General features: G+C 33.9%; 53 protein-coding genes and 1 tRNA gene (2 of these 54 cut by a window edge). 37 read left to right on the top strand and 17 right to left on the bottom strand.

Annotation, left to right across the window (positions count from 1 at the left end; translation table 11 throughout):
- Positions 1-1,073 carry the 5' portion of an acyltransferase gene (locus ABEG63_RS11865; RefSeq protein WP_346585004.1) on the bottom strand. Its footprint begins 25 nt before the window's first position, so only the first 1,073 of its 1,098 coding nucleotides appear in the window; the start codon lies at positions 1,071-1,073; its stop codon lies off the left edge, out of view.
- A gap of 182 nt (positions 1,074-1,255) precedes the next feature.
- Between ABEG63_RS11865 and ABEG63_RS11860 the strand changes: the two genes are divergently transcribed.
- On the top strand, positions 1,256-2,317 hold the full coding sequence (locus ABEG63_RS11860; RefSeq protein ID WP_346585002.1) for a histidine kinase: 1,062 nt from the start codon (positions 1,256-1,258) through the stop codon (positions 2,315-2,317).
- Complete coding sequence (locus ABEG63_RS11855) at positions 2,307-3,008, top strand: response regulator transcription factor (protein WP_346585001.1); 702 nt, start codon at positions 2,307-2,309, stop codon at positions 3,006-3,008. Before ABEG63_RS11860 ends, ABEG63_RS11855 begins: the two co-directional genes overlap by 11 nt.
- A 3-nt stretch (positions 3,009-3,011) precedes the next feature.
- Here the strand turns inward: ABEG63_RS11855 and ABEG63_RS11850 are convergent, their stop codons facing one another.
- Positions 3,012-3,692: a response regulator transcription factor gene (locus ABEG63_RS11850; RefSeq protein ID WP_346584999.1), complete on the bottom strand. Its 681-nt coding sequence runs from the start codon at positions 3,690-3,692 to the stop codon at positions 3,012-3,014.
- A gap of 17 nt (positions 3,693-3,709) precedes the next feature.
- Positions 3,710-4,954: a HAMP domain-containing sensor histidine kinase gene (locus ABEG63_RS11845; RefSeq protein ID WP_346584998.1), complete on the bottom strand. Its 1,245-nt coding sequence runs from the start codon at positions 4,952-4,954 to the stop codon at positions 3,710-3,712.
- Positions 4,955-5,111: 157 nt separating this feature from the next.
- On the opposite strand from ABEG63_RS11845, the gene ABEG63_RS11840 reads away from it, so the two are divergent.
- From ABEG63_RS11840 to ABEG63_RS11830, 3 genes are all read left to right on the top strand, one after another.
- The gene (locus tag ABEG63_RS11840; protein WP_312393169.1) at positions 5,112-5,516 is read left to right on the top strand and encodes a DUF1573 domain-containing protein; all 405 of its coding nucleotides are present in this window, start codon (positions 5,112-5,114) and stop codon (positions 5,514-5,516) included.
- A 334-nt stretch (positions 5,517-5,850) separates the two neighbouring features.
- Positions 5,851-8,097 (top strand): TonB-dependent siderophore receptor, encoded by a 2,247-nt coding sequence (locus ABEG63_RS11835; protein WP_346584997.1) that lies wholly within the window; start codon positions 5,851-5,853, stop codon positions 8,095-8,097.
- Between the two features lie 357 nt (positions 8,098-8,454).
- On the top strand, positions 8,455-9,774 hold the full coding sequence (locus ABEG63_RS11830; protein WP_312393161.1) for an aspartate kinase: 1,320 nt from the start codon (positions 8,455-8,457) through the stop codon (positions 9,772-9,774).
- 504 nt (positions 9,775-10,278) lie between these two features.
- Here the strand turns inward: ABEG63_RS11830 and ABEG63_RS11825 are convergent.
- Entirely contained in the window at positions 10,279-10,659 is a 381-nt protein-coding gene (locus ABEG63_RS11825; RefSeq protein ID WP_346584995.1) for a transcriptional repressor, read from the bottom strand.
- An 87-nt stretch (positions 10,660-10,746) separates the two neighbouring features.
- On the opposite strand from ABEG63_RS11825, the gene ABEG63_RS11820 reads away from it, so the two are divergent.
- From ABEG63_RS11820 to ABEG63_RS11810, 3 genes are all read left to right on the top strand, one after another.
- Positions 10,747-11,085: a MerC domain-containing protein gene (locus tag ABEG63_RS11820; RefSeq protein ID WP_346584993.1), complete on the top strand. Its 339-nt coding sequence runs from the start codon at positions 10,747-10,749 to the stop codon at positions 11,083-11,085.
- A 9-nt stretch (positions 11,086-11,094) separates the two neighbouring features.
- A complete protein-coding gene (locus ABEG63_RS11815) occupies positions 11,095-12,300 on the top strand; it encodes a GTP-binding protein (RefSeq protein ID WP_346584991.1) in 1,206 nt (401 codons plus the stop codon).
- Positions 12,301-12,381: 81 nt separating this feature from the next.
- Entirely contained in the window at positions 12,382-13,779 is a 1,398-nt protein-coding gene (locus tag ABEG63_RS11810) for an alkaline phosphatase (protein ID WP_346584989.1), read from the top strand.
- Between the two features lie 75 nt (positions 13,780-13,854).
- Here the strand turns inward: ABEG63_RS11810 and ABEG63_RS11805 are convergent, their stop codons facing one another.
- The 3 genes from ABEG63_RS11805 to ABEG63_RS11795 all read right to left on the bottom strand — a co-directional run bounded on the left by ABEG63_RS11805 (position 13,855) and on the right by ABEG63_RS11795 (position 15,774).
- The gene (locus ABEG63_RS11805) at positions 13,855-14,349 is read right to left on the bottom strand and encodes a hypothetical protein (protein WP_346584987.1); all 495 of its coding nucleotides are present in this window, start codon (positions 14,347-14,349) and stop codon (positions 13,855-13,857) included.
- 108 nt (positions 14,350-14,457) lie between these two features.
- Positions 14,458-15,303: a universal stress protein gene (locus tag ABEG63_RS11800; protein WP_346584985.1), complete on the bottom strand. Its 846-nt coding sequence runs from the start codon at positions 15,301-15,303 to the stop codon at positions 14,458-14,460.
- Between the two features lie 12 nt (positions 15,304-15,315).
- Positions 15,316-15,774, bottom strand: coding sequence for a MarR family transcriptional regulator (locus ABEG63_RS11795; RefSeq protein ID WP_267402485.1), 459 nt, complete (start codon positions 15,772-15,774; stop codon positions 15,316-15,318).
- 263 nt (positions 15,775-16,037) lie between these two features.
- On the opposite strand from ABEG63_RS11795, the gene ABEG63_RS11790 reads away from it, so the two are divergent.
- Together ABEG63_RS11790 and ABEG63_RS11785 are read left to right on the top strand one after the other, a co-directional pair.
- Positions 16,038-16,778: a hypothetical protein gene (locus tag ABEG63_RS11790; RefSeq protein WP_346584983.1), complete on the top strand. Its 741-nt coding sequence runs from the start codon at positions 16,038-16,040 to the stop codon at positions 16,776-16,778.
- Between the two features lie 197 nt (positions 16,779-16,975).
- Positions 16,976-17,554, top strand: coding sequence for a Crp/Fnr family transcriptional regulator (locus ABEG63_RS11785; RefSeq protein ID WP_346584982.1), 579 nt, complete (start codon positions 16,976-16,978; stop codon positions 17,552-17,554).
- Positions 17,555-17,692: 138 nt separating this feature from the next.
- Here the strand turns inward: ABEG63_RS11785 and ABEG63_RS11780 are convergent, their stop codons facing one another.
- Positions 17,693-18,598: a helix-turn-helix transcriptional regulator gene (locus ABEG63_RS11780; protein ID WP_346584980.1), complete on the bottom strand. Its 906-nt coding sequence runs from the start codon at positions 18,596-18,598 to the stop codon at positions 17,693-17,695.
- 129 nt (positions 18,599-18,727) lie between these two features.
- Entirely contained in the window at positions 18,728-19,171 is a 444-nt protein-coding gene (locus tag ABEG63_RS11775) for a nuclear transport factor 2 family protein (RefSeq protein WP_346584979.1), read from the bottom strand.
- Positions 19,172-19,465: 294 nt separating this feature from the next.
- Here ABEG63_RS11775 and ABEG63_RS11770 point away from each other — a divergent pair, with 294 nt between their 5' ends.
- The 7 genes from ABEG63_RS11770 to ABEG63_RS11740 all read left to right on the top strand — a co-directional run bounded on the left by ABEG63_RS11770 (position 19,466) and on the right by ABEG63_RS11740 (position 24,248).
- The gene (locus tag ABEG63_RS11770; RefSeq protein ID WP_346584977.1) at positions 19,466-20,473 is read left to right on the top strand and encodes a VOC family protein; all 1,008 of its coding nucleotides are present in this window, start codon (positions 19,466-19,468) and stop codon (positions 20,471-20,473) included.
- Positions 20,474-20,731: 258 nt separating this feature from the next.
- Positions 20,732-21,175, top strand: coding sequence for a nuclear transport factor 2 family protein (locus tag ABEG63_RS11765; protein WP_346584975.1), 444 nt, complete (start codon positions 20,732-20,734; stop codon positions 21,173-21,175).
- A 59-nt stretch (positions 21,176-21,234) separates the two neighbouring features.
- Entirely contained in the window at positions 21,235-21,867 is a 633-nt protein-coding gene (locus ABEG63_RS11760; protein ID WP_346584974.1) for an NAD(P)H-dependent oxidoreductase, read from the top strand.
- Between the two features lie 23 nt (positions 21,868-21,890).
- Positions 21,891-22,268 (top strand): antibiotic biosynthesis monooxygenase family protein, encoded by a 378-nt coding sequence (locus ABEG63_RS11755; protein ID WP_346584972.1) that lies wholly within the window; start codon positions 21,891-21,893, stop codon positions 22,266-22,268.
- 34 nt (positions 22,269-22,302) lie between these two features.
- Positions 22,303-23,268 (top strand): heme-binding domain-containing protein, encoded by a 966-nt coding sequence (locus ABEG63_RS11750; protein ID WP_346584970.1) that lies wholly within the window; start codon positions 22,303-22,305, stop codon positions 23,266-23,268.
- Positions 23,268-23,735, top strand: a complete 468-nt coding sequence (locus ABEG63_RS11745) for a hypothetical protein (RefSeq protein ID WP_346584968.1) — start codon at positions 23,268-23,270, stop codon at positions 23,733-23,735. Before ABEG63_RS11750 ends, ABEG63_RS11745 begins: the two co-directional genes overlap by 1 nt.
- A 105-nt stretch (positions 23,736-23,840) precedes the next feature.
- On the top strand, positions 23,841-24,248 hold the full coding sequence (locus tag ABEG63_RS11740) for a 5-fold beta-flower protein (RefSeq protein WP_346584966.1): 408 nt from the start codon (positions 23,841-23,843) through the stop codon (positions 24,246-24,248).
- 80 nt (positions 24,249-24,328) lie between these two features.
- On the opposite strand, the gene ABEG63_RS11735 is transcribed toward ABEG63_RS11740, so the two are convergent.
- The gene (locus ABEG63_RS11735) at positions 24,329-26,728 is read right to left on the bottom strand and encodes a hypothetical protein (RefSeq protein WP_346584965.1); all 2,400 of its coding nucleotides are present in this window, start codon (positions 26,726-26,728) and stop codon (positions 24,329-24,331) included.
- A 260-nt stretch (positions 26,729-26,988) separates the two neighbouring features.
- Between ABEG63_RS11735 and egtD the strand changes: the two genes are divergently transcribed.
- The 9 genes from egtD to ABEG63_RS11690 all read left to right on the top strand — a co-directional run bounded on the left by egtD (position 26,989) and on the right by ABEG63_RS11690 (position 37,457).
- On the top strand, positions 26,989-27,966 hold the full coding sequence (gene egtD / locus ABEG63_RS11730) for an L-histidine N(alpha)-methyltransferase (protein ID WP_346584963.1): 978 nt from the start codon (positions 26,989-26,991) through the stop codon (positions 27,964-27,966).
- 15 nt (positions 27,967-27,981) lie between these two features.
- Positions 27,982-29,172, top strand: coding sequence for an ergothioneine biosynthesis protein EgtB (gene egtB / locus ABEG63_RS11725; RefSeq protein WP_346584961.1), 1,191 nt, complete (start codon positions 27,982-27,984; stop codon positions 29,170-29,172).
- Positions 29,173-29,181: 9 nt separating this feature from the next.
- Positions 29,182-30,102 carry an ABC transporter ATP-binding protein gene (locus tag ABEG63_RS11720; RefSeq protein WP_346584959.1) on the top strand — a complete coding sequence of 307 codons (921 nt, stop codon included), beginning with the start codon at positions 29,182-29,184 and terminating at the stop codon, positions 30,100-30,102.
- Positions 30,099-31,664: an ABC transporter permease/substrate-binding protein gene (locus ABEG63_RS11715; protein ID WP_346584957.1), complete on the top strand. Its 1,566-nt coding sequence runs from the start codon at positions 30,099-30,101 to the stop codon at positions 31,662-31,664. Before ABEG63_RS11720 ends, ABEG63_RS11715 begins: the two co-directional genes overlap by 4 nt.
- 279 nt (positions 31,665-31,943) lie before the next feature.
- Positions 31,944-34,439 carry a PIG-L family deacetylase gene (locus ABEG63_RS11710; RefSeq protein WP_346584955.1) on the top strand — a complete coding sequence of 832 codons (2,496 nt, stop codon included), beginning with the start codon at positions 31,944-31,946 and terminating at the stop codon, positions 34,437-34,439.
- A gap of 100 nt (positions 34,440-34,539) precedes the next feature.
- A complete protein-coding gene (locus tag ABEG63_RS11705; protein ID WP_346584954.1) occupies positions 34,540-36,231 on the top strand; it encodes a sodium:solute symporter in 1,692 nt (563 codons plus the stop codon).
- Between the two features lie 36 nt (positions 36,232-36,267).
- On the top strand, positions 36,268-36,786 hold the full coding sequence (locus ABEG63_RS11700) for a DUF2911 domain-containing protein (RefSeq protein WP_267402507.1): 519 nt from the start codon (positions 36,268-36,270) through the stop codon (positions 36,784-36,786).
- Positions 36,787-37,136: 350 nt separating this feature from the next.
- Entirely contained in the window at positions 37,137-37,286 is a 150-nt protein-coding gene (locus ABEG63_RS11695) for a hypothetical protein (protein WP_312393049.1), read from the top strand.
- Between the two features lie 3 nt (positions 37,287-37,289).
- Positions 37,290-37,457, top strand: a complete 168-nt coding sequence (locus ABEG63_RS11690; RefSeq protein WP_346585134.1) for a helix-turn-helix domain-containing protein — start codon at positions 37,290-37,292, stop codon at positions 37,455-37,457.
- A 219-nt stretch (positions 37,458-37,676) separates the two neighbouring features.
- On the opposite strand, the gene ABEG63_RS11685 is transcribed toward ABEG63_RS11690, so the two are convergent.
- The 3 genes from ABEG63_RS11685 to ABEG63_RS11675 form a co-directional block, all read right to left on the bottom strand.
- Positions 37,677-38,657 carry an alpha/beta hydrolase gene (locus tag ABEG63_RS11685; RefSeq protein ID WP_346585133.1) on the bottom strand — a complete coding sequence of 327 codons (981 nt, stop codon included), beginning with the start codon at positions 38,655-38,657 and terminating at the stop codon, positions 37,677-37,679.
- Positions 38,658-39,200: 543 nt separating this feature from the next.
- Entirely contained in the window at positions 39,201-40,058 is an 858-nt protein-coding gene (locus ABEG63_RS11680) for an AraC family transcriptional regulator (RefSeq protein ID WP_267402508.1), read from the bottom strand.
- A gap of 48 nt (positions 40,059-40,106) precedes the next feature.
- Positions 40,107-40,520 carry a helix-turn-helix domain-containing protein gene (locus ABEG63_RS11675; protein WP_346584953.1) on the bottom strand — a complete coding sequence of 138 codons (414 nt, stop codon included), beginning with the start codon at positions 40,518-40,520 and terminating at the stop codon, positions 40,107-40,109.
- A 140-nt stretch (positions 40,521-40,660) separates the two neighbouring features.
- Between ABEG63_RS11675 and ABEG63_RS11670 the strand changes: the two genes are divergently transcribed.
- From ABEG63_RS11670 to ABEG63_RS11640, 7 genes are all read left to right on the top strand, one after another.
- Complete coding sequence (locus ABEG63_RS11670; RefSeq protein WP_346584951.1) at positions 40,661-41,464, top strand: enoyl-CoA hydratase/isomerase family protein; 804 nt, start codon at positions 40,661-40,663, stop codon at positions 41,462-41,464.
- 4 nt (positions 41,465-41,468) lie between these two features.
- On the top strand, positions 41,469-42,035 hold the full coding sequence (locus ABEG63_RS11665; protein ID WP_346584949.1) for an NAD(P)H-dependent oxidoreductase: 567 nt from the start codon (positions 41,469-41,471) through the stop codon (positions 42,033-42,035).
- Positions 42,036-42,337: 302 nt separating this feature from the next.
- Positions 42,338-43,753, top strand: coding sequence for an aldehyde dehydrogenase family protein (locus tag ABEG63_RS11660; protein ID WP_346584948.1), 1,416 nt, complete (start codon positions 42,338-42,340; stop codon positions 43,751-43,753).
- A 65-nt stretch (positions 43,754-43,818) separates the two neighbouring features.
- Positions 43,819-44,628, top strand: a complete 810-nt coding sequence (locus ABEG63_RS11655) for an AraC family transcriptional regulator (RefSeq protein WP_346584946.1) — start codon at positions 43,819-43,821, stop codon at positions 44,626-44,628.
- Between the two features lie 215 nt (positions 44,629-44,843).
- Positions 44,844-45,821, top strand: coding sequence for an aldehyde reductase (locus ABEG63_RS11650; protein ID WP_346584944.1), 978 nt, complete (start codon positions 44,844-44,846; stop codon positions 45,819-45,821).
- Between the two features lie 169 nt (positions 45,822-45,990).
- Positions 45,991-46,227, top strand: a complete 237-nt coding sequence (locus ABEG63_RS11645; RefSeq protein ID WP_346584943.1) for a hypothetical protein — start codon at positions 45,991-45,993, stop codon at positions 46,225-46,227.
- An 18-nt stretch (positions 46,228-46,245) separates the two neighbouring features.
- Positions 46,246-46,794, top strand: coding sequence for an AraC family transcriptional regulator (locus ABEG63_RS11640; protein ID WP_346584941.1), 549 nt, complete (start codon positions 46,246-46,248; stop codon positions 46,792-46,794).
- Between the two features lie 156 nt (positions 46,795-46,950).
- Here the strand turns inward: ABEG63_RS11640 and ABEG63_RS11635 are convergent.
- Positions 46,951-47,024 (bottom strand) — tRNA-Arg (locus tag ABEG63_RS11635).
- A gap of 59 nt (positions 47,025-47,083) precedes the next feature.
- On the opposite strand from ABEG63_RS11635, the gene ABEG63_RS11630 reads away from it, so the two are divergent.
- The 3 genes from ABEG63_RS11630 to ABEG63_RS11620 are packed head-to-tail and all read left to right on the top strand — an operon-like array spanning position 47,084 to position 50,864.
- Positions 47,084-48,130, top strand: a complete 1,047-nt coding sequence (locus ABEG63_RS11630; protein ID WP_346584940.1) for an ABC transporter substrate-binding protein — start codon at positions 47,084-47,086, stop codon at positions 48,128-48,130.
- Between the two features lie 45 nt (positions 48,131-48,175).
- On the top strand, positions 48,176-48,820 hold the full coding sequence (gene mtgA, locus ABEG63_RS11625; RefSeq protein WP_346584938.1) for a monofunctional biosynthetic peptidoglycan transglycosylase: 645 nt from the start codon (positions 48,176-48,178) through the stop codon (positions 48,818-48,820).
- A gap of 13 nt (positions 48,821-48,833) precedes the next feature.
- Positions 48,834-50,864: a recombinase gene (locus tag ABEG63_RS11620; protein ID WP_346584937.1), complete on the top strand. Its 2,031-nt coding sequence runs from the start codon at positions 48,834-48,836 to the stop codon at positions 50,862-50,864.
- Here the strand turns inward: ABEG63_RS11620 and ABEG63_RS11615 are convergent.
- The 3 genes from ABEG63_RS11615 to ABEG63_RS11605 are packed head-to-tail and all read right to left on the bottom strand — an operon-like array spanning position 50,842 to position 53,000.
- Positions 50,842-51,135 (bottom strand): hypothetical protein, encoded by a 294-nt coding sequence (locus tag ABEG63_RS11615; RefSeq protein WP_346584936.1) that lies wholly within the window; start codon positions 51,133-51,135, stop codon positions 50,842-50,844. The genes ABEG63_RS11620 and ABEG63_RS11615 overlap by 23 nt on opposite strands.
- Before the next feature lie 2 nt (positions 51,136-51,137).
- Positions 51,138-52,241 (bottom strand): DNA replication/repair protein RecF, encoded by a 1,104-nt coding sequence (locus tag ABEG63_RS11610; protein WP_346584934.1) that lies wholly within the window; start codon positions 52,239-52,241, stop codon positions 51,138-51,140.
- Between the two features lie 3 nt (positions 52,242-52,244).
- Positions 52,245-53,000, bottom strand: a complete 756-nt coding sequence (locus ABEG63_RS11605) for a hypothetical protein (RefSeq protein ID WP_346584933.1) — start codon at positions 52,998-53,000, stop codon at positions 52,245-52,247.
- 18 nt (positions 53,001-53,018) lie between these two features.
- Between ABEG63_RS11605 and ABEG63_RS11600 the strand changes: the two genes are divergently transcribed.
- Positions 53,019-57,671, top strand: the 5' portion of a protein-coding gene (locus ABEG63_RS11600; protein ID WP_346584931.1) for an MG2 domain-containing protein. 1,245 nt of this gene lie beyond the right edge of the window; only the first 4,653 of its 5,898 coding nucleotides appear in the window; it begins with the start codon at positions 53,019-53,021; the stop codon falls past the right edge of the window.

The raw sequence follows: 57,671 nt of genomic DNA, 5'->3' as shown, positions 1-57,671 counted from the left end.
TTTATTTTGGCTGAAGGTTTTTCTATAATAAATCGATAAAAAAGACTTACCAAAATACAGGTAGAAAAGCAGATTATTAATGTTACGTTATCTGAAATGTGTAGTTCTTCTTTCTCTAAAAATAACTGGATTAGATGAATAATTCCTTTATGGGAAAGATAAAGTGAATAGGAAAGTATGACGAGCTGAGAAGTGAAATAAGTGCTTTTTCTGCTTAAAAAAGAGGATTTCGAAATCGCTCCGAGTAATAGAATTCCATAACTGACGGCTACAAAAGTAAATCCTACAACAGACGCTTTTTCTGAATATTGATCTTTGCAAAACCATAAAGAAAAGATCAAAGCGAAAAATCCCGATGCTACAAGAATATTTCCGTTTTTATTGATGATTGATTTAAATTTTGAAGAAAACTGATAAAAATATCCAATTAAAACTCCAATCGCTAATCCGTCAAATCGGGTGTAGGTCGGATAATAGATTTTCATATACCATTCCTTCCAGAAATCAGAAGTTCCAAGACTGGGAATGATATATTCATTCCACGAAAAATATCGTAATGAAATTGATAGAATAATTAAAGCCGGAATGGCGAAGCGCAGATAGTTGATGCGTATAATGAAAAGTAGAAGTAAAACGGGAAGTAAAAGATAAAACTGTTCTTCGATGCAAAGCGACCAGGCATGAGAAAACGTTCCTTTTTCGATAACATTCAACCCATAATTTTGTGTAAAAGTGATGAATTTCCAAAACGAGGGCAGCGCTTCTCTTTCTCTGAAAATAGGAAAACAAAAATACAGTACCAACGTAAAAACATACGGCGGAATGATCCTGAAAAAACGTTTGGTGAAAAATGTTTTCAGATCAATATACTGTTGTGTTTTTATTTCTTCGAATAATTGGTTGGAAATCAGAAAACCACTCAATACAAAGAATAAATCTACGCCGGTCCAGCCTATCCAGCCAATTGTATCGATCCAATCCGGATGCCTGAACATTCTGTAATGATATAAAAGTACCAGAATAATAGCCAATGCGCGCAGATGATCGAGTCCGTAGAATTTGTTTTTATCCATTATTTTTTACACGAAATTCCGAGTATTTTAAATTGGAAGAGATAAAATGATGTGGAAAGTTCTATTTTGAGTGTAGAGAGCAATTATTTTCATACACATTCCAAAAATGGTTATTCACATTAAGTTTTGGGTATTTTAAATACATTTTGTATTAATGAAATTTTTAATTTCTATTTTTGAATATGGTGGATCAAACATCGAAAAAGAAAATAAAAAAAGAATTGGTTTATCAGGCGATATTTTGGATATCGTTGCTGATTTTTGGTCTTGCCCGAAATTACGGTGAACATGAGCAGCCTAATTTTAAAGAATTATTTTATTACGACCTCTGTCACTGGATTTTTCAGATCATTGGGGCTAATTTTATCTATTTTGTGCTGATCAGGAAATATTTTGATCACAAAAAATATCTACATTTTTCATTGTTATTTTTGATAAGTATTTATCTGTTAGCAGTCTTCAACCGAATTTTTATCGTTTATTTGGCAGAACCTTTTTTTGTAAAATATCCGCAAGACGATTTTATTTCAATCTTTACAGATGTGAAATATTTACTTTTCCATTATATTTTGCCCATTCTTTCAGGCTCGTTTATTTTTATTTCAATACAATACATTTTACGGTATCAGAATGAAAAACAAAACACGGCTCAGCTTCAGAAAGAAAAAACAGAATTGGAACTGAATGCACTAAAATCTCAGTTAAACCCTCATTTTCTGTTTAATACGCTTAATAATATTTACACTTTATCGATTCTCGAACCTTCGAAAACATCACAATCTATCGAAAGATTATCGGATATTTTGGATTACACATTGTATAAAGGGCAAAAAAAAATTGTAGCCATCACTGATGAAATGAAGATCATTCGTGATTATATTGAACTTGAGAAACTGCGGTATGATGAACGACTGAAAATCAGTTTATACGAAGAACTGAATTTTCCAGGCTGTATTCCGCCTTTACTGTATCTTTCTTTGGTTGAAAATGCTTTTAAGCATGGCGCTGAAAAGATAAGCGGAGCAATTGAAATCAAGATTTCGATAACAATAGAAGCAGATATTACTATTTTTAAAGTTGAAAATTCAAAATTTCTGAAACAAGAGCAAGAAAAAACAGGAATTGGCTTGAAAAATGTGAAGAAGCAACTCGAATTGTATTATAAAAACAACTATTCTTTAGCCATCAACGAAAAAGAAGATAAATTTAGCATTGAAATTATAACGCCAAACAATGAAGATTAAATGTATTATTATAGATGATGAGCCGCTGGCGGTCAAATTGCTGGAAAGTCATATTTCCAAGATCGACGATCTTCAACTTGTGGCGACCGGAAATAATGCAATGGAAGCCTATAAAATCCTTCAAACTCATGAAGTGGATTTGATGTTTTTAGACATTCAGATGCCGAATTTAAACGGAATAGAGTTTTTAAAATCATTGAAAAATAAGCCTCAAACAATATTCACCACAGCGTTTCGCGATTATGCTTTAGATGGTTTTGAATTAGAAGCTGTTGATTATTTGCTAAAGCCAATTACGTTTCAGCGATTTTTCCAATCGGTTGATCGGGTTCTCAGAAATAAGGCAAAAGATTATGAAGAAGATTTTGTTATTGTTAAAGTGAATGGTTTTAATCAAAAAATAAAACTTAGCGAAATTATTTATTTTGAAAGTCAGGGCAATGATATTAAAATTGTTTTGAATGATGAATATTTTCTGGCTTCAAAAATAGCCATTGCAGAATTGGCTGATCGTTTAAAAGGTAAAGGTTTTGTGAGAATTCATCGTTCATTTATCATCAATTCTAAATGGGTAACTGCTGTTAATAATCATGAAGTTTTATTAGGTCAGTTTACGATTCCTGTTGGGAGAAGTTATAAAGATGAATTTGATGATTTTGTGAAAACTTTTTTTGAAAAACGTTTATTTTAAAGATTAAACCTCAGAAAACCGGAAACCTATCCCGTGCAGATTTTCAATCAGCACATTTTCTTCATTGGCAAATACTTTTCTTAATCTCGAAATAAAAACATCCAGACTTCTGCCCATAAAATAATCATCATCACCCCAAATTGCTTTCAAAATATCCTGTCTTTTGAGCACGGTATTTTTATTTTTTATAAAATACAGAAGCAGATCAGACTCCCTTTGGGTCAACGTTATGGTATTTTCCTGATCTTTTAAAGTATAATTTTTAGGATCAAAATCGTATTTTGAAACTTTATAAGTGGAAGGAAAAGATTCCGTTTTTTTAGATCTTTTTAAAAAAACTTCAATTTTTAAAATCAGCTCTTCAATGCTGAACGGTTTCACGATATAATCATCAGCACCAATTTTCAGGCCTTTTATCCGGTCTTCCTTCAATGTTTTTGCTGAAATAAAAATAATGGGAACTTCAGAATCTTTACTTCGGATCTGTTTAGCGACTTCAAAACCATTGATTTCGGGCATCATAATATCCAATAGACAAATGTCGAAGTCTTGTTTTTCAAAGGCTTCTAGAGCAGATTTTCCGTTCGAGTAATGATTGATTTCGTAATAATTTTCTAAGCTGTCCTGAATCAAAAAAGCAATTGTTTGATCATCTTCGGCATATAAAATTTTAGATTTTTTCATGAATTGTGCATTAAAAATTAAGACGGGAAAAATAGAGTCGTGGTAATTCCCTGATCGCTGTTGTTTTCAACAGAAATTTTCCATTGATGTTGCTGAACAATTTTTTTGACATAAAATAATCCCAATCCGAAACCATTCACCTCATCACTTTTCTTCGTTTTCACGCGGTAAAATTTATCAAAAATATAAGGAAGATTCTTGGCAGGAATTCCCATTCCGTTGTCTTTAAACTTTAAATATAAGCCTTTTGAATCTTTCAGTATAAAAATGTTGATTTCAGGCTTAGTTTCACAATATTTAATGGAGTTTTCCAAAATATTACAGATGATATTGTTAAAGTGAAATTCATCCGCCTGAATCGAAATATTTTCAGGAATATCAATAATAATCGTGGTATTTTCATTTTTTTGCTGAATATTATCGGCAATGTCTTGAATGAAAGGAAATAACGTGATTTTTTGAGGCTTTAAGGATAATCCGGAAGCATCATTTTTCGCAATATTCAATATTTTTTCGATGTGGTCATTCAGCTTAAAACTTTGATTGATAATAATAGAGATGTAAGTCTGAAGCTTCGGATTTTCCTTCACCGATTCCTGTTTATTCAGCGCTTCTGAAGCCAAAAGAATAGACGATAAAGGCGTTTTGAATTCATGCGTCATATTATTAATAAAATCCCTTTGCAATTCCGAAAATTTCTTTTGTTGAATGATCGTATAAATGGAATAAACATAGACAATTAAGATAATAATCAACGCGAAAGTCAGCAAATACCAAAATCGTAATGAACTGATTAAATACGTCGTTTTATCCGGAAAACTGATCGAAAAATAGTAAACCAAATCTTTATGTTTCGGAAATTTAATCTCCTTATTTTTTGGATTTTTTTGATTGGGAGAAACGTATTTTCCATAAATCATACGGTCGCTTCTGCAATTATATAAAGCGTAAACGTAATTGGTATTTATTTGAAAACGAGTGAATTCTGTTTTAAGATAATATTCTAAAACCGTCGGATGAATTTCATTATTCACATTCACCAAATAATAATCGTTGGAAATATTCTGCACCGGATTTTCTGTGAATGTTCCCTCACCAGACAGTTTTTCAACCACTTCCATCAAAGCGATATTCACCTTTTGATTGAACTTCTGATTCTCGATATTATAAGCCTGTTTCGTCCATAAAAGCTGTGCAATCAAGATTCCGACAATCGCCAGAAGTCCGAGAGTGATGATGATATTGAGCCTTTTTATTTCCATTTCTGAAGCAATATTATTTAAAAAAATCTATTAATCCCGAGCATTAACAACTCGTTAACAAATGTTTGAAATCGTTTAACAATTTATGTCGAAGTTCGGCTTTACATTTGCTACAACAAGAAAAAACAATCGGTTTCAATAATTAAAATTTACCCTTATGAAAAATTTAAAAATCACAGCATTGTTGGCTGTTTTAGCATTTTCTCCGTTTTATGCTAACGTAATTTCTGAAACGCCATCTTTTGCAAAGGTAATTGCTGATGCGATTAAATGGAACAAAGAATCTATTGATGTTGGAAATATTCCTCAAGGTAAACCAAAATTGATTCGTTTTGAATTTACAAACACGACATCAAAACCAATTATTATCCAAAATGTTGCGCCATCTTGTGGATGTACAACGGCAGATTACACCAAAACTCCAATTCAACCTGGAAAAAAAGGATTTGTAGAAGCGAGTTACAATGCAGCAGCAGCGGGAGCGTTTATGAAAACAGTAAACGTTACAACAAGTGAGAGTAAAACTCCAAAAACCCTTTCTTTCAAAGGAGTGGTGATCTAATCTAAATTTTTAAATATTTACAGTTACAAGTTCAGGCTATCTCATTGAGGTAGCCTATTTTTTTGTTTCAATAAAAGAAAAGTGTGTTAATTTTTTATTTACCCTTTTAAAATGATTAATTAGGATTCAAATAAATGAAAATATCAGTTTTACCCCTTCAAAAATTCATATAAGACAAAATATTTAAAATTTAAACAAGATTTAATTTTTATTTAATCTAAATAAATTTTATTTTTGCACCATATCTCAAATATTAGTGAAGATATTTAATCATAATCTGTAATAATACAGTTTAATCTTCTTAAACATTAAAAAACATCGACTTTAAATTAATATGAATAAGACAGCTATTCTGGTGGGTGCTCTATGTGGCTTGATTTCGTTAAACGTTTCAGCACAAAATAATTCAGAATCGACCAAAGACACCATTTCAACCCGACAAAAAACAATAGAAACTGTTGAAATTACAGGTCGTAGAGAACGTGGCTATAAAAACAGCAACACGTTCAGCGGCACAAAAACGAATACGGATTTGATGGATATTCCACAATCCATTAATTATGTTACGAAGGAAACGCTGGATGATCAGGCGGCTTTTAAGACAAGTGATGCGGTGAAGAATATCAGCGGGGTCAATCAGGCTTCCTATAATAATAACGATTTTGTTTTGAGAGGTTTCAGAGCTTCCAATACTTTGGTGAACGGACAAAGAATTTCTACAAGAGGTTGGGCGCAGAATCTTACGCCTTATGTGGAACGAATTGAAGTGATTAAAGGACCTGCATCTGCATTATTTGCGAATACAGACCCAGGTGGAACAATTAATACTGTGACTAAAAAACCATTGAAGGAAAATAGAAATTCAATTAATTTTTCAACAGGAAGTTTTAAGACAATTCGAATTACAGGCGATTTCACAGGCGCCATGAACGAAAAAAAGAGCTTGCTGTATCGTTTGAATTTAGCATATCAGGACACCGAATCTTTCCGTATTCTTCAGGATCAGAAAGCGTTGGTGATCGCGCCTTCATTTTCTTTTATTCCGAATGAGAAGACCAGTGTAAATTTTGATTTTGTCTATCAAAATACCAACGGAAGATTAGACCGTGGACAGCCTATTTTCGGGGCAAGTCAGGGAACTGATCTGTACGCTGTACCAATTTCATTTGCCATTGGAAAGCGAAATGATTATCAGAAAGAAGCGAGTATTTTTACCACCATTTCATTGCAGCATAAATTTAACGATCACCTCTCTTTCAATGCTTCTTATCTGCGATCGATGTATGATGAAGATCTTTTGGAACACCGTACCTCCAACAGTTTTGCAGTAGATGTTAACGGAAATGAAATCCCTACGTTAATGGGAATGCAGACAATCAGAAGGCTTCGTAAAAATTACATTGATAATATTTCAGCCTATTTCACTTTTGATTATAAAACGGGAGAGTTTACCCATAAAACGTTGGTGGGTTACGATCATATTCAGGAAACGTTTCCGGAAGGAAATTCTACCTATAACGCTTCGGGATTTTTATCGGCAGACGGAAAATCGGTTATTTCAAAATATGATCCGGCTCATCCTGAAAAATACATGATCGTCAATGGAATACCTGTCCCGAATGTTCCTTATTTTAATTTGGCAAATCCGGATTATTCTATTTCTGAAATTTCAAATTATATCAATGTGAGCCGCGCAGAAACGCCTTCCCGATATTTTTTACATGGTGTGTATATTCAGCAGCAGATTTCATGGCGAAAATGGAAAGCTTTATTAGGGATGAGACAGGAGTTTTATACCGATGTTCAGGGCTTCACAACGAATAATGAAAAGAATATTCAGCAAAAAGCGTTTACTCCAAGAATCGGAATTGTTTTTGAACCGACACAACAAATCAGTTTGTATGGAACGTATAACCAAGGATATCAACCGCAAAGTGCAGGAACAATCGGTAGTCCGGAAACTTTTGGAGGTCCTTTTGATCCTTTAAAAAGCAAAATGGTGGAAGTGGGTGCTAAGTTTGAATTTTTCCGCAAAATGCTTTCTGTGACCACAGCCGCTTATTATATCGAACAGAATAATATCTTAATTAATGCACTCGATCCGTCAAATCCTGATTTGTTGAGACAGGTTGGTCAGCAACAGGCAAAAGGAATAGAACTTGATATTAACGGGAGAATTCTTCCGAATTTAAGCATGACAGCGGCGTTTTCTTATAATCTGGCAAAAATTACAGAAAGTGATAATCCTGCAGAAATCGGAAGCATTATGCCAAATGCGCCTAAAAATCAAGGAAATGTCTGGATAAAATATAACTTTAAAAACGACACGGCTTTAAAAGGGATCGGGATTGCAGCAGGAGCCAACTACGCAAGCAAAAGATTTACCAACGAAACGATTCTTGAATTACCAGCATACACCGTTGCCAATGCAGGAATATATTATAATTTCGATAATTTCAAAATGGCTTTGAATGTCAACAATGTCTTTGATAAAATATATTGGGTGGGCGGTTTCAGCTATTCGAGATTATTTCCGGGAGCACCTCGTAATTATATGGTTTCGGTAGGGTATACTTTTTAATGGTTGATTGTTGATGGTTTTTAGTTGCTTGTTATGATCTTAAATAAACCAATAATGACCGAGCCCTGAAAGGGCGAGTTACGTCAGAATAGGACGCCAGTCCTATTTAACACAGGCAACAAAAAGCAAAATATCAAAAAAATCATCAAAAATTAAAATTATTCCAATCAAATGACTATATTTGCCCAGCAAAAAAAGAAAATGATAGTATCTAACTTAAAAAAGGCAAAGAAACAGTACTTACGTCAAACGTCGTGAGTCATTTTCCTTTGGTTAGAATCGAAATAAATCAGGAGCTTGTCATCACGACAGGCTCCTTTTTTTGTTTGAAATTTAAATTAATATTATAATCTATTTATGAAAGTATTGAAATTTGGGGGAACTTCAGTGGGAAGTCCGGAGAGAATCGAACAGCTATTGCCAATTATTAAATCTCAGGCGGCAGATAAACATTTGGTGGTTTTATCAGCAGTTTCCGGCACTACAAATGATTTGGTAACCTTATCTGAACTCTATGCAAGCAAAGACATCGAAGGTGCTTACAAACATATTGATGTGTTGTATGAAAAGTACAAAGTTTTTGTTAATCAGTTATTTAAAACGGAAGAGGGACTTTCGGAAGCTTTAGTTTTTATTGAAAAAATATTTGATCTTTTTTATCAGTTTAAGAATAAAAATTTCACTTCAGATGCAGAACGAATTATCTTGGCTCAGGGCGAAATCATTTCCACGACCTTATTTCATTTACATTTAAAAGAAATCGAAATTCCTTCAACTTTATTATCGGCACTCGATTTTATGTTGGTGGATGAAGAACACGAACCGAATGTAGATTTCATCAGAGAAAATGCAAGTCTTGAAATGGCAAAATATCCTGAAGAAACACTATTTATCACGCAAGGATATATCTGTAGAAACGCTCAGGGCGAGATCGATAATCTTAGAAGAGGCGGTTCAGATTACACGGCTTCATTGCTTGGCGCGGCTTTGCAGGTTGAAGAAATCCAGATCTGGACAGATATTGACGGTTTCCACAACAACGATCCGCGTTATGTTCCTAATACAAAACCAATTGCGCAACTGAATTTTGACGAAGCTGCCGAGTTATCATACTTCGGAGCAAAAATCCTTCACCCGCAAAGTGTTTTCCCTGCAAGAAAATATAATGTACCTGTGAGATTGCTGGATACAATGAATTTGAGTGCTTCGGGAACACTGATTTCTGGTGAAACAACCAACCAAAATCAAATTGTGGCCATCGCTGCAAAAGACGGAATTACGGCAATTCGTATTCAATCGTCGCGAATGTTGATGGCTTATGGATTTTTGAGAAAAGTTTTTGAAGTTTTCGAACGTTTCAAAACACCAATCGATATGATTACGACTTCCGAAGTTGCGGTTTCATTAACGATCGATCAAACCGAATATCTTTCCGAAATCATCAAAGAATTAGAAGTGTTCTCGGCTGTTGAGATCGATGGCGAACAGTCTATCATCTGTATCGTTGGGGATTTCAGAGAAAATAACCACGGGCATGCCACCATTGTTTCCGAAGCAGTGAAACATGTTCCGATCAGGATGATTTCTTACGGCGGAAGCGAAAATAATATTTCTTTATTGGTTCCATCCACTCATAAAATTGAAACATTAAGATCGCTGCACAACAGGTTATTCTAAAATATAATATTGAAAAGAGATTGTTCCGTTTTGTGAATGATCTCTTTTTTATTTGAAACAATTTGACTACATAGAATTATCTTTTTAAGAAGCTTTTTCCCGCTATCCACTCATACTCCTCACGCCAAGCTCTCCAACGCTCAAACCCTAAAACTCTCCGACGCAAGTTCCGGGGTAACCGTTGCTATCGGGGCTAGGGTAGTAGTCACCTCATCATATCTAGTACAATATTCTCAAATTTTGTCATTCTTAAAGAATCTAAACCATAATTTTTCTAATCCTATATTGAGATCTCTACAGGATGACAAACTTTATGGTAAAGTTTCAATTAGGAAATTTTAAATAAATACATATTTAAAAATCAAGTAATTATCTGCAATTGATCATAATTAAAAAACTTTGCGAGCTTTTACAAGTGAAACGCCTTTGTGTACCTTAAAAACATTTAGCAATTAAAAAACTTTGTGAACTTTGCGTTCAAATCAACCATTATAAGTAAAAATATCACTTACATTTCGGGCAAATCCCGCTCACAATAAAATTATAATCTTCAACAATAAATTCTTTCGGAATATCAATCTTCGGAACTACATTTTCAATACACGTCACCGAATTACATTTTTTACAATTAAAATGCAGATGATTATGATTGTGATGATCTTTTTCGCAGTCGTGACATTTAGCATAATTTACAACGCCGTCAATATTTATAATTTTATGGATTTTTCCTTCCTCTTCAAGACGATCCAACACACGATAAATTGTAACTCTATTGCATAAATTCGATAATTTCTCCTGAATATTATGATGCGATAAAGCCGTTTCAGAATCATTAATTAAGTTTAATATCTCGGTTTTTGCCTGGGTATTTCTGGTTTGCTTCATGATTTTAATGCAACAAAGTTGCGATATAAAAATATTCTGTTTACTTTTGCAACAAAGTTACAATAAGAAAATTAAATCATCTATTTTATGAAGTCAAAAATTTTGGATGCAGTAGGCGTGTCAGCAGCGGTTTTATGTTTGATTCATTGCATGGTCTTTCCTTTATTAATGGTTATTCCCTTTGGGTTGTCGCATAATCCGTATATCGATCTCGCTTTCCTTTTCATTGGAGCAGTCGTTGTTTGGCGAATCACGCGACAGATCAAATCAACTCGTTTGAAAGGTTTATTCTGGTTCTCAATTATCCTAATTTCTATTTCCGTTTTTGCTGATTTGATCTTTGAAGTTCACCTTCCTTTAATCTACATCGGAGCTGCCGGATTGATTTTGGCACACATCATCAACTTTAGAAATCACAAACATTAATTCCGAAAAATGACAATAAATAAACTACCGGTTACCGTTCTGAGCGGGTTTTTAGGAGCCGGAAAAACAACTTTACTCAATCATATTCTTCACAACAAAGAAGGACTGAAAGTCGCTGTGATCGTAAATGATATGAGTGAAATAAATATTGATGCACGATTGGTCGAAAGCCAAAATACATTATCGCGAACTGAAGAAAAACTCGTGGAAATGAGCAACGGATGCATCTGTTGTACGTTGAGAGAAGACCTGATGATTGAGGTCGAAAGACTCGCCAAAGAAAAACGTTTTGATTATCTTTTAATTGAAAGCACGGGAATTAGCGAACCTATTCCTGTGGCGCAGACTTTTTCTTTTATTGATGAAGAAAACGGGATCGATCTTTCAAAATTCAGTTATGTCGATACGATGGTTACGGTGGTTGATTGCTTTAATTTTGAAAAAGATTTCGGAACAAACGAACTTTTGATGGATCGTCATCTTACCGGTATGGAAGGCGATTATCGAACAATTGTGAATCTTCTGACCGATCAGATCGAATTTGCCAATGTCATCATTCTTAATAAAACCGATCTTGTAGATGCAGATACTTTAGGATTTTTGAAAGCTGCTATTCAGAAATTAAATCCTGATGCTAAAATTATTCAGTCGGAATTCAGCAAAGTAAATCCGAAAGAACTTCTTAATACCGGTCTTTTCGATTTTGATAAAGCACAGGCTTCCGCAGGTTGGCAAAAAGAACTTGAATCTGATCATCATACCCCGGAAACAGAAGAATACGGAATTGGTTCATTTGTTTTCAGAAATAACCGACCTTTTCATCCGCTTAGACTTTGGGAATACCTCAGCAAAAATTATCCTCAGGGTGCTTTAAGAGCAAAAGGTCTGTTCTGGCTGGCTTCAAGACCTCATGATGCATTGAATTTTTCTCAAGCCGGAGGGGCTTTCCGATTAGAAAAAGCCGGAGTTTGGTGGTGTAGCATGCCAATGAATCAAAGGGTTCAGTACGAATCGTTTATGAAAAATCAATCTTATATTGAAGAAAGATGGGACAAAAATTGGGGCGATCGAATAAATGAACTGGTTTTTATTGGTCAGGATTTAGATAAAGAACAAATGTTACAAGATTTGGAAACTTGTCTTATCACTGACTTGGAAGCCAAAATGATGAAAGGAGGAAGAAATTTTGAAGATCCTTTTCCTCAAAATATTTAGAATAAATTTCACAATTAATTAATGCAACTTAGTCTCATTAGTTGATGTCTTCGCATTAACTTTGAACATTAGATTTTTATTATGGACAGACGTAAATTTTTAAAAGGATCGGCAATGCTATCCGGTTTATTAACTATAAATCCGCTTGATTTATTTGCCGGAAATGCCAAAGCTATTCCTTCAGACTCAAAAAAAGCTAAGAATATTATCTTCATGGTAAGCGACGGAATGAGTTTGGGAACTTTGAGCATGGCAGATCTTTATTCCAGAAACATTTTGGGAAAAACCAGCCATTGGATGAATCTGTACCATACCGGAAAAGTAAGCCGAGCTTTGATGGATACGGCATCTGCGAGTTCTATTGTGACCGATTCAGCGGCAGCAAGTTCAGCCTTTGGCGGTGGAGTAAGAGTAAAAAATGGAGTTTTGAATGTGGGAGCTAATGGTGAAAGATACGTTCCTATCTGGCAAAAATTTAAAAAAGCGGGAAAAAAAGCGGGTTGTGTGACCACAGTTACGATTACGCATGCAACGCCGGCTGGTTTTTGTGTTAATTCTGACAGCAGAAATGCAGAACCCGAAATCGCTGAAATGTATCTTGAACAAGGGTTTGATGTGATGATGGGAGGCGGTGACGAATTTTTTAATCCTGAAAAAAGAACCGATCATAAAGATGTTTATAATTCATATAAACAAAAAGGATATCAGGTTTTAAAAACTAAAGCTGATCTTACGAATGCTAAAAAAAACGGAAAGGTTTTAGGCGTTTTCAGTTCGGGAGCGTTGCCTTATACGGTTGATCGAAATAATTTGTCGGATCTTCAGGGAAGTCCAACCTTGGCAGAAATGGCGGGCGCGGCAATTGAGCAGATGAGAGATCATTCTGAAGGTTTTGTTCTTCAGGTGGAAGGCGGAAAGGTTGATTGGGCGGCGCATGCGAATGATATTTCAGCATTAATTCATGATCAGCTGGCTTTTGATGAAGCGGTAAAAACAGTTTTAGATTTTGCTGAAAAAGATGGTGAAACGCTTGTCATCATTACAACAGATCACGGAAATGCCAATCCGGGAACGATTTATGGTCCAGATGCGACTTCAAAATTCAATAGTATTTCAAATTATAAATATTCGAATGAATATGTTTTAAATTCTATTAAATCAGATTTTAACCTTCAACAAATTAAAGATTGGATTTATGAAACCAACAAAATACGATTGAGCGATGAAGAAGGAAAGCATTTGCTTGATTTTTATTTAGGCCTTGAAAAGCATGAATCGGGATTATACAATTACAAAAAATTGCCTTACAAAGCTTTCTCGGATATACAGCAGAAACATAATAATGTCGGCTGGATTAGTATGGATCATTCCGGAGATTATGTTGAGGTTGCGGCTTTTGGTCCCGGTAAAGAATTGTTGCCTTCTTTTGTGAAAAACACAGATTTACATCAATTGTTGCTGAAAGCTTCAAAAATTTAATGTAAATCGAATACGAAATATGTAATCCTCTTATTTTGACTTGCCAGTTTTTAGCAAGTCAAAATTTTTTTAAGCTTAAAAGTTCTTTATTCCGATCATTTTTAAAGCAGCAGTGCTTAAATAAACATCCTGATCTACCAAAGATTCAACATTTGTAAAGGTTGAACAAAGTCCGTCTTTTTTATTGAAAGACAACTCGATAGACTGATTATATTTAGCAACAATTCTCACGACAGAATAGCCGTTGTATGCGACTTCAAAACCTTCAAACAAACATTTTTTCGTTGCTTTTTTGTATACATTATATTCTTCGAAAGCATTGTTTTCATCTTCACTTTCGATGGTATTATGTTTGATTGATTTCCAGCTCGAATAATTTTTAGGTTCTTTCAAAGGTTCTCCACTCTGATCCACAGGCACAAACATTCCTAACTGAAGATCTTTTTTCAGAAACTGTGCGTAATTGATCATTAATTTCAGGGTCTGCAAATCGGCATATCCTTCGTTAGAATAATAATCAATCACAAAAGTGGTCATAGGGATAAGCTTATAGAAAGCGTTATTCGGCATATTTCTCGTTCTTTTTTTAAAACGCAAATATACAGGTTTGTGATTTTGGAATATATCTAAATTAGGGGTTTGCCTTTCAACAAAATTTTAAAAGAGTCTAAAAACCGATTACTTTAAAATCATTACAGGTTTATTAATATTTTGATAAATAGCTTCTGTTACACTTCTATTCATTAAATAATACAGGAAACTATGTTTTCCGGGCAGTGCAGTAATTATATCGACAGGATGCTCGGCAACAAACGATGAAATTCCTTTAATCGTATTAGGATCTTGCGAATAATAAATACGTGTAGAAATATCTGCAAAATTGTTGAAAATATATTTTTCGAGTTCCTGTTGCTTTTCCTGATCTAGATTTTCGTCTTTTTGGTAAATATGAAGCAGGCTAAGTTTTAAATGATTGGTCTGAAGTCTTTCTTTAAATTTTGAAATTCTTTCCAGCTTTCCGATTTGCGTAATATCGCACGGAGCCAAAACGTTTTCAACCTTCGTATAACTGTGATTATTAGGAACAATTAATGTTCGAATCGGGCTCGTTCTGGCAATTTCCACGATGTTTTCTGAAACCAAACTATCGTCATTTTCATCATGTAAATCGGCTCCCAAAACAATCAGTTCAACAGACGGATTTTCCTTTATCGATTCGTTGATGGTTCGCAGAATAGATGATCTGCTTAAAACAGTCGAAACGGTAACATTGGGCGCAATTTCTTTCACAACCCAACTTAAATTTCGTAATAAAGTTTCCGTATCTACTCGTACATTGTTAACATGATCTTCTGCAACCACAGAATACGGATCTGCGATATGAAGATAATCAAACATCGATTCATTAGAAACCATCAGCAAAATAATATGTTCATAAGCATATTGTTTTGCCCAGTTTGCGGCAAATTTTACAGCATTTTGGGTGGTTGCGCTTGCGTCTACGGGAATTAATATTGTTCTCATTTCAGTTGATTTTTATAGTTGATCGAGATTATTTGTCATTTTTTTGATGAGATCAAAAGCTTGTTTTACTTCACTTTTTTTCGCATCACCGGCGGCTTTTTTATATAATTCTAAAACCCACGGAAATACATTTTCCATGATCTTATTTCCCTTTTCGGTAAGATAAATCTTTTTATTTCTGCGGTCATTGGTATCTTCAATTCTTAAAACCAAATCGCGTTTTACCAAATTACTGATAAGATAGGTCACACTCGATTTATCTTTACTGATCTGGTTGGCGATCTCCTGCTGATTGATGCCGTCATTTCCTCGCCAGATCAAGCCCAATATCTCCAGCATTTCGTAAGAAAAACTAGGATCATGTTCATTGATTTTTTCCTGTATTTTCTGCCGAAATTTAGTTTTCATTTCGGTCATGGCAAAACCAAGACTCAGAGCCAGCTCGTTGATATTGTCTTTTTCGTTTACCATTTTCTATGATCTAGATTATATCTTTCTTCTATCAAATATAATAAAATTAGTTTGAATTAAAACTAATAAGAAGAAATATGATGAATAATAATGTATTCAATTAAAATAAATTCCTTAAAATATGTTTTATTGTTTATTTTATTTATTAAATTTAATTTAATGATTAATATTTTGATGCCACAATAAGCTAAATATTAATTTTATTTAAACCTAAAGGCATGTTTTTTGGATCATATTTCATGAAAACTATAAAAAATTTACTCATGAAAGCAACGATTTTTACAATTATCCTTGCGGTTATTCCGTACAGTATTTTCGGCCAAGTCGGAATAAACACTGCTAATCCAGCAGCGACTCTCGACGTAAATGGCACGCTGAAAATCAGACAAACTCCTACGGCGACGGCTTTGCCAGGCTATCAAATTTTAGCATCCAACCAAAATCCGGGAGGCGATTTTCTTGTTTCTCAGATTCCTCCGCAAACTATTATTGATGCTGCTGTAACTGCGGTGAATACATCGGGTACGACTAATACTTCAATGTATGCTGCCAAAAAAACAGCCGGAATTAGCTTATTAAGTTTAGGATTGTTCCCGACAGGGTTTAGAGCGGTTAATTTCCTTAATTCAGAAAGAACGGTAGGCAGCGCAGCTTTATTTTCAGACACCGATAATACGTATACCATACCGTCTAACGGCACATATGCTTTAGGGTTTACTTTCAGATATGGTACAGGTTTACAGGCAGAAATTCTCGCCAATACACCGGGAATAGGAATAACGCGAACCCGATCGGGAATAGCTACTTTAATAGATTCCAGAGCATTCAGCGGAGCGAATTTGGTTCTTTTGAATTTAACAATTTCGGAAACGAGTATTAATTCAGTGTACACATTTCAGGCGGGCGACAAAATTTCCTTTGGGCTTACAGGTTCTAATGCGCTGTCTGTGGGTTTATTAGGGTCTAGTATCGCTTCTTTCTATATCTATAAGGTTTCAAATTAAGGCAAAAAATTATATCAACTTATTTTAGCATATTGAAAATTAAGCCTCCAATACGGAGGTTTTTGTTATATAATTAAGATTTACTTAAAATTAATTTCTCTTTCTGATTATATTTTGAATTTATTCAAACGTAAAATCTTCCAAAATAATCTTTGTTAGAGTGATTATCATTAAATTTGTTCTGAAACTGAAAATCAATGTTTGAAATTTTCCTAAAATACCTTACCGACAAAATAGAACTTTCTAATGAGGAGATACAATTAATAGAATCTGTTTGCAAACTGAAAAAACTCCGTAAAAAACAATTCCTTTCCCAGGAAGGCGAAGTTTGGCATTACAACGCTTTTATTTGCAGAGGTTTGGTGAAAACTTTTTCCATCGCTGAAAACGGAACAGAACACATCATCAACTTTGCTCCCGAAAATTATTGGACAGGCGACCGTGAAAGTTTAATCAATGGAACTCCGTCTCGTTTGAATATCGACGCTATCGAACCTACAGAATTGATTTTAATTGAAAAAGCAGATTTTGAGAAGCTTTGCGAAGAAATCCCTCAACTGAACCAAATGGTCAATCAGATTATTCAGAAGAGTTTTATTGTTTCTCAAGGGAGAATTTTGGCCAATATCAGTTTTACGGCAGAAGAAAAATATCAGAATTTCCTTGAAAAGTATCCTCATATTGTCAACCGTATTCCGCAACATATGATTGCATCTTATATCGGAATTACTCCCGAAACCCTTACCAGACTGCGTAGAAATATGGTTAAGAAATAAAACCCCTCAACATTTGTCTGTTTTATTGTGAAACTATTGTCAATGGAAAAGGATTTGCTGTTGTCACATCGTTGCCTTTAAAATAACATGTAAAAAAATATTTGTTTTTGAAGACGGACTTAATTATGATGTTTTCAATCACTCTTTTGTTCCCCTAAACTGACTTGGTGAAATCTGCAATCGCTTTTTAAAAAATGTACTAAAATGAGATGGTCCTTCAAAACCTAGACTATATGCAATGTCAGAAATCGCCCACGAACTGTGTTTAAGCATAATCTTAGCCTCACGAAGTATCCGGTCTGAAATAAGGTCTGAAGTGGTTTTTTGAGTAACTTCCTTCACCGACTTATTAAGATGATTGACATGTAAAGCCATTTGCGCAGCAAATTCGGATGCAGTTCGTAAACGTAATCCGTTGAGGGTGTTGCGAATTGGAAATTGATTTTCCAGAAGCTCTAAAAAAAGTGTTGTAATCCTGTTTGCGGCTGTATTTTTTTCTACCATTAAATGGGGAGATGGTCGCATTTTTAAAGCCGAATGAATCAATTGTAAAACATTGTTCCGGATAACATCATCCTTAAATTCGAAATTTGAATTCTTTTCACTCATAATCTCAGTGAAAATTTTTGTCAGGGTGTTTTTTTCTGACACTTCCAATTCAAAAACGGGATATCCATCTGGCTGAAAAACAGGATACTTTTTTAAATGTCCAAATTCATTGAAAAACGATTCGGTAAAAATGCAGCTGAATCCCTCCTGCTTTGTCTCTAAAGGCTCCCAGCTGTAAGGGATGAGAGGATTTGCAAATAAAAGTCCGTTTTGAAGAATTTCGAAACTCTTATCAGCATAGTGAATTTTACTCTTTCCGGTAACCAAACATATTTTAAAATAATCTTTCCGTCCGTATGTGATTGTATTGGCGTATTCCGGAGAAAGCGCTTCAATTTTAAAAACATTAAAATGTCCCTCTTCTCTGCTTAAGTCAGGGGTTTTAATGAAATTATACTTCGCATAATATTCTTCTAATGTTTCTGGTTTTGTCATTTTTAAAAGCATCAACCTTTTCAGTAAATATTTTACAGTAACAAAACTAATAATTTTTACCACACAGATATTTTAAAGAAAAAAGATAAATAGTCCGAAATAGCATTCGGACTATTTACTGCTATTAATTTAATCTTGTACAAATTCACTCAAAGGAGCATCGATGGCTTCCAGGGCAACCATAGGATTCCAGAAATCTACATACTTTAAAATATTGCCTTCTGTATCGGTGGTTACCACAGAAATATATTTCTGATTATAAGGCTTACCTGTAGATATTGCATTTCCCTCACTTGTAAATTCTGCAATTACCAGCGTAGGATCTTCTGTAGCGTGGAAGTGAAGATTTTGAAACTCTACTTTAAAATGTTTAGGAAAATTTTTCATATACTCAAATAATTCTTGTTTTCCTTTTACTTTTTTAGGAAAATCTTTCGGACCATAGGGAAATTCCAGTTCACCATTATTATCAAACAGCTCTACCCATTTTTCGATTTGGCCGGTAGATAAAAATTCAAGATGATTTTTAAATGCATTTTGTGCTGCAACTTTAATTTGTTCTTTAGTTTTCATTTTAAAATAATTTTAAGATTAAATAATGTTAACCTGACTCTCAGGTAAATTTTCTATGACAAAATTAGTTTGCAGTGGTAAACGGATGTTTTAAAAAATCAAAGCATTCCTTTAAAAAATCAATCATTATTGGCTTTTTCCAATTCGTAATGTATCGAATAGTGAAACCTCAGCTGTTCAAGCTTTTCATTTCATTGACATTTGTTTGCTTTTTTTTCAAGCTTTTGTCAATGGAAGAAGGCTACTGAATGTTGGAAATTTGCTTCATACAATAACAACAAAAAAATGATCACAATGAATAATTTAAAAAAACAAATCAAAGCCAACGCAACAGCAGTAGCAAGTGCACTTTTATTATCAACAGCTGTTTCAAACACTTCAGCGCAGGAAAAAACAGGGATTCTTGGAATCGACCACGTGGGAATCAACGTTCCTAATATGAAACAGGCAGTTAATTTCTTCACAGACGTTTTGGGATTTTCAGCAGTTACAACTTTAGGTCCGATTCCTTTGGATGATGCTTGGAAAAAGAACAATCATATGAATGCGAAAACCGGTCCCGTAACCATCAAAATGGTAAAAGCAGGAACAGGAGCCAACATCGAATTGTTCGAATATCAAGACAACAAAGGCAATTCTCAACAACCCGGAGGAGACGACATCGGAGCAAGTCATATTGCTTTTTATACGAATGACATCAGCAAAAGTGTCGCTTATCTTAAAAGCAAAGGCGTGCAATTTTTGGGAGAACCATTTTTAATGCCTTCAGGAGATACAGAAGGTGAAACTTGGGTTTATTTTGTAACACCTTGGGGTTCTAAAATGGAATTGGTTTCTTACCCGAACGGAAAAGGCTATGAGAAAAAAAGTCCGGCAACAATTTTATGGTCACCGAAAGATGCTGTAAAAAATGAAAAGGAAAAATCAGATGCTAAACCACTTTCTGAAGTAGAAATTAAATCTTTAGTAGAAGGACATTTAGCAATTTGGAACGAGAGAGACCTTAAAAAACGTGAAGCTTTAATGTCAAAAATCTATGCAGATGATATTGAAATGGTGGACAGTCATTTTATTGCAATCGGTCATAAAGAAATCAATGGTTTTGTGGATGGATTGCAACAGAAAAGTCCGAATTCTAAATTTTCTCACATCAAAGCCATAGACGTCAATCACAACATTGCAAGACTGTACTGGCAAAACGGAACTCCTGAAAAACCTGATGCTGTAACAGGAATGGATTTATTCGTTTTTGAAAATGGAAAAGCTGTGAAACTGTACGTTTTTGTAGATAACAAAAATTAAAATCTCTCATTTCCTAATAAACTCAATATTTATTTTTTGACGCAAAGATTTTATTTAAAGTTTTAATTATTTAAGTGAGCAAAGAAAAATCAACAAGTTGATTGATGAAGCTTTGTTTTCAAGTTTCGCGAAGCAAATTTTATTTGCCTTTGCCCTCTAAAAATAATGGATAAAGTTGAATTAAAACTTTGCGTTTAAAAAAATAGAACAATAAAAATTTCAATCAAACTCAATCTTTAACATTTAAAATAAAACAATATGAAAGCATCAGTAATCAATCAAAATTCAGCCAACGAAACATTAATCCGCGAATTGTACAGAATCGCTGAAGTTCAGGATTCAAAAGGATTTGCAGAACTTTTTGCAGAAGACGGATATTTCTGGGATGTATCTTCCGGAACCAAATATTACGGTGAAGATATTGGGAAACCTGTGGATATTTTTGCTACCGCATGTCCGGATATGCACAGAGAATTATACGAATTGTATGTCTTGGAAGATGAAAATATAGTCATCGTAGAATTGTCATTGAACGGAACTCATAACGGTCCTCTTCAATTAGCATCTGGAACTTTGGAACCAACTGGAAAAACCATCGAAGTGCCTTGTTGTGATGTCTTCAAAATTGAAAACGGAAAAGTAAAATCATTCCACTGTTATAATGCGGGAACGATACTTTTAGGACAATTAGGCGTTTTTTAAATAAACCAATCAAGGTAAGTGTGAATCATCATTTGCCTTGATTTAAAACATAAAATCAAATGAAAAATATATTAGAACTACTGAACTGGAGATACGCCACAAAAAAAATGACGGGCGAAAAAATCTCCTCAGAAAAAATCAACATCATCTTGGAAGCTGCTCATTTGGCGCCTTCAGGAATTGGACTACAACCTTACGAAATCATCGTCATCAGTGATCCCGAAATCAAAAAGAAAATCTTACCGATAGCAATGAATCAGCCTCAAGTAGTAGAATCATCGCATCTTTTGGTTTTCGCGGTTTGGGATGAATATTCTAAAGAAAGAATTGATAATGTATTCGATTATCTGGCAGAAAAACGCAATGTAGATTCTGCTCATTATGATAAGCAAAGAGCATTTTCAAAACAGTTTTTCGGAAATATGAGCATCGAGGAAAACTATCATCACGCAGCAAAACAGGCAAATATTGCTTTAGGTTTAGCGATTGTTGAAGCCGCTTCGGAAGGAATAGATTCTACACCGATGGAAGGCTTTAACCCAATTGCACTTGATGAGTTTTTGAAACTTTCATCTAAAGGTTTACGAAGTTCAATGTTGTTGGCTTTAGGCTACAGAGATACTGAAAACGACTGGAATCTTAATCAGGAAAAAGTACGCAAACCATTTGATGAGTTTGTGACTTTTCTTTAATCTTTAATTTTAAATAAAATAGTATGAATCATTTAGAAAAAATTGGAACATCCAATAACCACGATAAAACACAAACGACAGAAATTACGGTAAGCGCTTATTACAAAGTGCATCCCGAAGACAGACAAATTTTCATTGACGCCGTTATTCCCGAAATGATTGCTGCAAACGAACTTGAAGGCTGTATTTATTATGCTTTCTCGCAGGATTTGACAGATGAAAATACATTTCATCTTTTGGAAGGCTGGAAAGATAAAGAAGCGTATGAGCGCCACGAAAACTCAGAAACATTTTTAAAAGCTTTGAGTACCGTTGTGAAAAATGTTAGAATTATTGACCGAGAAGGTGTTCGTTATGACGTTTCAAAAATTCATATCGACGACCCACGTGGAAAGGTATGATTGTAGATTTATAATTAATTCTTAAATTAATCTAATGAAAAACATCAATAAACTCATTTGGATTTTACTTGCTTGTTTTCTGCTCATTCAATTTTTCAGACCTGAAAATATTAATGACGGAAAACCTACGCAAGACCTTGTGAATGTTCCCAAAGATGTCAATACAATTCTTAGAAATTCGTGTTTTGATTGTCATTCTTCGGAAGCCAATTTACGTTGGTATGATAAAATAACGCCTGCGAATTTTTTGGTCAATTCTCACATCAAAGAAGGTCGTGAAGCATTTGATTTTTCGAAATGGAATTCGTGGCCAAAACCTCAGCAGAATTCTACGATTTATTACGCGATTAATAAAGTTTTATCGGGTGAAATGCCGATTCCGAGCTATGCTTCGGTACATTCTTCTGCAAAATTAAATGAGCATCAAATTGAAATTCTTAAAAATTATGCTTTGTCACTTTCTCCAAGAAAAGTTTCAGACAGTTCGCAAATCAATTCGGCGGAAAAGCAATACAATTCGTGGGTTAATGGTGAACTGAAGCATCAAACTGTAAAACCTTCACCAAACGGTTTGCAATATATTCCTGATTACCGAAACTGGAAAGCGATCAGCACAACAGACCGTTTTGATAACGGAACGATGCGCATTATTTTCGGAAATGATATTGCGATAAAAGCGATTCAGGAGAAACATACGAATCCGTGGCCGGATGGAACTTCTTTTGCAAAAACCGCTTGGAAACAAAGAGTCAATAACGATGGAAGTATTGCAACCGGAGAATTTATTCAGGTGGAATTGATGGTAAAAGATGCAAAAAAATATGAGAAAACCAAAGGTTGGGCTTGGGGAAGATGGAAAGGAAATAACCTGAAACCTTACGGAGAAACGCCTGATTTTGATAAAGAATGTATAGAATGTCACAAACCGATGGAAAATCGGGATTATGTGTTTACTTCGCCTCTGTATTTGATTTCTCAACTTAAAAAAATTCAGAAATAATGAAAAATATGATTCTATTCTTCGCACTGGCAATCATCATTTCCTGCGAACAAAAATCAAAAGAGTTTCTTAATATCGAAGCATCTGTTCAACAAAATGATGAATTAAAGGAAAATCCTTTGTTGATGAACCCAATCACGTCATCAATTCAACCAAAAGACAGCACAATGTCAACTTTATATGGAAATGAAATTGCTTTTGATTATGCAAAACAACATTCAGATTCCAATTATCCGAAAAATGCAGTTTTATATGAAGTAACGTGGAAGCAAAAGCCCGATGAATTGTGGTTTGGCGGTAACATTCCGAAAGAAATTTATTCTGTTGAGAAAATTACATTTGATAATGCTAATTCTGTTTATGAAAGGTTTGCAGGAAATCCTTTAAAGAAAATTCAAATCAAAGAAGCTGAAGAAAAGTTGAGAAAAGATTTTATCATTCATCAGAAAATGGCAGTTTCACCATGAATATTTTATTTGTATTGCAATTTATGCACCCTAAATTAAGTCTAAAAACATGCATTCATTTCATAACTCAAAATAATTTTTAAATTTGAAAAAAATATCAACCGTATGAAAAAACTTTTAATTCTATCAGTCGTTTTAGTTAGTATTTCGCTTACTAAAGCCCAAACCATAGAATCCGGAAGCCGTAGTACAACTGGCTATATTAAATCAGATGGAACCATTGAAAACAGTAGCCATTCCTCGGTTGGTTATATTAAAAGTGACGGAACAATTGAAGACAAGAGTCGCAGTACGATTGGTTATATTAAAAGTGATGGAACGATTGAAAATAAAAGCCGTTCTACAGTAGGTTACGTGAAGAGTGACGGTACGGTTGAGAACAGCAGCCGCTCAACAATTGGCTATGTAAAAAGTGACGGAACGGTAGAAAATAGCAGCCGTAGTACAATCGGTTATGCCAAAGGCGTCAAAAAAGAATGGGCGGCAGTGGCTTTTTTCTTTTTTAAGTTTTAAAATGAAAAATATTTAAATAAAAATTCCGCGCTACAATAGTGCGGAATTTTTTGTATTGAATTTAAATAATAATCGTAAAATTATTTTAAAACTTGTTGATCATATAGCAAATTATCATCTTCATCAAAACTTATAATCAATACTTTATATTGTTTTGCTGTATCGTTATTGTAAAATTTAATTCTTGGCGGAACATAATCGCTGTCAAACAAATTCGGATTCCAGTATAATGTTTCTCGTGTATCGTTTTCTATTTTCTTTGGAGAATCGTCATCATTCAACATTTCAAGCGGAAATTCTGAAGGTTTATCATATCCTTTTATCGTTGTCGAATTGTTTTTAGTCGCTTCTTTTTCATTGGTTTTAGATTTCATATTCCCTCGCAAAGTATAGATTGCCACGGCATCGCCTACCAATCCGCCACCTTTGATGATTTTCACCATTGCAATGTTTGTTACGGGAAGGCTCGAAATCATTGATGGATCTGTTTGAACTTCATCTAAATATAACTTAGCCTGCGAATTACGAATATAAGGAACATTCACCCCCGAATTATCTCTTTGAAACGTTAAACCCGCCGCTCTGCCTTGTAGCCAGTCAAAAATATTATTAAATCCTTCAGCATGCTGATCTTCATTTACAAAATCAAAAACGGTAGAATTTACAGAACTAAACATTCCGGTAGACAATTGTTTGTCGAGTTCTTCTTTTGGGTCAGCTTTTTTACCGACTATTTTTACTTCTTCAATTTGCACATCAATATTTTCATCTTTTCTCATATTTTTCTGAGTATTGATAGCTCTTGAAATTGATGGTGAAATCTTCTTATTGCCGGAAGCCGTTACCAGCTTATATTTTGTAGTCGGAAATTTCCCTGTAAATGGAGTGGGAACAATTAAAGGTTCTGCGGTCACAAAAAGATTATCCGTGCTCGATTCTTTATTATCTGCGTTTACAAAGATGGAAACATTCAGCGGTTCATTGAAGTTGACATTATTCAAATAAACATATCCATTTTGATCTGTTTTGAAAGGATTAATCGTTGGCTGATTTTCACCTAATTTCAATACCAAATTTACCGTTGCATCTCTCAACAAAGCATTGCTTTTAAGAGGTTTTATTCTATAAGAAAGAAATTTTTGAGAATTGTTTTTCAGTTTAGGAATAGGTCCGTTAAGTACAGTATTCCAGTCGAATCTTCCCCAGTTTTCAGAAATAAGCAAGGCATCTAGAGCTTCGCTGTTGGCATTTTTAGAAAAATATTGCGCCGGACTATCTATTTTTGAATGAAAATCTCCCGTTAACCAAAGTCCGCTCAGTAGATTTTCTTCTTCCGGAGTATTGCTGCCATCATCATCGCTTACGACAACGGTATAATTTTTAAAATAAGATTCTGGCGAAAGGTCAATGCTGTTGAAAGATCTTGGCGTATGTTTCAAATCCTGACCAATAATTTCTGCTTTTTCAATTTTCAGATTGTCAGGTTTTATAAAACAAAGTCTTTTTGCCACCAAATTATCTTCATCATCAAAAATTGCCAGTTGAAAAATACCATTATTTCCGTTGCTTATTTTTGTCGGAATAAGGCTCGAAGCTTCATTAATTAACTGATTGATATTCGCTTTGTAAGCCAAATGGTTATTAATGGTTCCTATGATTTTATAGTTCTGAAGCTGTTGTTTTAAATTTACTCCTTTCAAACTGTATTTAATTCCATCTTTGGAACTTACAATTTCTAAACTCAATCCGCTGCTTGCTACTTCTGGTAAATCAATGGTTTGCTTTTTTCCAGTATTATCCTGAATAATTGCCTGATATTTTTTTCCTAAAGATGGAGTTATTTTAAAAGAAGCGACATTTTTATCGAAAGAAGTAAAAGTTGTGATGGTTGTGTTTGGATTTTGTGCATCTATGATTTTTCCGCTCCAGGTTTCGGGTAAAGCGGAGTTGCTGGATAATCTTACCGCAAATTTTGTAGGAATTCCGTTAATGAAATTTCCGCCTTCCGGAAAAGCTTTGGCAGACCAGTCAGAACTTTTGGTAATTTCCAGTGTTTCCGTTGAATTAGGATTATAAATCGGAATCGTTTTAACAATCTGAAAATCTTCATTGAAATTCGTCATGTAAGGAGTATAAGCTCGTACAAAATATACTTGCTCCGGAAGATTTTCTTTAAGCTTGAAATCTCCGCTTCCTTCGCCGTTGGTAAGAAGTATGGTTTTCCAATCGATCAGTTTTTTATCAGCGTCGTATAATTCTACAAATAACGTGGTAGAAAGTGCTGAACGGTTATAACCATCAAACACAAAACTTTTAAACCAAATTTGGTCGCCGGCTACATATTGCTTTTTATCGGTAAGGAGATACACTTTTTCCTGTTCGTAATTATTTTCAAGATTGGTGAGTGCTTTTTCGAGTTTCGTTTGTGAAAACACAGGTTGTACCGCTGAAATAAGCAATAGAAAGAAAATATTTTTCATAGAAATCTTAACGCATTTTAAATCCAATGCTAAATTACTCAATAAAAGACTTCAATAATTGATATTTAACTTATAATTTGAAAAAAATAAATAGGTTTTGATAGAAAATTGGATTTGATTATTTAAAACGGAGTAATAAAATTTAAAATAAATCTTATCTTTAAGTGAGATGAAATTATAAAACATCATGAGGGAAGGAGAGTAATTCCTGCGGCGGCAAGATAGTTGTATTTAGATAAAAACCAAACAAAATATGAACTATGAATATAAACTTACAACAGAATATTCAGCTTAATGACTATGTTTCTGATTTCCGTGCGGATATTTTTTCCGGATTATCTAATTATCCAAAAAAATTATCTTCAAAATATTTTTATGACAAAATAGGAGATCATCTTTTTCAGCAGATTATGAACATGCCGGAATATTATCTTACACAATGTGAATTAGATATATTTAAGAATAAAACAGAACAGATCGTTAATGCTATTTCTAAGGGTATTGAATCTTTTGATTTGATAGAACTAGGAGCCGGAGATGCGATGAAATCTTCTTTTTTACTTGAAACGCTGGCTGAAAAAAGAACAAGTTTTACCTATATGCCCATAGATATTTCCGGCAATATCCTTTCTGTTTTGCAGGACAGTCTAAGTAAAAAGATTCCAACATTGGAAATCTATCCTTTAGAAGGCGAATATTTCGATATGCTTGATAAAGCGACTCGTATTTCTGAAAGAAAAAAGGTAGTATTATTTTTAGGGGGCAATATCGGAAATATGGATATGAAAGAAACAATCCATTTTTGCAGTGAATTAAAACGAAAACTGAACCCCGGAGATTTGTTTATAATAGGTTTTGATTTAAAGAAGCATCCACAGACTATTCTCAATGCTTATAACGATCCTGCCGGCATTACGGCCTCATTTAATCTTAATCTACTTACAAGAATAAACCGTGAACTGAATGCAAACTTTATGTTGGAACAGTTTCAGCACTATCAAACATATGATCCAATTTCAGGAGCATGCAAAAGTTTTTTGGTAAGTCTTTGCGATCAGACAGTTTGCATAGAAAATCACCGTTTTCATTTCAAAGAAAATGAACTGATTGACATGGAAATCTCTCAGAAATTCTCCCGGCAAGATATTAGAAGCCTTGCAGGAAATTCAGGATTTCATATTGTTACTGAAATTAATGACTCTAAAAATTGGTTTGTAGATTCTATCTGGATGATATAATTTAAAATGATTTGTATGAAAACAGTTAAGTTACCAAATGATATAAATTTCACTAAAAATTGGGCAGAAAAATACTCAGAAATAAGAAATCATTCTGTAGAAATTTGTAGGCCGCTTGAGATTGAAGATTATGTTGTACAGCCTATAATAGATGTAAGCCCACCCAAATGGCATTTGGGACATACAACGTGGTTTTTCGAAACATTTATTTTACAACCTAACTTTCCGGGATATAAAGTTTTTGATGAACAGTATAACTTTGTGTTTAATAGTTATTATGAAACCATTGGAGCTCGTGTAATCCGCACAGACAGAGGAAACCTTAGCAGACCATCTGTATCGGATATTTTTAAGTATAGAAAATACGTTGATGAAAAGATGGGAGAATTTTTTAAAAGCGGGTACCTCAACGAGTCATTAGAATCCTTAATCGAATTGGGCCTTAATCATGAACAGCAGCATCAGGAATTACTACTCACAGATATTAAATATATTTTAGGACATAACCCTTTATTTCCACCCTACAAGAAAGAAAATATTTCAAAAAAAGAAAGCAAAAAAAATCCGCAAATGATTAATTTTCCAGAAGGAATTTACGAAATTGGCTTCAATGGAGAAGGATTTTGTTTCGATAATGAACTAGGAAGACATAAAGTTTATCTCAATGAATTCGAAATTTCTGATCAACTGGTTACCAATGAAGAATATTTGCAGTTTATTGAGGCTGGAGGGTATGAAGATTTTCGATACTGGCATGCTGAGGGTTGGGAGTGGGTAAAGCAGAATAATGCAAGATCTCCATTATACTGGCATTTTATAGATGAAAAATGGCTAAATTATACTTTAAGAGGATTGGAAGAGATCGATTTAAATGAGGCAGTCTGTCATATCAATTTTTTTGAAGCATCTGCTTTTGCCGCTTGGAAGGGGAAACGTCTTCCGACAGAAGCAGAATGGGAGATTGCATCAGAACATTTCAATTGGGGAGAACGGTGGGAATGGACAAATTCTGCCTACCTGCCTTATCCCGGATTTAAAAAGCAATCCGGAGCAGTGGGTGAGTATAATGGTAAATTTATGGTCAATCAAACTATTTTGCGGGGTTCCTCAATTGCTACACCCATTGGGCACAGCAGAAATACCTACAGAAATTTTTTTCCTACTCATTTGCAGTGGCAGTTTACGGGAATAAGGCTTGCTCAATAATTTTTAATCATGATTACAGTAGAATCAGTTTCAAAAAATTTTAACGGAAAGAAAGCGGTTGATAATATTTCTTTTCAAGCAAATGATAAGGAAGTTATAGTGTTGTTGGGAACCAGCGGGTGTGGAAAAACAACGACATTGAAAATGCTTAATCGGCTTATAGAACCAGACGCCGGAGCAATTTTTATTGACGGCAAAAATATTCTTGAACAAAAACCGGAAGAAATACGCAGAGGAATAGGTTTCGTTATGCAGTATTCAGGATTGTTTCCACATTACACAATCCAGCAAAACATAGCGGTTGTTCCTGATTTATTGAAATGGGACACAAAAAGAACAAAGCGCCGAACCCAAGAACTGATCCACAAGCTGCATCTTCCCGAAGATATTCTCAACAGATTTCCTAATGAATTGAGTGGTGGGCAACAACAACGGGTCGGAATCGCGCGTGCGCTCATTGCAGATTCGCCGATTTTACTAATGGATGAGCCGTTTGGAGCTTTGGATAATATTACAAAAGCTAATATTCACTCGGAATTTAAATCTTTGGGTGAACTGAAAAATAAAACAATCATTCTGGTTACTCACGACATTCAGGAAGCATTTGAACTAGGACACAAAATTTGTTTAATGCATGAAGGTAAAATAATACAGACAGGAACTCCTAAAGAAATGCTTTACCAGCAAAAAAATGATTTTGTAAAAAAATTTTTTGCCGAAAACCGACTCTTATTAGAATATAAGGTGGCTACTTTAAAAGATATGAAAAATGATATTGATTTCAGCCGTTTATATGAAAAATTTAAATTCTCGGAGCATACAAGTCTGTGGGATGTCTTTCAGAAATTAAGCACTGATAATTTGTTTTTAGAAGATTATGAAAATCTTGTAAGGGCATTTAATGATTACCGAAAACTACAAATCATATGAGTCAGCAAAGCTTTTGGCAATTTATAACCGAGCAACACAGCAAATTATTTGAGCAGATTGTTCAACATTTGGGGCTTACTTTTATTTCACTGTTTTTTGCAATTATTGTTGGCTTGCCTATAGGAATTTTAATTGCAAGGAAAAGAAAACTCTCAAGCCCGGTTTTAGGTATTGCAGGAATTTTACAAACTATACCCAGTATTGCTTTACTAGGTTTTATGATTCCGGCTTTTGGCATTGGAGCTACCCCTGCTATTGTTGCATTGTTAATTTATGCTCTTTTACCTATTATTCGGAATACTTTTACAGGTATTACAGAAGTTAATTCAGATATTATTGAATCAGCTAAAGCGATGGGAATGAGTAGGAAACAATTGCTGTTAAAGGTAGAGCTACCTTTAGCAATGCCTTTTATTATTGCAGGTATAAGAACTGCAGCTGTTATCAACGTTGGGGTGGCAACCTTAGCTTCGTTTGTTGCAGCAGGAGGCCTGGGTGAATTTATTTTTGGAGGAATTTCATTAAATAATACGAACATGATTTTAGCAGGTGCAATTCCTGCCGCTTTGCTTGCCATACTTTTAGACCAAATGATCGCCCTTTTGCAGAAATCAGGCTATCAATTAGTAAAGAGATTGAAATATATTCTTCCAGCTTTATTAATTATAACGGCGGGAGCTTATCTTGTGAAATCAACCTCTGAAAATAAAATTAAAGCAGGTTTTACTCCTGAGTTTATGGGCAGACAAGATGGTGATTTAGGACTTAGATCGGTATATGGATTGAATGTAAATCCAGTAATTGTAAATGATGCTATTATGTACAAAGCGGTTTATGAAAAAGACCTGGATGTAATTAGTGGCTATTCTTCCGACGGTAGGATTAGAGCTTTTGATCTATATGTTTTGAATGATGACAAAAAGATTTTTCCACCTTATTTTGCTGCTCCAATTATTAAAACCAAAACGCTTAAAAAATTTCCTGAATTAGAAAAAACGTTGAATCTTTTATCCGGAAAATTTAATGATTCGATAATGACAGATTTGAATTATAAATCAGACTATCTTAACCAAACTCCGGAAAAAATTGCTAAAGATTTTTTAGTTAAAAACAATTTATATAAAGAATCTGATCAAAGAAAATCTCAAACCATAAAAATTGGCTCGAAGATTTTTGGAGAACAATATATTCTTGTCGAAATGTATAAAATGTTGATTGAAGGCTACACAAGTTATAAAGTAGAAACCAAAACAGGGTTGGGCGGAACAAAAATATGTTTCGATGCTTTAACGAATGATGCCATCGATTTCTACCCAGAATATACCGGAACAGGTCTTCTGGTTTTACTAAAACCGTCATCAAAAGTAATACATGATGTTTCCCGAAGTCCGCAACGAACATTTGATTTTGTTAATTCAGAATTTAAAAAGCAATATGGTATTGAATGGTTACAACCGTTGGGATTCAATAATTCTTACGCACTGATGATGCGGAGAAAGCAGGCAGAAGAACTAAAAATTAAAAATATTTCTGATCTTAAGAAATTTTTTAATTCAAAATAATCGTTGTTGAAGAGTATTGATCAACCGAGACAAAAAATTAATAAAATATGTATTTAAATGTTTATTTCTTCAGATATTCTGAGTAAAGAAAAATTGTTTCAAAGTCCATTAATCAAATAAAAAGTAATAGGTTATCAATTGATAATTAATTCCTCTGAAAAATTCCGGATTATTTAATGCAACAAATAAATGAACCTTTAGAGCCGTTAATTGCTTTTTCTGCTAAACTTTAAAAGAAAAACGATTTACTTATATTTGCCACGCAACAAAGCAAATCATATGTTCAAAAAAGTAAGCACTGTATTCATCCTTGGATTGTATACCGTTTTTTCGGCGCAACAAATTCGGCCCTCAAAGTCATCTGAAATTTACCGCGAACTCAAAACGCTTAAACACTTACCTAAAGTTTTATATCTTGCGGCTCATCCCGATGATGAAAATACAGGATTGCTCTCTTGGTTAATCAACGATCAAAATGTAGAAACGGGCTATTTATCTTTAACCAGAGGTGATGGTGGTCAGAATTTATTAGGCACAGAACAAGGCGCTGCGTTAGGATTAATCAGAACACATGAGCTTTTAGAAGCGAGAAAGTTAGACGGCGCACAACAATTTTTCACCCGTGCGATTGATTTCGGATTCTCTAAAAATACAACCGATACTTTTAAACAGTGGAATGCAGACAATATTACAGCAGATGTCGTTTGGGTCATCCGTCAATTCCGTCCGGATGTGATTATTTGCCGTTTTCCTCCAACTGCTGCGGCAGGTCACGGACAACATGCGGCTTCGGCTGTTGTGGCAGAAAAAGCCTTCAGGCTTGCAGGCGACAAAACTGCCTTTCCAGAGCAACTGAAATATGTGGATGTATGGCAACCAAAACGCATCATGTGGAATACTTTCCGATTTGGGAACAATAATACGACCGCTGAAAATCAATTGAAAATCACCGTTGGACAATATGATGTACAATTGGGAATGGGTTATGGTGAATTGGCGGGATTAAGCAGAAGTTTACATAAAAGTCAGGGTGCAGGAACACAGTCTGTAGCCGGAATCAAAACTGAATATTTTTCTAATGTTGCCGGAGAGCCTGCAAAATCAACGCTTTTTGATGGAATCAATAAGACATGGACAAAAGAAGGGAATTCTGACATTGACCAATCTTTAGATAAAATTATTTCCGCTTTCAATTTCAATAATCCTGATCTTAGCTTACCTGCTTTGCTAGATTTGCGAAAAAAAGTTTTGGCTCTAAAAGATTCAGATTTAAAAAAGGATAAAATTAAATCACTTGACAATATTATTTTAAGCTGTGCCGGATTTATGGGCGAAGTTGTAACTAATCAGGCTGAAGCTGTTGCTGGTGATAATTATAATTTCAGATTAAATTTAATTTCAAGAGCTGCAAATCCTGTCGTTTTAGAAAATGTAAAATGGTTAAGTCAGTCAGAAAACTTTAACAGAAAATTATCAAAAGATTCTTTAATTACCATTCAGCACGATATTCAGATTCCTGCTGATGCAGCGCTTACAGAACCTTACTGGTTGGCAAAACCAGCTGTGAACGCAGCTACTTTCTCTGTTCCGAATGATACTTTAGTCGGATTACCCGAGGCAGAATCACCACTGAATGTTTTGCTTGATTTAAAAATTGGTTCGGAGAAGTTTCAGGTTAAACTTCCTTTATCGTTCAAGAAATTAGATCCGGTGCGTGGTGATGTGGTTGAAGCTTTGCGAATCGTTCCTGCATTGGAACTGAAATTTACACAGCCACTTTATTTAGTCAAAGAAAATGAAGATTTACATTTAAGTTTAAATTTTAAGGTAAATTCAAATAAACAGTTTAATAATGGAAAAGTAAACTTGTTATATAATGGAGATCGATTAGGCGGTGGTGATTTAAAATCAATTAATGGAAAAGATTTTACCGTTGATTATATTATTCCAAAAACCCAACTTGCTTCAATAAAATCAAATCAGTTGCAATTGGATGCTAATTTTGTTGCAGATGGAATCACGTATAACAAAAAACAGGTACTAATTCAATATCCTCATTTGCCTTCCTTACAATATTTTACACCTGCCACTGTAGCTGTAATGAAAGGCGATATTCAAGCTAAGGTTAAAAAAGTCGGTTACATACAAGGAGCTGGTGATTTCATTCCTGAGTTCCTAAAAATTGCAGGTATTCAGGTAGATGTTTTAAAAGACGAAGATTTTTATGGCAATTTAGATGAATCTGGCGGAAGTCAAAATAAACTTTCACAATATGATGCGATCGTTCTTGGAGTTCGTGCCAATAATACAGAGAAAAAGCTTGGGCGCTGGATGCCTTTTTTATGGTCTTATGTAAAAGTTGGAGGTAATTTGGTGATGCAATATAACACCAATCAGGATACAACGGTTGAACAATTGGGAATGTACAATTTTACAATTGCTAATAAGCGTGTTACCGAAGAAAATGCTGAGGTTAAATTTTTAAATCCCAATCATAAATTACTGAACTATCCAAACAAAATTACTGCCGATGATTTTAAAGGTTGGGTACAGGAGCGTGGCGCCTATTTCCCAGATAAATGGGATGCAGCCTATGAACCGCTTTTTGAAATGCACGATACGGGTGAAGAGCCTTTGCAGGGATCAACTTTGTATGCAAAATACGGAAAGGGTAATTTTATTTATACTCCGTTGGCATTTTTCAGACAGTTACCTGCGGGAAATGTGGGTGCGGCACGATTATTTTTAAACTTCTTATCTGCACAAAAAAACTAATGAACAAGAAACTTAAAAATTGGAATATTTGGTATCTGCTTTTAGCATTTGCATTAGTAGCTCAGATTGTGTTTTATTACTGGTTCACTAAATTCTGGGCATGAGTACGATAGATTGGACAGTTCTTATTTTTACACTGGTTGCAGTGGTTGTTTACGGTGTATTCATCGGTCGTGGACAAAAAAGCAACGAATCTTACTTGAAAGCAGACAACAAAATGCCTTGGTACATTGTGTTGATCGGTATTATGGCGACTCAGGCAAGTGCGATTACTTTTCTTTCCGCACCAGGACAGGCTTATACAGACGGGATGCGTTTCGTGCAGTATTATTTTGGTTTGCCTTTGGCGATGATTGTTATTTGTATCACTTTTATCCCGATTTTTCAACGTTTAAATGTTTACACCGCCTATGAATATTTAGAAAACCGTTTTGATAAAAAGACAAGGGTACTGACTTCACTGCTTTTTCTTTTTTCCAGAGGTTTATCAACGGGAATCAGTATTTACGCTCCGAGTATCATCTTGTCAAGCGTTTTAAACTGGAATATTTATTTGACGAATGTTTTGACAGGTGGAATTTTGTTGATTTATACCTATGTAGGCGGTGCAAAAGCGATCGCTCATACTCAAAAATTGCAGTTTCTTATTATTCTTGGAACAATGGCTTTTGCGGGTTATCTGATAATTGAAAATATGCCAAATGGAATTGGTTTTAATGATGCGCTTTATCTGGCAGGAAAATCAGGAAAACTGAATGTAATCACCACAGAATTCGACTGGAAAGACAAATACAATATTTGGAGCGGATTAATTGGAGGTTTTTTTCTGGCGCTTTCTTATTTTGGTACAGACCAAAGCCAAGTCGGAAGATATATTACTGCGAAAGATAATACTAATGCAAAAATGGGTTTACTATTAAATGGATTGGTTAAAATTCCGATGCAGTTTGCTATTCTTTTGATTGGAGCCTTACTTTTCGCTTTCTTTTCTCTAAAACCGGCTCCGATTTATTTTAATGAAAGATCTTATCAGAATTTAAAAGAAAAACAACCAGAACAGGCTGCAGTTTTTGAAAAAGAACATCAGGATTTGCAGGCAAAATTTAATTCAGAATCTAAAGAAATTTTAAAGTTAAAAGAAACTCAATCTCCTGAACTTAAAAAAACAATTGAGGATTTTAAAAATACACAGACAAAGGTAAAAGCTCTTCACGGAAGGGTAGAGGAAGCAATCAATAAATCAAATTTTAATGCAGAGAAAACGGATACGAATTACATTTTCTTATATTTTGTAAAAAATACTTTGCCTGTCGGAATGATCGGCTTATTGTTTGCCGTCATATTTCTGGCGAGTTGGGGTTCCATTTCAGCAGCGTTAAATTCCCTTGCAGCTTGTTCATTAAAAGATGTTCATTTACTATTTAAAAAAGAAATTCTAGATGACAAAACGGAATTGAAATATAGTCGTCTACACACTTTAGCGTGGGGAATTTTCTCGATTGGTGTTGCGATGTTTGCTACTCAGATGGGTTCTCTCATTGAAGCGGTTAATGTATTGGGTTCTCTTTTCTACGGTCCGATACTGGGGATTTTTCTGGTTGCATTTTACTTTAAAAAAATCAATGGAAAGAATGTATTTATGGCTGCTATTTTATCAGAAATTGCGGTGATTGCCGTTTATCAGTTCGATATTGTTTCTTTCCTTTGGCTTAATGTGATTGGGGCGGCTGCGGTAATTATTTTTTCTGCAATCGGGTTGCTATTTTATAAGCCGAAAGCCGTAAATTCGTAAGCGAACAAAAACAAGAACAAACAAATAAAAAATAGTATGAAAACAATAATTAAATCTGCTACTATGGTTTTGGCTGCAATGACGATTTCAGTAAATGCATTTGCTCAGGAAGCTAAAAAACCTGCGAGCCCACCAGCTACTGCGACAGGAAAAATTAAAGATGCCAATATTACAATCGCCTACAGCAGCCCTTCTGTGAAAGGTCGTACCATCTGGGGCGGTTTGGAAGCGTATAATAAAGTTTGGCGTGCGGGTGCTAACGAAGCAACTACTTTTGAAACGGATAAAGACATTACCGTTCAAGGTAAAAAACTTCCTAAAGGTAAATATAGTTTTTTCTTGATCCCTAAAGAAAGCGGAACATGGACTGCGATTTTTAACAAAGAAGCAAAACAATGGGGCGCTTATAAATATCAGGAAGGGCAAGATGCTTTGCGTGTTGATGTAAAAACAAAGGCTTTACCGGCAACACAGGAAGCTTTAGTTTATAAAATAAACAGCAACGGATTCACAATGGATTGGGATAAAATCTCAGTTCCTGTAGAGATAAAATAAATATATATCTAAACATTAAAATCCCGTTAATTCGGGATTTTTTTGTTTTTTTTAAATTTATGAAAGTTGTCTCTTTAAGTAAAGTCTACACAAAGACTTTTGTTGATGATTCCATTCGTTTAAGTCAAATTAAATAAGAATTGGTTATGATTGATCTAGCCTTTAATTTCTAATGTTTTGTACTTTGATATTTAGGTATTTGGAGTAATCGAAATTGACACTATTAGTCTTTAGTTTAATATCATTGTCTGTTTTATTTTGGATACACTTATCCTTGGTAGGGATACATTTGTTTTTACAGTCGGCAGTTCCTATTCCAGAAAGTTAAAAATAATGACTTATTGAGCCAAATGGATAGCTTATTGGAAAATCATTTCAGTAGTGATCAGGAGCTACAATCAGGACTTTCCACTGTACAATTTTTAGCAAACCAATTGAATGTTTCTCCCAATTATCTTAGTGATATTTTACGGGAACTGACAGGTCAAAATGCCCAATAGCATATTCATCAAAAACTGATTGATAAAGCAAAAAAGATTTTAACAACCACCAATTTGTCTGTCAGTGAGATTTCTTATCGGCTAGGATTTGAATACCCACAATCATTCAATAAATTATTCAAAAATAAGACTGAAGTTACACCCTTGGAATTCAGAAATTCTTTTAACTAAGATATTTTGTAATGGATGAACTTGCTTTGCTGAACAAAAGTATATTCAAGGTATATTTTATATTAAGTAAACAGTCTTTTACAGTTGGTTTTTATTAAATGTCAAAACTTGTATTGGAAACCTTAAAAAATCTCTAGTTAAGCTATAAATACAATTAAGAGCTAAAAAAAACTCGAGTAATCATAAATTTACTCGAGTTTTTTATTGTGTTATTTTAGATTACTTTGTAAATAACGCTTTTCTCAAGGCAGTCGCTGCATCCAATACAGATTCTTGCACTGCAGGGATGTGAGCCAAAGGATTCAGCATTCCGTAATCGTGGATAAAACCTTTGTATTCTGTAAGAGTTGTAGGAACACCTGCGTCATCCAATTTTCTTCCGTAAGCTACACCCTCGTCATGCAAAATATCATTTTCAGCAACCTGAACTAATGCTGGTGGCAAACCTTTCAATTCTTCCAAAGAAGCTTTCAGTGGAGAAGCATATTTGTTATTTCTTTCTTTTAAATCAGGTAAATAATTATCCCACATCCATTTCATCAATGGGGTTGTTAAAAATCTTTCCTGAGCATATTTGGTATAAGAAGCTCTGCTGAAATCAGAATCTGTAACTGGCCACAAAAGAACTTGTTGTTTTAATTTTGGTCCGTTTTTATCTTTTGCCATCAATGCGACAACGGCTGCCATATTTCCGCCTACGCTGTTTCCTGCAACGGCAAGTTTGCTGCTGTCAACACCAATTTCTTTTCCGTGTTCAGAAACCCATTTTGTTGCTGCATAAGCTTGATTGATGGCAACTGGAAATCTCGCTTCTGGTGATGGCGTATAATCTGGAAAAACTGCTACTGCGCCGCTATTTACAACCAAATCACGAACTAATCTTTTGTGTGTAGGATAATCTCCTAAAACCCATCCGCCACCGTGAAAGAACATAAATACAGGAAGTCCCGCTTTTGCGCCTTTGGGTTTTACGATGTGGATGTTTACCGTTTGTCCGTCTTGTGTGATGGTTCTTTCGGATTCTTCAATATCAGAATAATCGAAGTTTACAGATTTTTGAGCACCCACCAAAACCAATCTTGCGTCTTTTGGAGCTAAGGTTTCCAATGGTTTTCCGTCACCGCTGTTCAAAGCTTTTAAGAATTCTCTGGTTTCTCTACCGATATTTGGGTCTTGAGATGCAGGATTTGATTGTGCCATAATATTAGTATTGAAGATGGCAAATGAAGCTAATGTTACTGCTTTTAAATAGATATTTTTCATTGTAATTATTTTTGAAGATTAATATTTAAGATAATTTTAAAGTTGAAGATTAAAGTTTTTTATTCTATGTACGTTTTGTTTTTTTTGATTGTTTAATTTTGATATGGCAAATTTATAAAGGCTAGAAATCCTACACATTTAACTAGTTTAATAAGTTGAATTTATTATGTTTTTTTAAATTGTTATTTTTTGATGGGACAAAGGTATGTCGCGTTGTTAATCTAAATAAAGATTAAAAAGTCATTAAAAATTGTACTTTTTTCCTTTTGATGTGTTTTTAATCTAATTATGAATGAAAATCGATTTTTTTAACCAACTTAAGTTTTTGAGATTGATAAAACGAAACTTCAAAACAAAAAAAATGCTCCGTAAGGAGCAGCAACTGTGTAGTAAATAGTTAGGGGTAAAGAAACAGAACTCCGTAGGAGTTCAATCTAAAATATAGCAGAAAATGTCAATAAGGTAGCCGATAAAATAAAATCAAGCCTTAATTTCTTTCCTAAAAACCGCCGGAGTTTTTCCAGATTTTTGCGCAAACATTCGATTAAAATACGCGGGGTCTTCATAACCCAATTGATAGGCAATTTCCTTAATACTCAACTCGCTATAAAGCAATAATCGTTTGGCTTCCAGAATGATTCTGTTTTTAATCATTTCATTCGGATTTTCGAGATTGAGTTTATGAAATTTATTGGAAAGCGTTTTGGGAGCCAGATTCAGAAGGTCTGCATAATCGGCGACGCTGTGTTTTTCTTTGTAATGAATATCTACAAGACGGCTGAAATTTCGAAAAAAATCCTGTTCAGCAGTGATGAGGTTGAGTTCTTCAGTTTGTAGATTTTGTTTTTTCCACTGTCTTGTAGCTCGAATAATGATTTGCTTCAGATACGTTCTAATCATTTCCTCAGACGAACGATCCTGAAAATTAAGCTCATCATTGATTTGATTAAATAATTGCGACACCGTTTTCAGCTCATCTTCCAACAAATCTACCTTTGGAATTTCAAAAATATTATTGAATAAAAGTCCGTCACAAGCCACTTCTTCATCGTGAATCTGAATACAGTAGAAATCTCTATTATAATGAATCAAAAAAGCATAATCGGTAGTTGATGATTGAATATCAATATGTTGATTGGTATTAATGAAAAACAAAGCCGGAGTTTCAGTTTTATAAACATTGAAATCTACCGTCAAAGAATACCCTGCAGGAACAAACAAAACTTTAATGTAAGGTCTGAATGTTTCTCCATTTACAAAATCCAAAGTTTCGGAATTGAATGAAATTAAACCTAATTTCTTGTGATGTGATTCGAAAGTTTTTGTAGAATTATTCATTGCCGAAAATGTTTAAGTAATTGCTTTATACTGATTGCTTTAAAATAATTAAAGTGCTTTTCTGAGATTTTCTTGCGCCCTTTTTAAAAATGCTTCTTTGTCTTTTTTTACATCCTGTAGAAATTTTTTATGGTTTTCAGACAATTCAAAATATTGCTCGCCCCACAAATAAATTTCTATTAAAACAGGGAGCAGATTAATGCCTTTTTCGGTCAGTTTATACAAAAACTTTGCTTTGCTTTCAGGATGTTGCGATTTAGAAATAATTTCTTCAGCTTCTAAAATTTGCAGTTTTGTCGCCAAAATATTGGTAGCTATTTTTTCTTCAGATTTCAAAAAATCACCGTATGTACACTGTTTTGCGTACATCAAATCTCTCACAATTAGTAAGCTCCATTTATCGCCCCAGATATCCAAAGAGTTACTTACCGGACATCCGGAATTTCTATTTTTTTTTACCATAAATATTTTACTTGCATTTTGAAAGTTAATCTATATCTTTACACTTTCAATTTGCAAGCAAAAATACTGAAATATTTCTCACTTGTCAATTTGAAGAAGATTTTATCCAGTTACAAATAAACTTTAAAAAAGAAATTATTATGATTTTTACAACACAAAAAATTACAGAAAGCTATTTGAAAGTGGCCATCAATCATCCTCCGGTAAATGTATTCGACCCTGAATTTTCGGTTCAATTAAGAACGTTAATGGATGAATTAGAAGCTAACGAAAATTTGAAAGTAGTAGTTTTTGAAAGTTCCAACCCGGAATTTTATGTCGCTCACGCTGAATTGGTTAATATTTTTGATTTTCCGAAAGGTGAAGGAAAAACCGGACTTTCAAAATCTTGGCCCGATGTTGCAAAACGACTTGAACAGGCTCCGTTTGTAAGTATTGCATCGATCAGAGGACGAGCGAGAGGTTTAGGTAGTGAATTTATTCAGGCTTTTGATATGCGTTTTGCAAGCAAGGAAAAGGCTTTTTTTGCTCAACCTGAAATCGGAATCGGTTCTTTTCCCGGTGGTGGCGGATTAGAGCGTCTTCATCTTTTGACAGGAAAGGCAAGGGCTCTGGAAATTATTTTGAGTGGTGACGATTATGATGCGCAAACTGCCACTGATTACGGTTGGATTAATCGAGCATTTCCAGATAATGAATTGGATATATTCGTAGAAAATTTAGCCAAAAGAATTGACTCATTTGATTTGAAAATCATCAAGAAAATCAAGGCAACGATGAACGAAAGAGTCATTATTCCTAAAGATGAACATATTATGGAAACGCAGATAGCCTTCTTCGCATCATTAACAGAACCCGAAGCAAGAAGCAGAATTAAAAAACTGTTGGATCAGGGATTGCAGACTTATGGCGATGTTGAACTTAATCTTGGAAAATATTTATAATTAAATGAAAGCATTAATCATCAACGGTCATATCAAATGGCCACAAATTGCAGAAGGAAATCTCAACAAAACGATTTTCGAAAAAAGTAAAACTATTTTTAAAGAAAAAGGCTACGAAATTCTTGAAACAGTTATCGACAATGGCTATGAAATTCCGCAGGAAATCGAGAAATGGGTAACTGCAGATTTTGTACTCTTTCATTTTCCGATTAATTGGTTTGGGATGCCCGCTAAAACAAAAGATTATATCGATAAAGTTTTGATGAGTGGCTACGGAAAAATCTACGCCGGAGATGGTAGAAATAATGGCGGAAATTACGGAACAGGCGGTCTTCTGCAAAGCAGAGGAATGATTGTAAATACCTGGAATGCGCCAGAAGAAACGTTTGGAAACTCAGGCCAATTGCTTGAAGACTTCTCAATGGAAGAATTTACAAAGCCTTTCACAGCAACGCTTCGGTTTGTAGGAGTTCAGCCATTGCCGACATTTGCGTTTTATGATGTTTTTAAAAATCCGAATATAGAACAGGAATTGTCTTCATTTGAAACACATTTGAAAAGTAATATCTAAGCTGAATTTAATGTAATTTTAATAAGTCGGGAGAACTATTCTTCCGATTTTATTAAATTTGAAATAGCATCGGAACACGATCATATTTACTTGATTAAAGAAGCTTAAAATCTGTTGATGAGTTTAAAAAGTTTATCAGATTATTCAAAAAAGCGGTGGGATTACACTTGTTTAATGTAAAAAGGAAACAGTTAAAAAATATTTAAAATTAAAAACTGAACTTTTTTACAAACTAATATTGAGCTTTTTTGCAAAGTTTACTTTTTATTTCTACTCTAATTTTGTACTATAAAATTTTAGAAATGAAAACAGTAAACAAAATTTACATCAATGGCGAATTTGTAACGCCTCACGGAACGGAAACTTTAGATTTAATCAATCCGTCTAATAACCAAAAAATAGGAGAGATAACTTTGGCCGATGAAGTTGATACCAGAAATGCCATCGCTGCAGCGAAAGAAGCTTTCAAAACGTATTCGAAATCGACTGTTGAGGAAAGGATTTCTTATCTTGAAAAGTTGAAAACTGCTGTAGAAAACAAAAAACAACAGCTTATCGACGTAATGATTGAAGAATATGGAGGTAGCAAACAGTTTGTTACTTTAAGCAATAATAACACGGACAGTTGGTTCGATTCAATGATAGAATCTATCCGAAATTTCGAATTTGGACAAACCATTAATTCTTCAAAAGTCCTTTTACAACCAGTTGGTGTCGTAGGAATTATCACTCCTTGGAATGCCAGTAACAGCTCGGTTTGCAGTAAAGTTGCCACAGCAATTGCTGCAGGTTGTACAGTCGTTATCAAACCAAGTGAAATGAGCGGTCTGCAGACTCAGGTGTTGATGGAAGCCTTTCACGACGCAGGTTTGCCAAAAGGAATTATCAATTTTGTGACAGGTTTAGGAAATGTAGTCGGAACTGAATTAACCATTAATCCTACTATTTCAAAAATCTCATTCACAGGTTCTACGAATGTTGGAAAGTTAATTGCAAAAACTGCGGTCGATACTATGAAGAGAGTGACTCTGGAATTAGGTGGAAAATCGCCCAATATTATTTTGGATGATGCCAATCTTGAAGAAGTGATTCCGACTGCGATTTTTGGAGCGTATATGAACAGTGGACAAGCTTGTATTGCGCCAACGAGACTTTTGGTTCCTGAAAATCAAATCGATAAAGTGAATAAAATTGCTAAAGCAACCGCGGAAAAAGTGGTAGTAGGATTACCTCAAAATGATAGCACAAATGTGGGACCGATGGTGAGTGTAAAACAATTTGAAAGAGTTCAAAACTACATCAAAATCGGATTGGAAGAAGGCGCAGTAGTTTTAGCCGGAGGTGAAGGCAAACCTGAAGGATTGGAAGCCGGAAACTTTGTAAAACCGACCATTTTTACCCACGTAAACAATAAAATGAAAATTGCTCAGGAAGAGATTTTCGGGCCTGTATTGTCTATTATTCCTTATAAAACGGAAGAAGAGGCGATAGAAATTGCAAACGATACACCTTATGGTTTAGCAGCTTATATCAGTTCATCTGATTTGGAAAGAGCTCAAAAAGTGGCTTCGCAGATTGATGCAGGAAGAGTTTGCATCAACGGCTTCAAGCACGACCCGATGGTTCCGTTTGGCGGTTTCAAACAGTCTGGAGTTGGCAGAGAATATGGCGTGTATGGTTTGGAAGCTTATCTTGAACCGAAAGCTGTTCTGCAATAATATTTTGTACATTTGATAAAGCGTTGTTTCAAAAATGGCGCTTTGTCTTTTAGCATTCAATGAAAATGGAAAAATCTGATATTGTTTATTCCTGCTATCACGAGGTAAGCCGAAAAGGCGAAAATTTTGTTCCTCAACACGTTCTTGCGTTTCAAATTTCGGGACAATTTGTGCTGTCTGACGGTAAGGAAAAATACATCGCTAAAGAAGGTGATTTTAATTTAATCCGAAAAAATCAATTGGTGAAATTCACGAAATGTCCGCCTAAGAAAGGAAGTTTTGAAAGTCTGAATATTTACCTGAATCAGGAGATTTTGCAGAATATGGCAAAAGAATATCATTTTTCATCCAATCATTCTGAAGTGTCTAAACCTTTGGTTTCTATCGAAGTAAATGCTGTGCTGCAGAATTACATCAAATCGTTGCAGACCATTCTCGAAAATCCGAAACTGCTGACCAAAGATTTTATCGACCTTAAAATTAAAGAGTTGTTATTTATCTTAATCGAAACACAGCCTGAACTCAAAAATATTCTCTTCGATTTTTCAGAGCCTTTTAAAATTGATTTGGAGTCTTTTATGATTCAAAATTACAAATACAACGTGAATTTAGAACGTTTTGCTTATCTCACGGGAAGAAGTTTAGCAACTTTTAAGCGTGATTTTGAGAAGATTTTTCACTCTTCACCCCACAAATGGATTTTACAAAAACGTCTGGATGAAGCTTATTTTTTAATGAAAGAAAAACAGCAGTCACCTTCGGAAATCTATGTGGATTTAGGCTTTGAAGACCTTTCTCATTTTTCTTATGCCTTTAAAAAACAGTTCGGGGTTAGCCCGAAAAATATCTTCGATAAACAAGCTGTTTCATTATAATTCGTTTTTAAAAATTGGTTTGATATCAATATAAGCCTTCCAGATGTATTTTCGGGAGTTTTTTTTAAGCAACAGTGCTCTTGCTAAAGTTTATTTTGATAGTATTACAAAATCCTGAAGTTGGAAAACTGACCTTTTGAACAAATGAAAGTTGACCTTTTAAACAAAATAATCACTGTAATTAATTCTCAACTTTGCTTAATAAATTTTTAATAATGGAAAATATACAGGCAAACAAAACGGTTTTGGTAACAGGAGGAACAGGATTTTTAGGAATTCATATCATTTTACAGTTATTACAACAAGATTTTAATGTGAAAACTACGCTTCGATCATTGTCTAAAAAGGATGTGATTCTTAAAGCATTGCAACAGGGCGGAATCGAAGATTTTTCTAATCTTTCTTTCTATGAAGCAGATCTTACCGAAGATAAAAATTGGGATGAAGCGGTTAAAAACTGTGATTATGTACTTCATGTAGCATCGCCCTTTCCTGCTCAAGATCCGAAAGATGAAAACGAACTTATTATACCGGCAAGAGATGGCGCTCTTCGTATCTTGAAAGCGTCTCGTGATGCAGGAGTGAAAAGAGTGGTACTCACATCATCTTTTGCAGCTGTAGGGTACAGTATCAATAATGAAAACCATATTTTTACGGAAGAAGACTGGACAGATTCGAATGTAGAACTTCCCGCTTACATCAAGTCTAAAACGATTGCTGAACAATCTGCTTGGGAATTTATCGAAAAACAAGGAAATGGTTTGGAGCTATCGGTGATCAATCCTGTTGGGATTTTTGGTCCTGTAATTGGTGGCATTACTTCTGCTTCACTGGATATTGCAGTTTCTGGAATTCTTAAAGGAAATTTAGAATATACACCAACTTTTACAATGGGTGTTGTAGATGTGAGAGATGTTGCGGATATTCATATAAAAGCAATGCTTCATCCTCAGGCTAATGGAGAACGCTTTATTGCTACTTCGGAAGGTGTAATGAGCTTTTATGATGTTGCCGAGTTATACAAAAAAGAAAGACCTCAATATACATCAACAATAAAAAACCTTGAACCCATTGGCAGAGAATTCTACAAGGAGATATCCAATAATAAAGCGAGAACTATTCTCAATTGGAATCCAAGAAGCCGTGAAGAGGCACTTTTGGCAAGCGCAGATAGTTTGAATGAAAATCTTTAATTTTGTTTAGGATGAGAGGTATTTCCGGAAAATATTTAGGTTTATCTAAGTATTGCTTTGGCTTTTCTATAATATAGGTAAGCACTTTCGACTGATTTAAGTTTTTTAGAAAAATCAATGTTAAGGAAGGAACAAATGCAGCAATAAGTTGTTTCAATAAAATAATAATATGAAATTTAATAATATACAATCTTGTCATTTGGGTCCGGAAATTTCTCCAGAGCAATTTATTCCGGAACATTTCTTTTTGTTTTTACTAAAAGGTTCTATGGTAGCTTACGATGGTTACAAGTATTACTCTATGAAGCAAGGCGATTATTGTATTGCCAGAAAAAATCATCTCGTACGATACACAAAATATAAAGAAGACGGGCAGTTTGAAAAGGTTATTATTACTTTTGATTAGGCTTTTTTAAAGAAATTTTTGGAACGGTATCCTTATCAAGCTGAAACTACTGACAATAGTGATTCTTTTTTGTTTTTGAAAGATGATAAATTTATTAAAAGCTACATCGAGTCATTAGAACCATATTACGATGGAAAAGAACAACTTGAAGCCTCTTTTGTAGATATTAAACGTGAAGAATTGTTGATGATTTTGCTGAAAAAGCAGTCAAGTTTAAAAGATATTTTCTTTAATTTCAATAGTCCCCATAAAGTTGATTTGGAGTTGTTTATGAATCGTAATTATAAATTCAATATTAGTCTTGACCGGTTTGCCTATCTTACAGGACGAAGTTTATCTACCTTTAAAAGAGAATTCAAGACTATTTTTGGAACATCACCTGGAAAATGGCTCACTAATCGCAGACTTCAGGAAGCTCGTTATCTTTTAGAGCATGAGCACAAAAAACCTAATGAGATTTATTTTGAACTTGGTTTTGAAGATTTTTCTCATTTTTCATTTGCTTTTAAGAAACTATTTGGAGAAAGTCCGAAAAATATTATTGAAAAAAAAACGATTGTACATTAATTTGAGATTGATAATCTTATCAGTATAAATCAACAAAAATCTTTCACAAATTTTTGTGAAAAACACCAACTATTTTTGATTACATTACCTAAAAAAATACTATTTATAAATAAAAATGACGCCAACTGTTTTTAGTTGGCGCCATTTAAGCATTTGTGACCTCGACAGGATTCAAACCTGTAACCTTCTGAGCCGTAATCAGATGCGCTATTCAGTTGCGCCACGAGGCCGTCGTTTCCTTGTTGTTTAAAGGTTTGCAAATATAGCACTTTTTTCTTTTCTTTGAAAGATGAAAGCAAAAATTTTACTGTTAATCACGTTTTTCACGCTAATCGCCTGTAAAAGAGAACCAAAAGTTTCGTCTTCGGATTCCGTTTTAATCTCCCATCGGGTAGAATTTAAAGAAGATATTAAATCTTTGCAGTTGAAATCGGGGAATTATACCTATAATTTTAAATCAGATCAAACTCCTTTCAAGAAAATTATATTACTAAATGCAAGTTTAGCGGGTTATTTTTCAGAATTAAATGCTGAAAATATGATTATAGGAGTTTCTAGTCCGGAATATATTTATTCAGATAAAATTCAGAGTTTAGTAAAAGAAGGAAAAATTCAAAATATAGGGAGTGATCAGAAATATGATGTTGAAAAAATTATTTCTTTAAAGCCTGATGCTATTTTTACAAATTATATCGCGAGCTTTCAGAACACATATGAATTGCTTAAAAATAACGGAATTCAGGTGATATTTCTTGATGAATATTTAGAGCAAAAACCTTTAGAAAAAACAGCGTATATTAAACTTTTTGGAAAGCTTTTGGGAAAAGATCAGGAGGCAGAAGCAAAATTTAAAGAAATTGAGAAAAATTATAATGATTTAAAACAATTAGCTTTAAAATCTACAGTAAAGCCAACGGTACTTGCTAATGAAATGTATGGCGATGTATGGTATCTTCCGGGAGGGAAAACTTCTTTGGCTAATTATATTTCAGATGCCAATGCCAATTATATTTTAAAAGATAATTCAGATGAAAAAGCTGTAACCATGAGCTTCGAAGAGGTATATGCAAAGGCTGGAAATGTTCAATTTTGGGTGAATGCAGGAAATCATATTTCAAAGAAAGAAATGCTGAATATTAATCTTTTTTATGAAAAATTGGAAGTTTTCAATAAAGGAAAAATTTATGGAATTTCAGGTAAAGAAAAGAATAAAGCAAATGATTTTTTTGAAAGTGGTGTGGTGCGATCAGACTTAGTTTTGAAAGATTATATTAAAATTTTTCACCCTGAGCTTTTGCCAGATTATCAACTGACTTACATGAAAGAATTGCAATAACTCAAAGGTTTTCATTATTTTTGTTATTCCTTTTTATAAAATGTTATGTGGAAAAAAATTAAACAGTTCATTTTCATCATCCTTATTCTGAACGTAGTGTTCATCGTATGGGGACGATTTTTCAATCCGCCCATCACCATTACTCAGATCGGAGGACTTTTCGAATACAGGAAGCTTCACAGAGACTATATTTCGTACGATGAGATGGGAAATAATGTAAAGAAGGCTGTTATTGCTTCCGAAGATCAAAAATTCTTTATTCATGATGGTTTCGATTATACTGCGATTGAAAAAGCCATGAAAAATAATGAGAAAGGTAAAAAATTGAGAGGAGGAAGTACAATTTCTCAACAAACCGCAAAAAATGTTTTTCTGTGGCAAGGCAGAAGTTGGTTAAGAAAGGGTTTTGAAGCTGTTTATACCTTCATTATAGAAAAAGTTTGGAGTAAAGATATTATTTTGGAAAGATATCTGAATTCTATTGAAATGGGACAGGGAGTTTTTGGAATTGAAGCGGCTTCACAATATTATTTTAATAAATCGTCGAAAGACTTAACCACTTCTGAAGCGGCTTGGATAGCGGCTGTTTTGCCAAATCCAAAGAAATATGACCCGAAAAATCCTTCGGCTTATTTAACAAAGAAACACAATTGGATCATGAGACAAATGAGGAATGTGAGTTTGAAATAGTATCTTTGCATTAATGAAATTTTTTAATTCCGGTATCCATTTTCAATCTGTTCTTAAAAAGTATTTTTCTTTTAAGAACGAAACGTCTTCACTCGATCCTTTAGCTGAATTTTTAGAAACTGCAAAAGAAAGTGATTTCACAGATGTTTTGAATTTTTTCAAAGAAAATCCGGAAACTAGTGAAAATTTTAAACATTACATTTCTCGTGTTTTTGATGGCAGACCGTTCAATTTATCCTTAACGGAAGCTAATATTTTATCGGAAAATGCCTTTTTTCCTGAATTAAAGAAGAGAATTCTAAATAAAATTCTTCCGCCTGTTGTTAATGAAAAAACCGTTTGGTATTTAATTGACAATGTGAGTTTAAGACCCAAAAAAGACCTAAGTTATCTTCATAATCTTCCTGAAAATGAAATTAATGAATTCTTTGAAATTGTAGGAATTTCTGATTTCATTCTTAAATCGAAGGTTAAAAACGAACTTATATTTTCAATGAATATTCTTTCATGGCGCGTGACAGGAGCAGCGATGGAGGTTGAGGTTGTGAGAATGGCTCCGGAATATAGAAATTTTGACAACCCGTTTTTAGCTTTACAAAATGAATTAGAAGATTTGGCTGAAGAATTTAAAGCAAATCCTGAAATTCAGTTACACTCTAAAGACAGCAGATATAAGCAGATAAAAATCTATATTCAGCAATGTCAAGATTTCGTTAATATTGCCTTTAAAAATTCTTCCAAATATGGAATTTCAGGGAAAATTAATCAGTCTCTTCTTAAAATCAGACAACAATTACAACGTATTTTTGAGATTGTTCAATTATTGGTAATTGATAATGAAGAAGATGTTTTAATTAAATCAAAGCAGTTAATATTTAACGTATTAAGCTACAAATCTCATAAAAATAATATCTCAGAATTAATTAATGATAGTACAAGATTAATTTCACACTTAATTACCAATCATACCGCAGAGACAGGAAGCCATTATATTACTTCAACCAAGAAGGAATATATGACGATGTTCTACAAAGCCAGTGGTGGTGGGATTATCGTGGGCGCATTATGTGTCTTGAAGATGCTTTACGGCTATGTTCCAGGGAGTGATTTTTCCCATGCATTTTTGTATTCTATGAATTATGCGATGGGATTTGTAATGATCTATCTGATGGGATTTACATTGGCAACCAAACAGCCTGCAATGACGGCTGCTACGATGACGAAAATTCTGTCTGAAGAAGGAAATAACAAGAGTAATTACGTTGAATTTGCTCATTTGGTTTCAAAATTATTCCGAAGTCAGTTTATTGCATTTGTCGGGAATGTTTTACTATCATTTCCCATTGCTTTGTTAATAATTTACGGTTTAGATGTTTTTTTCTCACAAAATTTAGCAATTGACCGATCAGATAAATTGTTGAAGGATTTGGATCCATTCAAATCTAAAGCAATTTTACACGCGAGTATCGCGGGTTTTTATCTTTTTATTTCGGGGATTATTTCAGGAAATATTGGAAATAATTCTGTTTTCTATCAAATCCCGGAGCGTATTGCGAAAAATTTTTCGATCAGAAAGATTTTTGGTAAAAAATTCGCGAAAGGTTTGTCTACCTATTATGCTAAAAACTGGCCGGGAATTGTTTCCAATTTCTGGTTTGGGGTTTTCTTGGGAGCGACGGCTCCGGTAGGATTATTTTTCGGGTTAGATTTGGATATCCGCCACATTACTTTTGCAGCAGGAAATTTCGCCATTGGATTGTACGGGAAAGATTTTTCTGTTGATTCTTATACGTTTTGGATTTCTTTTATAACGGTTTTCCTGATCGGATTTTTTAACTTTTTGGTAAGTTTTTCATTATCCATGTTTTTAGCGTTCAGATCAAGAAAATTGAATTTTGGACAAGTGAGTATGATTTACAGAGAAATTTTCAAATATTTTACTAAACATCCGTTGAAATTTTTCCTTCCATTACGTTCAGGATTAGATAAAAAAGCAGACGATCTAATGAGCAGTACGATAACTACAAAATCTGAAGATCATTAAATTTTTCTTCTCCGAATTTTGCCTGAAATTTTTTCAGATAAAAACTTTTTCGCATTTGAAAATCGTGCTTCAACAAAGGCGAATCAATTTTAATAATAATACATTTGTTTTCAATATTTACAGTCTTTATCTCTCGAAAAAGGCTTTCATCAAGGTATTCTTCAAGAAAATCCTTAATCTCGAATGCAACCAACTTTCCTTCAAAACCGTAAATTCGGGCAAAGGATTTTACTAAATCTGAGGATTGAAATTCTCGTTTTTTCTTCTTCATTATTAAATTTCAAAAATTATGCTTTCCTCGTTAATTTTTTTCACAACACTTTCTGTGCGTTCGCGATGGGTATCTGTAATAAAAATCTGACCAAAATTTTCCTGATTTACCAGTTCAATCAATTGCGAAACCCTTGTATCATCAAGCTTATCAAAAATATCATCCAAAAGAAGAATAGGCGTTTTATTCGTCAGCTCTTTTACAAGACTCATCTGAGCCAGTTTCAATGAAATTAAAAATGATTTTTGCTGTCCCTGAGAGCCAATTTTTTTGATTAAAACGGCATCCATTTCAAATAAAAGATCATCTTTGTGAATTCCCTTGGATGTGTAAGTCAGCATTCTGTCTTTTTCCAGACTTTCTTTCAGTAAATCATTAAACTTTTTTTGAGGTTGAGAAAAGTCGAAATTTTCAAGCAGATGAGATTCATAAATTACTGAAACCGTTTCTTTTCCACCCGAAATTATACTGTAAAAATTCTGAACAATAGGATTGAGTTTTTCTACAAAAGTTCGTCTTTTTTCAAAAATTTTGGTCCCGAATTTAGTAATTGGATCATTATAAATATCTAAAGAATCTTTATCCCAAACACGATTTTTGGCGAAATATTTTAACAAAGCATTTCTCTGCTGAATCGTTTTTTGATATTGAATCAGATGAAAAAGATATTCAGAATCTGTCTGAGAAATCATGGAATCTAAAAATTTTCTTCTGCTTTCCCCCGAATCTGAAATTAAATTAGAATCATAAGGAGAAATCATCACGCTTGGTAAATATCCGATATGATCTGCCATACGATCATAGCTTTTGTCATTTTTTTTAATGACTTTTTTTGATTCTTTCGGCTGAGTTATTCGGATAATATCTTCGCTTTCATCATTTTGAATTTCAGCGCTTATGGTGAAAAAATCTTCTTCATTTTTGATATTGTTAAGATCGGTATTTCCTAAAAAACTTTTTCCTACCGAAAGATAGTGCAATGCATCAAGAATATTGGTTTTCCCTGCGCCGTTATTTCCCACAAAACAGTTGATTTGAGGAGAAAAGTCGAATTTTTTTTCAGAATGGTTTTTGAAATTGTAAAGGGAAAGATTCTTGATTTTCATTCGTCAAAAATACTCCATTATTGCTAGAAATAAAAAAGGAAGTGCAGAGCATGTTTCCACTCCAAAAGAGAAATAACTGTCATCCCTTTCATTTTCAGAGAAATAAATTAAAATATACGTGATGATACTTGATAAAAAAAATGAAATTGAATAATTTAAATCCAAATATAAAATCGCAAGAATATTACTCGCAAAAATAAGGAGATAAGCAATGTTTTTTGTGTGTTGAACGCCAATAATCATGGGAAAAGTTTTAACCGTATCGCTTTTCATATCCCGAATGTCAAATGGTAAAACCAGCGCGGTAATGAAGAAAAAACTGATTAAGAAAATCGGAAGATTGAACTGTGGCAAGGTAAGCCAGCAATTCACCAATGCCCAGACCAATCCCACGTAAAATACTTTTAACAAAGGGATTTTCCGAATATAAACATCGAGAAAAAAACTGTTATAGAGAAGTCCTAACACGACAATAATAAACCATTTTAGAAGTCTGATTTCATTATGATTATGATAAATCAGCATTGCACAGATAATCCCTGCAATAGCATTTAATACTAAAATTTTAAAGAAATGCCTGGTATATTGATACTTAGTATACAGATAACCACTGAAATAGGTGATAAAAATTAAACAAACCGTGGGATAACGGAAGGTATTTTGCTCCTCCATGAAAAACACTGCAAAAAGAGTTCCCATTAAGGATACGTAAAATTGACTATCGATAACGGATTTTTTCAGTATTTTTAAAACGTTCATTTATCAAAATTAATACCTATGAAAAACATCTGCAAATGTGTTTTGTTATTTTTTATTTTTTCATGTAGTTTTCTTTATTCACAAAATTATTATGAAGATCAATGGAAAAAAATTGCAGAAGGCTACAATAGCGGAAATGTGAAATCCAGCCTGCCGATCGTTATTGAAATTCAAAATCAGGCTATCAAAGAGAAAAATGCGACGCAGCTTATACGCTCTCTAAAGATGGAATTTGCCATTTATAAAGAAACTAAAGACGATCCTAAAAATGATTATGCTTCAGCTTTTTTTACAAAAATTGAAGAGACAGAAAAAAGATTAAGCATTGATGATCTTTTGCTTTTTAAAGTGCTGGAAATTGAATTTTTTGAGAATTATTTTGATAAAAGAAAGTGGGATATCCAGAACAGAACTAACCTCAGTGACGGAAATCTTTCAAAGATAGAATCGTGGACAAAACTGGATTTTAAAAATTTCTATACTCAAAGATTTGCAGAGCTTTCTAAGATTGATTTTAAATTAAAGAAGATTGGGTTAGAGAAATATAAAGATGCATTTAAAACCGAAAGCGATTTTGAATTTTTTCCTTCACTTTACGATTGGAAGGTTAAAAAAAATATAGATTTTCTAAATAACAATTATATTTTCACGGACAATGAATTAAAGGCTAACAGATTTGTTATTTCTGCTTTGTATCAAAGTTTAATAAATTCTAATGACAAAAATCCTAAGATCTATTTTCAACATCAAAAACTTATTTCTGAAAGTTCGGGAGAGGATAAAGAAGATTTTATTACTCAACAGATTTCTTTAATCAACTCACCTGTAAAAGCAGATTATAAGATCATAATCACCAAAGATGTTGTAGATTTTTTTAACCGTAAATCAAAGTTTTTGGAGTCTGTGCAACTTATTGATAAGATGAAACTGGAATATCCAAATTCTAAATTTCTAAATAACATTATTTCGCAGGAAAATACAATAAAAGCGCCTTTTGTAGAGCTCACTTATGATGTGCACAATTTATCTGAAAAACCCATTCATATTGTTGCTAAGCATAAAAATGCGGATCGTTTTACAGTTAAAATTTATAAGGTTAATGATTTTAAGAATAATCTTGAATATTTAGAAAAACTTAATTATAAAGATTTTTTTGATAAAATAGATAAAACACCTGTACGGACGGATATTTTTTCTTTGCCAAATAAAAAGGATTACAAAACATACACAACTTCTTTAGCAATGAATCCGCTTCAGAAAGGGCTTTATATTGCAGAATATATTAATAGTGAAGATATTTCTAGATTTTTGATGATTGTGACTTCTTCAAGGGTGATTTATGATCAGAATAAAAATTATATTTTACTTTCAAGGGAAAATGGCGAAATAAAACCAAATACAAAATTACAGCAGTATGATTTTAGAGATTATTCGAATGTGAGTGAAACTGAGATTCTTATTAAAACGGATAATTTTGCAAGATTTGCTCCCAAGGTTGATCACTATAGCCGTACAGAAATTCTTTATGAACCAGATTCTAATGATTTTAATCTATTGAATAATGATTACGAATGGAATAATGATTACAGAGATGAACGTCCTTTAAGTCAGATTTTTTTAGACAGACAAATTTACAGACCCGGCCAAACGGTTAATTTTAAAGTTATTTCAACGTATCCTGATTTTGAAAAAAAACGAGATGCTTTGATTGTTGATAATGAACAGGAAATTACTTTATATGACGCAAACAGACAGGTTATTTCTACTCAAAAGCTCAAAACTAACTCATTTGGTTCTTACAGTGGATCTTTTGTGCTTCCGAAGGATAAAATGAATGGTGAATTCAGTTTAAGTACATCCGGAAGACATGATATAAGAGATTTGTATGGTACAAAATATTTTTCTGTCGAAGAATACAAACGTCCGAAATTTGAAATTATTTTTGATACCATTAAAAATGATTATAAATACGGTGAAACGATTGAACTGAAAGGGAAAGCGCTTACTTTTTCAGGCATTCCTTTGAATAATACGGTTGTGAATTACGAAATTAAAAGGGAAAATATCCGTCAGCGGTATTTTTGGTGGTATATCGATGTTTATAACAACTATAACCCGATAATAGGAAAAGTTGAGACAAATGATAAAGGTGAATTTAAGATTAAAATTGATCTTAAAAAAGATGAAACAAAAGAAGGAATTCAGGTCGATGGTTATACGATAAAAGCGACTGCGACCGATATTAACGGAGAAACACAATCAGCCACTACAGATGTCAATGTAGCTTCCGTTTCGCATTATCTGGAAGCTGAACAGATTAAGGAAACCTCTGCTGAAAATGAGGTGAAACTGAACGTCTCAACATTCAATTATAATGGGATTGCTTTAGATAAAAGTTATAAAGTAAAACTTATTCAGCTTAAGCAACCTGAAAGAGTGTTGAGGAATAATTTTAAGAAGAATATTCAGGATCTTCCAAAACTTTCAAAAGAAGAATTTTTAAGCAAATTTCCTCATGACCGATATGATAAATTGGATGATCAGAAATACTGGGAAACGTTAAAAACGATTATCGATCGTACAGAAAAAGGAAAAGAAGTAAACCTTGGAAAGCTGGAAGCAGGAACCTACAGACTGCTTATTTATAATATTGAAGGGAAAGATTCAATCAAAGCGGAACAAGATTTCAGTGTTTGGAGTAATAAAAGTTTGGGTAAAAATCAGTATCCGTTTTTGAAAGTTGTTGCACCTAAAAAAGAAGTGCAGCGAGGCTCTTCGGTAACAGTGTATGCTTATTCGGCAATTCCTGAGGCTACAGTTAACATCTATCTTCAGGATGGAACCGGAAAACCAAAATTTGAAAGAAAAAAGTTTGTGAACGGAGTTATTTCTTTTACTTTTCCGGTTTCTCAAAATAAAGAAGTTGTAAAATATAATGTTCAGTTTGTAGTGGCTCACTACAATGATGTTCAGAATGAATATGCTGATATTTATGTGAAAAAAGATGAAGATCCGTTAAAAATAGAATTAACGACTTTTCGGGATAAATTAGAGCCGAACTCCAAAGAAAAATGGAGTGTGAAAATCACAGGGAGAAACAAAGAAAAAGTTGTTGCGGAGGTTTTGGCGAATATGTATGATCAATCTTTAGACAAATTTGCGGTAAACAATTACAGATGGTCAACGATTTACTATCCACCAAATATTATAAAAGATTTTAATATTGAAAATTTTATTGAAAAAGAATACTGGTCGAAAAAAGTAAACTATCTTGAAAGAAAAAATGTTAGTGAACCAAAATTTAATTGGTTTGATGATGATGTTTTATATAATCTTTTAATAAAATACGGCTTAACCACGGATGTTGATGGTGATGGAATTGATGATCGAAATGATGCGTGCCCCACTGTTCCCGGATTGCCTGAATATAATGGATGTCCTAAACCTAAAAATGTTACCGCCCTAGAACTTGAAAGTAGTTTTAAAGGTTCTAGAAATCGTTTTTCAAAATATGAAGACACTGATTATGAAGGAGTTTTAGATAAGGATGATATTAAAAAACCAAGCGATAAGAAAGAAATTCTTGATGAGGTAAAAGCCCGACAGAATCTAAATGAAACTGCATTTTTTTATCCGGATTTAAAAACAGACATCAACGGAAATATAAGCTTTGAATTTACAACTCCAGAAGCATTAACTAAATGGAAGCTGATGTTTTTGGCACATACAAAAGATACCCGAGCAGCTACATTGGAAAAAGAAATTATTACTCAAAAGAAATTGTCTGTAACTCCAAATTATCCAAGGTTTTTAAGAGAAGGAGACGAACTTGATTTTCAAGCAAAAATTTCAAACCTTACCAAGAAGGCATTGAAAGGTTCGGCATCTTTTCAGATTTTAAATGCGGAGACTAATGAAGATATTACCTCCCAGTTTGCGATCGCATCTTCCATTAAAGATTTTGAAGTAAAAGAAACCGGAAATTCTGTTGTAAGCTGGAAAATAAAAACCCCTTACCATAAATTCAGCTCCATTATTATAAAAGTAATTGCCAAATCGGGAAAATATTCTGATGGTGAACAAATTCCGGTTGCGGTTTTATCTAATACCATGATTTTAACAGATACCGTTCCGATTTTTGTAAAAGAAGGCGAAACGAAAACATTTAAAATAGATAATTTAACAAAAGATGTTTCATCAACAGCGATTAATTTCAGTAATACATTGGAGCTGAAAACCAATCCGGTTTGGGAAATTCTTTTTGCCCTTCCTGATTTAAGCGACAACCTTAATATCAGTTCAGATTCGCGTTTCAATACTTGGTTTGCCGACATTGTAGGAACAGAAATTTTTAAAGCAAATCCTAGAATGAAAGCGGTTTTTGAGGAATATAAATCTGCAGATCTTCTGAAAAGTAATTTAGAGAAAAATCAGGAATTGAAACAGGTTCTTTTGGAAGAAACACCGTGGGTTCTGCATTCGCAATCTGAGGCGGAAACAATGGATAAAGTGGCCAGACTTTTTGATGTGAATGCGATGAAAAATTCCATCAATTCAGATTGGAATATTTTTTCGCACTATCAAAATAGTGATGGTGGTTTCCCGTGGCTTCCGGGATATAAAAGCAGTTATTCTGTTTCATTATATATTCTTAAAAATTTAGGAAAAATG

The organism is Chryseobacterium sp. C39-AII1, assembly GCF_039672645.1.
Lineage (GTDB): Bacteria > Bacteroidota > Bacteroidia > Flavobacteriales > Weeksellaceae > Chryseobacterium.
The sequence above is the reverse complement of the archived record's forward strand: the minus strand, read 5'-3'. Positions and strand labels throughout refer to the sequence as shown.

Coding starts and splice junctions, on each gene's coding strand:
- ABEG63_RS11860 (WP_346585002.1), top strand. CDS start 1,256: ATGGTGGATCAAACATCGAAAAAGAAAATAAAAAAAGAATTGGTTTAT.
- ABEG63_RS11855 (WP_346585001.1), top strand. CDS start 2,307: ATGAAGATTAAATGTATTATTATAGATGATGAGCCGCTGGCGGTCAAA.
- ABEG63_RS11850 (WP_346584999.1), bottom strand. CDS start 3,692: ATGAAAAAATCTAAAATTTTATATGCCGAAGATGATCAAACAATTGCT.
- ABEG63_RS11845 (WP_346584998.1), bottom strand. CDS start 4,954: ATGGAAATAAAAAGGCTCAATATCATCATCACTCTCGGACTTCTGGCG.
- ABEG63_RS11840 (WP_312393169.1), top strand. CDS start 5,112: ATGAAAAATTTAAAAATCACAGCATTGTTGGCTGTTTTAGCATTTTCT.
- ABEG63_RS11835 (WP_346584997.1), top strand. CDS start 5,851: ATGAATAAGACAGCTATTCTGGTGGGTGCTCTATGTGGCTTGATTTCG.
- ABEG63_RS11830 (WP_312393161.1), top strand. CDS start 8,455: ATGAAAGTATTGAAATTTGGGGGAACTTCAGTGGGAAGTCCGGAGAGA.
- ABEG63_RS11825 (WP_346584995.1), bottom strand. CDS start 10,659: ATGAAGCAAACCAGAAATACCCAGGCAAAAACCGAGATATTAAACTTA.
- ABEG63_RS11820 (WP_346584993.1), top strand. CDS start 10,747: ATGAAGTCAAAAATTTTGGATGCAGTAGGCGTGTCAGCAGCGGTTTTA.
- ABEG63_RS11815 (WP_346584991.1), top strand. CDS start 11,095: ATGACAATAAATAAACTACCGGTTACCGTTCTGAGCGGGTTTTTAGGA.
- ABEG63_RS11810 (WP_346584989.1), top strand. CDS start 12,382: ATGGACAGACGTAAATTTTTAAAAGGATCGGCAATGCTATCCGGTTTA.
- ABEG63_RS11805 (WP_346584987.1), bottom strand. CDS start 14,349: ATGCCGAATAACGCTTTCTATAAGCTTATCCCTATGACCACTTTTGTG.
- ABEG63_RS11800 (WP_346584985.1), bottom strand. CDS start 15,303: ATGAGAACAATATTAATTCCCGTAGACGCAAGCGCAACCACCCAAAAT.
- ABEG63_RS11795 (WP_267402485.1), bottom strand. CDS start 15,774: ATGGTAAACGAAAAAGACAATATCAACGAGCTGGCTCTGAGTCTTGGT.
- ABEG63_RS11790 (WP_346584983.1), top strand. CDS start 16,038: ATGAAAGCAACGATTTTTACAATTATCCTTGCGGTTATTCCGTACAGT.
- ABEG63_RS11785 (WP_346584982.1), top strand. CDS start 16,976: ATGTTTGAAATTTTCCTAAAATACCTTACCGACAAAATAGAACTTTCT.
- ABEG63_RS11780 (WP_346584980.1), bottom strand. CDS start 18,598: ATGACAAAACCAGAAACATTAGAAGAATATTATGCGAAGTATAATTTC.
- ABEG63_RS11775 (WP_346584979.1), bottom strand. CDS start 19,171: ATGAAAACTAAAGAACAAATTAAAGTTGCAGCACAAAATGCATTTAAA.
- ABEG63_RS11770 (WP_346584977.1), top strand. CDS start 19,466: ATGAATAATTTAAAAAAACAAATCAAAGCCAACGCAACAGCAGTAGCA.
- ABEG63_RS11765 (WP_346584975.1), top strand. CDS start 20,732: ATGAAAGCATCAGTAATCAATCAAAATTCAGCCAACGAAACATTAATC.
- ABEG63_RS11760 (WP_346584974.1), top strand. CDS start 21,235: ATGAAAAATATATTAGAACTACTGAACTGGAGATACGCCACAAAAAAA.
- ABEG63_RS11755 (WP_346584972.1), top strand. CDS start 21,891: ATGAATCATTTAGAAAAAATTGGAACATCCAATAACCACGATAAAACA.
- ABEG63_RS11750 (WP_346584970.1), top strand. CDS start 22,303: ATGAAAAACATCAATAAACTCATTTGGATTTTACTTGCTTGTTTTCTG.
- ABEG63_RS11745 (WP_346584968.1), top strand. CDS start 23,268: ATGAAAAATATGATTCTATTCTTCGCACTGGCAATCATCATTTCCTGC.
- ABEG63_RS11740 (WP_346584966.1), top strand. CDS start 23,841: ATGAAAAAACTTTTAATTCTATCAGTCGTTTTAGTTAGTATTTCGCTT.
- ABEG63_RS11735 (WP_346584965.1), bottom strand. CDS start 26,728: ATGAAAAATATTTTCTTTCTATTGCTTATTTCAGCGGTACAACCTGTG.
- egtD (WP_346584963.1), top strand. CDS start 26,989: ATGAATATAAACTTACAACAGAATATTCAGCTTAATGACTATGTTTCT.
- egtB (WP_346584961.1), top strand. CDS start 27,982: ATGAAAACAGTTAAGTTACCAAATGATATAAATTTCACTAAAAATTGG.
- ABEG63_RS11720 (WP_346584959.1), top strand. CDS start 29,182: ATGATTACAGTAGAATCAGTTTCAAAAAATTTTAACGGAAAGAAAGCG.
- ABEG63_RS11715 (WP_346584957.1), top strand. CDS start 30,099: ATGAGTCAGCAAAGCTTTTGGCAATTTATAACCGAGCAACACAGCAAA.
- ABEG63_RS11710 (WP_346584955.1), top strand. CDS start 31,944: ATGTTCAAAAAAGTAAGCACTGTATTCATCCTTGGATTGTATACCGTT.
- ABEG63_RS11705 (WP_346584954.1), top strand. CDS start 34,540: ATGAGTACGATAGATTGGACAGTTCTTATTTTTACACTGGTTGCAGTG.
- ABEG63_RS11700 (WP_267402507.1), top strand. CDS start 36,268: ATGAAAACAATAATTAAATCTGCTACTATGGTTTTGGCTGCAATGACG.
- ABEG63_RS11695 (WP_312393049.1), top strand. CDS start 37,137: ATGGATAGCTTATTGGAAAATCATTTCAGTAGTGATCAGGAGCTACAA.
- ABEG63_RS11685 (WP_346585133.1), bottom strand. CDS start 38,657: ATGGCACAATCAAATCCTGCATCTCAAGACCCAAATATCGGTAGAGAA.
- ABEG63_RS11680 (WP_267402508.1), bottom strand. CDS start 40,058: ATGAATAATTCTACAAAAACTTTCGAATCACATCACAAGAAATTAGGT.
- ABEG63_RS11675 (WP_346584953.1), bottom strand. CDS start 40,520: ATGGTAAAAAAAAATAGAAATTCCGGATGTCCGGTAAGTAACTCTTTG.
- ABEG63_RS11670 (WP_346584951.1), top strand. CDS start 40,661: ATGATTTTTACAACACAAAAAATTACAGAAAGCTATTTGAAAGTGGCC.
- ABEG63_RS11665 (WP_346584949.1), top strand. CDS start 41,469: ATGAAAGCATTAATCATCAACGGTCATATCAAATGGCCACAAATTGCA.
- ABEG63_RS11660 (WP_346584948.1), top strand. CDS start 42,338: ATGAAAACAGTAAACAAAATTTACATCAATGGCGAATTTGTAACGCCT.
- ABEG63_RS11655 (WP_346584946.1), top strand. CDS start 43,819: ATGGAAAAATCTGATATTGTTTATTCCTGCTATCACGAGGTAAGCCGA.
- ABEG63_RS11650 (WP_346584944.1), top strand. CDS start 44,844: ATGGAAAATATACAGGCAAACAAAACGGTTTTGGTAACAGGAGGAACA.
- ABEG63_RS11645 (WP_346584943.1), top strand. CDS start 45,991: ATGAAATTTAATAATATACAATCTTGTCATTTGGGTCCGGAAATTTCT.
- ABEG63_RS11630 (WP_346584940.1), top strand. CDS start 47,084: ATGAAAGCAAAAATTTTACTGTTAATCACGTTTTTCACGCTAATCGCC.
- mtgA (WP_346584938.1), top strand. CDS start 48,176: ATGTGGAAAAAAATTAAACAGTTCATTTTCATCATCCTTATTCTGAAC.
- ABEG63_RS11620 (WP_346584937.1), top strand. CDS start 48,834: ATGAAATTTTTTAATTCCGGTATCCATTTTCAATCTGTTCTTAAAAAG.
- ABEG63_RS11615 (WP_346584936.1), bottom strand. CDS start 51,135: ATGAAGAAGAAAAAACGAGAATTTCAATCCTCAGATTTAGTAAAATCC.
- ABEG63_RS11610 (WP_346584934.1), bottom strand. CDS start 52,241: ATGAAAATCAAGAATCTTTCCCTTTACAATTTCAAAAACCATTCTGAA.
- ABEG63_RS11605 (WP_346584933.1), bottom strand. CDS start 53,000: ATGAACGTTTTAAAAATACTGAAAAAATCCGTTATCGATAGTCAATTT.